Source organism: Paenarthrobacter sp. NPDC018779, assembly GCF_044391085.1.
In the GTDB taxonomy this organism is placed as follows: domain Bacteria; phylum Actinomycetota; class Actinomycetes; order Actinomycetales; family Micrococcaceae; genus Arthrobacter.
In genome coordinates, this window is record NZ_JBIRZS010000023.1 from 1 (window position 1) to 57,671 (window position 57,671).

Consider the following 57,671-nt stretch of genomic DNA (forward strand, 5'->3'; position numbering starts at 1 on the left):
ACCGCGCCATCAAACAACTCAACAACCTCGGCTACAACGTCACCATCACCCCGGTCACCGCAGCCTGACCCACCAATACTTTCGTATTAGTTGGGTACGCGTGGGGAACGCAAAAGACCCGCACCGGCGAACCGGTGCGGGTCTTCATTTGTGCGCCCAAAGGGATTCGAACCCCTGACCTTCTGTTCCGTAGACAGACGCTCTATCCAGCTGAGCTATGGGCGCATTTCGTGTGATTCTCGGCGGTCTGTTTCTCTGACCCCCTCGAACCTCAATAAACTTTACAGAAGTTCATGTGAAGTTCCAAATCGAAAAGCTGTAATCTAGCTAACTAGACCGGTCTAGGTGACCTTCGTCACTTAAAACGAGCATCTTGAAACGCAGATCCTTGAATTTCCGCGGTTTTTGTTTTTTGTTCCCTGGTTGTCCGATGTCTGACAGCGGATTGGTCTGGTCCGCGCCCCCTATCGTTTAGGACACACCACCGAACCCTAGGGAAGGGAACCGCAATGGGCGATCTGGCGCGACTGCCGCTGCTTGAGAAGGCACCTACTACGCATGCACGCCTGCTGGCCTGGGTTGAGGAAGTAGCCGAACTGACCCAGCCGGACCGCATCCACTGGGTTGACGGTAGCGAAGCAGAAAACAAGAAGCTGACCGACGAACTCGTTGAGGCCGGCACCTTGAAGCGCCTCAACCCGGAGACGTTCCCGAACTCCTTTGCGGCGTTCTCCGATCCGGCAGACGTTGCCCGCGTCGAAGAACAGACGTTCATCTGCTCCGAAAACGAGCGCGACGCAGGCTTCACCAACAACTGGATGGCCCCGGCCGAGATGAAGCAGAAGCTGCGCGGCCTGTTCGCCGGCTCCATGCGCGGCCGCACCATGTACGTCATCCCGTTCGTCATGGGCCACCTGGATGCCGAAGACCCCAAGTTTGGCGTTGAGATCACCGACTCCGCCTACGTTGTGGCTTCCATGCGCATCATGGCCCGCATCGGCACGGACGTCCTGGACCGCATCACCCAGACTGACGCCTTCTTCGTTCCGGCCCTGCACTCGCTCGGCGCCCCCCTCGAAGCCGGCCAGGCCGATGTTGCGTGGCCGTGCAACCCGGAAAAGTGGATTGTCCACTTCCCCGAAGAGCGCTCCATCTGGTCCTTCGGCTCCGGCTACGGCGGCAACGCCCTGCTGGGCAAGAAGTGCTATGCACTGCGTATCGCATCGGTCATGGCCCGCGACGAGGGCTGGCTGGCCGAGCACATGCTCATCCTCAAGCTGACCTCCCCGGAGCAGAAGACCTACTACGTCTCCGCTGCTTTCCCGTCCGCTTGCGGCAAGACCAACCTCGCGCTGCTCGACCCCACCATCAAGGGCTGGAAGGTTGAGACCCTGGGTGACGACATCACCTGGATGCGCTTCGGCAAGGAAGGAGAACTTCGCGCCGTCAACCCGGAAGCCGGCCTGTTCGGCGTGGCTCCCGGCACCGGTTGGGGCACCAACCCCAACGCCATGCGCGCCATTGCCAAGGGCAACAGCATCTTCACCAACGTTGCACTGACCGACGATGGTGGCGTGTGGTGGGAAGGCATGACCGAGGAAACCCCGGCCCACCTGACCGACTGGCGCGGTGAGTCCTGGACCCCGGACTCCGACAAGCCTGCCGCCCACCCGAACTCCCGCTTCTGCACGCCGATCGACCAGATCGACATGCTGGCTGAGGAATACTTCAGCCCCGAAGGCGTGGAGCTCTCCGCAATCCTGTTCGGTGGCCGCCGCAAGACCACCATTCCGCTGGTCACCGAGGCCCGCGACTGGTCCAACGGCATCTTCATGGGTTCCACGCTTTCCTCGGAGACCACCGCTGCCGCCGCCGGCGCAGTTGGTGTTGTCCGCCGCGACCCCATGGCCATGCTGCCGTTCATCGGATACGACGCCGGCGACTACCTGAACCACTGGGTCAACCTGTCCGCCAAGGGCAACCCGGAGCGCCTGCCGAAGATCTTCCTGGTCAACTGGTTCCGCCGCACTGCCGAGGGTAGCTTCGCCTGGCCCGGCTTCGGGGACAACGCCCGTGTGCTCAAGTGGGCCATCGAGCGCCTCGAGGGCAAGGCCGACGCAGTGGAGACCCCGATCGGCTTCGTTCCGACCGGCGACTCGATCGACCTCGAAGGCCTGGACATGACCCCGGCAGAAGTTGAAGCCGCGGTTCGCGTTGACGCCGACGAGTGGGCAACTGAGCTCGCCTCCATCGAGGAATGGTTCGCCAACTTCGGCGGATCCCTCCCGGCGGCGCTCCAGTCCGAGCTGGATGGCCTGAAGAGCCGCCTGGCCTAGACCCCTTAGGGACAACGGCGTCCTTAAGTGCACGACGACGGCCTGTCACCTTTCGCTGGAAAGGTGACAGGCCGTCGTCGTGGTTTAGGCGTTAGTTGGCGAGCCAGACGTCCGGCCCGAACACTTCGTAGTGGATGCGGGTAGCCGGGATACCGGCCTCGATGGCTTCGTCGCGGATCTTCTTCATGAAGGGCAGCGGGCCGCAGAGGTACAGCGAAGCATCCGCGGGCAAGTCGACTTCGCGCAGGGACATGAATCCTTGTTTGGCACCGGCCTGGGGGGTTTCGAGCCACAGCTGGAGTTCGGCGTCGATCCTGGCCGCGTCCGCGGTCATCTGGCCGCTGAGGGCCCAACTGTCCAGGGACCGTTCGGCGTGCAGAACCAGGACGTCACGCCCGGTGCCGGCATCGGCGAGGGAGCGCAGGATGGAAGCGGTGGGGGTGCAGCCGATCCCCGCCGAGGCCAGGATCACGGGCCCTTCGCCTTCCTTGAGCGTGATCTCGCCGTACGGGTTGGAGATTTCCAGGATGTCGCCGGGCTCGACGGCGGTGTGCAGGGCGGTGGATACCTCGCCGCCGTCGTTGAGCTTGGTGGTGAAAATGCGGCTGGTTCCGGCGCTGCCTGACAGGGAATACTGGCGGACTTGGCGGAGGCCGTCGGGCAGCGTCACCTTGACGCTGACGTACTGGCCGGGCTTTGCCGCGGTGACGGGAGTGTCGTCCGCCGGTTCCAAGGTGAAGGTCATGGAGTCCTTGCCCGCGGCTTGCTTGGACACCACGCGCCACGGGGTCCACATCCGGGTGTTGGCCTGGGCTGCGTAGAGGTCCTTCTCCAGCTTGATCAGCGCATCGGCCATGAGCCAGTAGACCTCGGTCCAGGCCTCGGCGATCTCTGGAGTAATGACGTCGGCCAGGTCGGCGGCGATGGCTGCGAACAGGTGCTCATAGACCACGCCGTACTGCTCCTCCGTGATACCCAGGGAGGCGTGCTTATGGGCGATGCGGGAGAGTACCTTTTCCGGAAGGGTGCCCGGGTTGTTGACCAAATGCGTGGCGAAGGCTGCGATGCTACCGGCCAGCGCCCTCTGCTGTTCCCCCGAGCGCTGGTTGGAGCGACTGAACAGGCCGTCCAGGAGTTCGGGATGCGCCGTGAAAAGGCGGTTGTAGAAATCCGCGGTGATTTCTCCGATCCGCGATCCGACCAGCGGAAGAGTGGCTTCAATGACGGGGCGGGACTTTTCCGAGAGCATGGTTCTCCTGGGGTTGGGGTCCGGCTGGGTTGTCCGGACGTGAGGCGTAAATATGCGTATTTGAAATACGTGTATTTACACCTCAATTTCTACTCCTCGTAGAAAAGATGTGCAAATCGCGACGCAGCGTGTCGCGGAGGGGTCTTACGGGGCGGCGACCGTGGCTTCGGTGGCGGGGGAAATTCCGGCCTGGAACTGTGGCCGCAGCCCAATGGTTTGGAACACCGGGGCCATCTGCCGGGCATGCGGCAGCGACGCAATCACCACGCCATCGAGTTCCCGGTAGAAGGCTTCCCGCGCCCGTTTCATGGCGTGGCGGAGCCCGCATTCGGTGAGGAGGGGGCAGTCGCCGTTGGGGGACTGGCACTCGGCAGGGTCCTGGCGGCTGTCGAGTTGGCGCAGCAGTTGGCCCACGGTGGCTTTGCGCCCGGAGGCGTTCAGCCGGGAACCCCCAAGCCGTCCGCGTTCAACATCGATCAGCCCCAGCTCACGCAGCCTGACCATGGCCTTGCTGACGTGGTTGTATGGCGTGCCAACAGCATCCGCCACAGCCTGCGTGGTCAACAGCGTTCCGTCAGGAGCTGCGGCCAGGACCATGACAGCGCGGAGGCTCACATCTGCGAACGCGTTGATCTTCATGGCATTTGCCTAACGTCGTGAGGTCTAGTCCACCCAGACGGTGGACTCATGGGTGTCTGCTTCCATGGCACCGAAGGTGAAACCGTCATTGGTTTGCGTGTAAGGAACGATGGCGGCCAGGACGCCGCCATCCCGGTGCTCGGCTGCGCCGGTGATGCCGTCCGATCCATGGTCCGGCAAGGATACGTCATAGGCAATGGCCACGGCGCGGTAGCCGTCACGGCCTTGGCGCAACAACTCCTGGACATCGGCCAGCATTTGTTCCGCGTCCAGCTCGCCGTTCTCATCCGGCTCGTTTGGGGTGACCAGGACAATCCGGAGCTCGCCGTCGTGGGACAGCGTGATGCCGAAGGGGAGGAAGCCACCGTTTTGGAGCAGGTGTTCCTGGGCCGTGCCAATGGCGGTGCCCAGGGTGTCGCGGAGCTCGCGGTCCTGGTCAGGGGTGGGGTCTTGTCCGGCCGGTTGCCCCGTTGCTTGAGGTTCTTGGCTCATGGTGTCAGTTTTCCTCTGCGTTCCTAGCCCCGGACGATTGCCAGGACGCGGTCGCGGATCTTTTCCATGGTGGCGTGGTCCTTGGCTTCGGCGTTCAGCCGGAGGAAGGGCTCGGTGTTGGAGGGGCGGAGGTTGAACCACCAGCTGCCGTCTTTGGCGCTGAAGGTGCTGCCGTCCATATGGTCGATCTCGATGTCTTCGGAGGCGAAGTCAGCGCGGACGCGTTCCACAGCGGCGGCCTTGTCCTCGATTTCCGAGTTGATCTCACCGGAGGAAACGTAGGGCTCGTACTGGCGGCCGAGCTCGGACAACGGACCGTCCTGCTCACCCAAGGCGGCCAGGACGTGCATGGCTGCCAGCATGCCGGTGTCTGCGTTCCAGAAGTCACGGAAGTAGAAGTGTGCCGAGTGCTCTCCACCAAAGACCGCGCCCTCTTGGGCCATCACTGCCTTGATGAAGGAGTGGCCCACGCGGGTACGGACCGCCCGGCCGCCGTCCTGGGCCACGAGTTCCGGCACGGCCTTGGATGTCAGCAGGTTGTGGATGATCACTGGGGTTTCCTCGCCGGCTGCCTTCGCGCGTGCGATCTCCCGGCGGGCCACCATGCCCGTGATGGCCGACGGCGATACAGGCTCGCCTTTCTCGTCGACCACGAAGCACCGGTCGGCATCGCCGTCGAAGGCCAGGCCAATGTCCGCGCCGTGCTTGAGGACAGCTGCCTGGAGGTCGCGCAGGTTTTCCGGTTCCAAAGGGTTGGCAGGGTGGTTCGGGAACGAACCATCCAACTCGAAGTACAGCGGCACGATCTCAAAAGGCAGGCCGGGGAGCAGCTTGTCACCCAAAACTGCCGGGGTGGTCAGGCCGGCCATGCCGTTGCCGGCATCGACAACAACCTTCAAAGGCCGCGACCCGGAAAGGTCCACGAGCTTGCGCAGGTACTCGGCGTAGTCCTTCAGGACATCCCGCACGCCGATCTGGCCGCGCTTGGCCGCGGCAGGGATGCTGCCCTGGTTCAGGTACTCCTCGGCGAGGGCCTGGATCTCCTTCAGCCCACTTTCGGAAGAAATGGGCTGGGCGCCGGCCTTGGCCATCTTGATGCCGTTGTACTCGGCCGGGTTGTGGCTGGCGGTAAACGTGGCGCCGGCGGCGTTCAGCGCACCACAGGCGTAGTAGAGCTCGTCAGTGGAAATCAGATCCAGCAACTGAACGTCCGCGCCACGGGCAGCAGCGCCCTTGGCGAACGCCTGGCTGAACTCCGGCGAGGACGGACGCATATCGCCACCCACCAGGACCGTCTGGCCCTCAAGGCCAAGGACATCAATGAAGGCAGCACCCACGGCCTGGACAATCTCAGCCGTAATGGATTCCCCAACGATGCCCCGGACGTCGTACGCCTTGAAGGAAGCCGAGAGGTCGAAAGTCTTGTTCTGCTCGCTAGTCACGCGCTCAATCCTACTGTGGCAGTGCAAATGGGCAGGAACCGGCGCAGGGTACATGTGGATAGACGTTGTCCACATAGCCCGTCGACGGGGTCCTGGCCGTCAGGGCCGGCTGCAATACTGGGGTACATGGCCTCCAACCCCCACATTTCCTCTGTTTCCGTGCAAACACCTACCCGTGAGCAGGCCCTCGCCTGCCTCCGTGAGCTCGTGGGACACCCGGAGGCGGAGTTCCACGACGGCCAGTTCGAGGCCATCGAGGCTTTGGTAGACGGCGGGAGGCGGGCACTGGTGGTCCAGCGCACCGGTTGGGGGAAATCCGCGGTCTACTTCGTCTCGTCCCTGTTGCTGCGCAGGCGCGGTGCTGGCCCCACCCTGATCGTCTCGCCGCTTCTGGCGCTGATGCGGGACCAGGTTGCCGCCGCAGCGAGAGCCGGCGTGCGGGCGGTGGCCATCAACTCGGCCAACGCCCTGGAATGGGACTCCGTGCTGGAACAGCTCGCAGCCGACGACGTTGACGTGCTGTTGGTGTCCCCGGAGCGGCTCACCAACCCCTCCTTCCGGGAGAACCAGCTTCCTGAACTGATCAGGCGCACCGGCCTGCTGGTGATCGATGAGGCCCACTGTATTTCGGACTGGGGGCACGACTTCAGGCCCGACTACCGGCGGATCGCGGACCTGATCGCCCAGCTTCCGCCGAGCGTGCCCGTGCTGGCCACCACCGCCACGGCCAACTCCCGCGTGGTCCATGACATCGAAGAACAACTCGGCCAAGGCGTCCTGACCATCAGGGGAGCACTCGGCCGGGAATCCCTGCGGCTCGGCGTGCTGAACCTTGAGAACTCCCGGGACAGGCTCGGCTGGTTGCTGACCCACCTGGCGGACCTGCCTGGCAGTGGAATCATCTACACCCTCACAGTCTCGGCGGCCGAGGACACTGCGAGGCTGCTCGCCGAAGCCGGGCACAACGTTTTGGCCTACACGGGCAGGACGGACCCCGCCGAACGGGAGCGCGCCGAGCAGCTCCTGAAGGACAACCAGGTCAAGGCCCTCGTTGCCACGTCCGCGTTGGGCATGGGCTTCGATAAGCCGGACCTCGGATTCGTTATCCATTTAGGGGCGCCCTCCTCGCCCGTGGCGTACTACCAGCAAGTGGGCCGTGCCGGACGTGGGGCAGCCAACGCCGATGTCCTCCTGCTTCCGGGCTCCGAGGACCGCGAGATCTGGCAGTACTTCGCCACGGCCTCCATGCCCTCAGCGGAAAAGGCTGCGGCCGTTCTGGATGTCCTCGCGGATGCAGGATCTGCACTGTCCACGGTTGCACTGGAAGCCCGCGTGGACCTGCGCCGGACACCACTTGAGTTGCTGCTCAAGGTCCTGGCCGTGGACGGGGCCGTGGAGCGCGTGGGCGGGGGATGGCGGTCCACCGGCCATCCGTGGGTCTATGACGCCGAGCGGTACTCGCGCATTGCCGAGGCCCGGGTGGACGAGCAGGACTCCATGATCATCTACCAGGACACCTCAGGGTGCCGCATGGAGTACATCACCTCCGTGCTGGACGACGAGACCGCGGCACCGTGCGGACGTTGCGATAATTGCGCCGGACGCTGGTTCCCGGATGATATTGCAGCGGCCGCGGTGGACGCCGCAGGACAGACCCTGCGCAGGGTGGGCATCGCCGTGGAACCCCGCCTGCAGTGGCCGTCCGGGATGGACCGGCTGGGGGTGCCCGTCAAGGGCAAGATCAAGCCGGATGAGGGCGTCGCTGAAGGGCGTGTCCTGGCCCGTCTCACGGACTTGGGCTGGGGAGGTGCGCTGCGCGAGCTCTTCGCAGCAGGAGCTGCTGACCGCGAGGTGGACCCGGCCATGCTCCAGGCCTGCGTGCAGGTGCTGCGCGAGTGGTCGGGTGCGGATGGCGGAACTGCCTGGAGCGGGGTGGGCCGGCCTGCCGCCGTGGTGAGCCTGCCCTCCAGGAGCAAGCCGCAATTGGTGGACTCCCTGGCGCGGGGAATCGCAAGTATCGGCCGTATGCCCTACCTGGGGTCCCTGCAGCCACAGCATGGCGGACCCGCGGGATCCCGCGGGGGCAACAGTGCCTATCGGCTTGCGGGAGTTTGGGACCGGCTGGTGGTGGGCCCCGAACTGGGCCAAGCGCTCGCCGGAACAGCTGGGCAACCGGTACTCCTGGTGGATGACCTTGTTGACAGCCGCTGGACCATGACCGTGGCCGCCCGGGCCCTGCGGTTGGCGGGTGCGGGGCCGGTCCTTCCGCTGGCGTTGGCGCAGGCTGGGTAGTAGGTCCTGGTGCGGCTGCCGCAGCCTGCAGCGGGGCTGCCTCCTGGAACGTAAGGCTGTGTCATTTTGTGATCGCTCCCACATTGTCTCTATAGGATCGATGAAACACGCCAGATAGCCCCGCGCGGGCCGTCCATCCTGACTTGGACCGGAGCAATGACCACAGATTCGAACCAGACCGACGCTGCCACCGCCACGGAGAGCACTTGGCAGCCGAGGTTGGCGCTGCTGGTGGCCGCAACGTTCTTCATGGAATTCCTCGACGGCACCATCCTCACCACGGCCGTCCCCAGCATCGCCTCCGATTTCCGGGTCCCGGCCGCCGATGTGAACATCACCATGACGGCCTACCTGGTGACGGTGGCGATGGGCATCCCGTTGAGCAGTTGGCTCGCTGAACGGTTGGGGGCGCGCAGGGTGTTTTGCCTGGCCATCGCTGTCTTCACCGTCGCGTCGCTGCTCTGCGCCGTCAGCCAGGACCTGACCATGCTCACCCTGAGCCGCATTGCCCAAGGTGCCGGGGGAGCCATGATGGTTCCCGTGGGCACCTTGGTGGTGCTGCGGGGAACGCCGAAATCCGAACTCCTCCGGGCGACGGCTTTCCTCGTGTGGCCCGGACTCCTGGCACCGGTCCTGGCTCCCATGGTGGGCGGGGCGCTGACCACATTCCTGTCCTGGCACTGGATCTTCATCATTAACCTTCCGCTGGGCCTCGCAGCCTTCATCGCGGCATTGCGGCTTGTGCCGAAGACCGCCGGCGACGGAAAGCGCAGGCTGGACTGGTTCGGGCTGTTGCTGACCACGCTCGGCGTCGGCGCCTTGGTGGTAGGGCTGGAAACCCTGGGTGGCCACGCGCCTGGGTCCGTTGCCGCCGTCGTGGTTGGTGCGGGCGTCTTGTCGCTTGCTGGTGCCGTCTGGTGGATGGCGAAGGCCAAGGTACCGCTGTTCAACCTGAGCGTGTTCGGGACCAGGACGTTCCGGGCCACGTCCACTGGTGGGTTTATCTACCGCCTGACGATCAGCTCCGTGCCATTCCTCCTGCCCCTCATGTTCCAGGACGGTTTCGGCTGGGATCCGCTGAAGGCCGGCGTCATGGTGGCAGCCGTCTTTGTGGGCAACATCGGCATCAAACCCGCTACCACTCCGCTGATCAGGCGCTTCGGTTTCAAGGCAGTGCTGGTATTTGCTTCGTTTGCCTCCGCGGTCACGTTTGCCCTTTGCGCGTTCCTTACCGCGCAGACACCCGAGCCGGTCATCTTCGGACTCCTGCTCCTGAGCGGTGCCTTCCGGTCCATCGGATTTTCCGCCTACGCTTCCGTCCAGTACGCGGACATCATTCCCGAACAGTTGCCCTCCGCCAACGCCATTTCAGCCACCCTGGTCCAACTGGCGGCGGGAGCGGGAATCGCCGTCGGAGCCCTGTTCCTCCGGTTGTTCGACGCCACCCATCTGTTCGGCGCCGAACATGTGACCGCCTACAAGGGGGCGTTCCTGGCCATGGCCGTCCTGATGCTTGTCAGCACGATCGACAGCCTGACGCTGCACCGCCATGCGGGAGCCGAAGTCAGCGCTGGCTCCCGGCGGTAGATCCGGACCCCATAACCTGACCGCGGAGCGCTTAAACGCAAAAGGTCCCGGTTCGAAAACCGGGACCAATTCGCGGAGACGGGGGGATTTGAACCCCCGGTCGAGTTTAACCCCGACCCTTCATTAGCAGTGAAGTCCATTCGGCCGCTCTGGCACGTCTCCAATCCGCTATTGCTAGCCCACCAAGGATACGCAGAACCGGCGGCCCAGTGCAAAACAGGCCAGGAGCGTCAGTTGCTTCCGGCCAGCGCCCTCCACAGGAAATGGTTGCTCCGGGCCTGGAGGGCGGCCGCCTGCCGGTTGTCCGACGCTCCGGCATGGCCGCCTTCCAAAGCTTCGTGGAACCACACGTTGCGTATGCCCATGGCCTGCATGCGGGCTGCCATCTTGCGGGCCTGGACGGGGCCAACCCGGTCGTCGGAGGTGGCGGTCCAGATGAACGTCTCCGGGTATTCCACGCCGTCGTGCAACAGGTGGTACGGGGAGAAAGTACGGATGAACTCCCACTGCGCTGGAACGTCCGGGTCGCCGTATTCGGCAATCCAGGAGTACCCGGCGGAGAGCTTGGAGTAGCGGCGCATGTCCAGCAGCGGCACTCCGCAGGACACCGCACCGAACAACTCCGGGTACTGGGTGAGCATGTTGCCTACCAGCAGCCCGCCGTTGGAACCGCCCACGCAGCCGAGGCGCTTCCGGCTGGTGACTCCACGGGAGATCAGGTCCCGGGCGACGGCAGCGAAGTCTTCGTAGGCACGGTGACGGTTTTCCTGGAGCGCAGCGCGGTGCCAGGACGGACCGTATTCGCCGCCGCCACGGATGTTGGCCACCACGTACACGCCACCCCGGGCATGCGAATCCGGCCCGGTGGTGCGGCGCTCCAACCAGGCACGGCCCACTGTTCCGCTGTACGCGGGGGTGCGGGACACTTCGAATCCGCCGTAGCCGGAGAGCTGAGTGGGGTTTTGGCCGTCCAGGACCAGGTCTTGCGAGGCCACCTGGAAGTAGGGGACACGGGTCCCGTCAGCGGAAACGGCGAAGTGCTGCTGGACCTCGTACCCGGCCTCATTGAAGAACGACGGCGATCGCTTCACCTCTTCGTGCTGGCTGTTGACACCCCCGGTACGCCCGGAGTCCAGGGAATACACGGCTTCCCCGGAAGTCAAAGTGCCTCGGGTGAGCGTGGTGGGCGTCGTGAAGCCCGTGGCCACCAGCCAATAGTCGTTGCCGGCGCCGGATTCATCCTCGTCATCCACGGCGTAGGCGTTGACGTCGTGGAGGGGCGGGCAGGCGTCCAAGGTGCTGGAGGCCCAGGACCCGGCAGAGTCGAGGTGGCTGGGGTCCAGCACGCGGATTTCCGAGGAAACATCGTGCAGCAGGTTCAGCAGGAGGTAGTCCCGGGTCCAACTCCAGGACTGGAGGGACGTGTGCTCGTCCGGGGTGAAGAGCACTACCACCTCGCGCGACCCGGCGAGCCACGCGTCCAGGTCGGCTGCCAGGAGCGAGCCTGCGGGGTAGGCAACATCGGCCAAGGACCAGTCCTTCTGGGGCCGGAACATGAGCCACTCCCGGTGCGCACTGATGTTCACGTCCGTGGGTACCTCGATGGCCACCCACGAATCGTCGCGGAGGAGCCACGTGCTCCGGTTGTAGAAGTCGATGTAGTCCACGGCGAAGGTCCGCTCGTAGCCCGGAGTGGCGTCGTGGGCCACCATGGCGAGCATGTGGTCTTCGGGGATCTCGAAGACCTGCTCCGCAGATGCCAACGACTGCCCTCGGCGCAGCTTCACGGCGGTGCGGGCGTAGGAGGACGACGTAGCCGGGAGGCCGTCTGCCGTGCTGGAAACGAGCAGCGTATCGGCATCGAGCCAGCTGACGTTGCCCTTCGCGGTTGGCACGTCGAAGCCGCCCGCCGCCGGGTCCACAAAGGTGCGGGTCTCGACGTCGAACTCGCGGTACCGGTTGGCGTCGCCGCCGTCGGGGGAGAGCGAGACCATCGCCAGGCGGTACTCGGCTCCTGGCGCGGGACGCAGGAACCCGGCACCGTGGAAGACCCACTCCACCCCCTCGGCCTCGGCGAGGGCGTCAACGTCCAGCAGCACATCCCAAACAGGTTCGGACAAAAGGTAGCTTTCCCACGTAGTGCGGCGCCACAGGCCCTTGGGGTGCTCCCGGTCCTTCCAGAAGTTGTAGTAGAAGTCGCCGCGTTTGTTCACCATGGCGATCCGGTCCGTGGAGTCCAGGACTTCGAGGATTCCGGCCTCCACGGCGGCGTAGTCGGCGTCTTCCAGCAGGTCCTCCGTGCGGGCGTTCTGCTCGCGGACCCAGGCCAGCTGCTCTTCGCCGTGGATGTCTTCCAGCCAGACGTTCTCATCCGTCGGTTCCGCTGCCACATCGGCGGCGTGGCGGGGTCCGGTAGTGGGGCGGTCTTCGGGGAGGGGCGTCTGATCAGCTTCTGTGGTGGTCATCGCCCCATCCAAGCAACTCTTTTCACGGGGAAGCAAGTCACACGGACGTTAGGCTTGAGCGTGGCTAAATCGCAAATCATCCGTGTTGCCCTGGTGGGGGCGGGCCCCCGCGGGACCAGTGTGCTCGAGCGGCTGCTCGCCAACTGGGCCGCCGCCACGGACCAGGCGATTGTGACCGCAACGCTCCACATCCACGTTATTGATCCTTACCCGGCCGGGTCGGGCCATGTGTGGCAGCCTGACCAGTCGCGGCTGTACCTGATGAACACCCAGTCGTTCTATCCGACGCTCATTCCCGAAGATCCCGAACTCGCGCCGCCCTTGGCCGGGACGACGTTCGACGAATGGCGGGTCACCCGGCGTCGTGATGGCCAGGGGCTGAACCAGGCCGAAAAGGCGGAGCTGGCCACCCTCGAGTCGGACAACTTCCCCAGCCGTGCCATCTACGGACGCTATTTGCGCCAGACCCTCGCGGAGCTGCTGCAACGGCTGCCCGACGGCGTCGAGGTCACCTTCCATGAAACCACCGCCATTGCGGCGCGGCCGGTTGGTGACATGTTCGACGTCGAACTGGCCGACGGCGGTAGCCTCACCGTCGGTTCGGTGGTCCTTGCGCTGGGGCACATTGAGTCCCGTTTGAACCCTGAGCAGCGCTCTTTCGAAACCGCGGCGCGGGAACAGGGCCTGCTCTATTTCCCGCCCGCTCCTCCGGCCGATGTGGACTGGACACGCGTTCCGGATAACGAGCCCGTCCTGGTCCGTGGCATGGGACTGAATTTCTTCGACGTGATGGGGCAGTTGACGGAAGGCCGCGGCGGCAAGTTCGTGGACTCGGTGGCTCCCGGGACGGGTACGCTCGAATACCGGCCCTCCGGCCGCGAACCGAAGATCATCGCCGCCTCACGAAGGGGCACCCCGTACCGCGCCAAGGCCGGGCTGTCCGGCTACTACGCCACGAGCATCACGCTCCGGTACCTCACAGAGGCCGCCATGGACCGTTTCAAGGCCGCTGGAATCCAGCCGGGCTTCGATCACGACCTGTGGCCCCTCCTGCACCGCGACGCCCTCTGGGCCTACTACGCCACGCTGGCGGGATCGCAACCAGCGGCGATCCGGGATCCGGAGCAGTTCCTCGCGGACCTGGAAGACGCCTTGCAGCCCCACGCCCACGCGACGGGCAACTGGGAAAGCGCCGTGGGCGCGCTCGTGGAAAAGCATGTTGCGGCCTCCCGCCGACTGAACCTGAAGGGGCTTGCAGCACCCTTGGCCGGCCGGACGTTTGCCTCACGCAGGGAGCTGGACAAAGCCATCACGGACTACCTCGACGACGACGCACGGCGCTCCGCGCTGGGCGAATCCGACCCCGTGAAGATGGCCATCGGCGCCCTGCACACCGGCCGGGCGATCCTCAAGACGGTGGTGGCCGACGGCGGCATCACGGATGAATCGTGGGTGGCCGAGTTGCGGGGCTGGTTCGAATCATTCGTGGAGGGGCTGGCCAGCGGACCTCCGGCGCTGCGCTCGGAACAGTTGGCCGCCCTGGCGCGTGCCGGCGTCGTGAGTTTCGTGGGACCGGACCCCAAGTTCAGTGTTGATCGGAACGCCAAAGTGTTCCGCGCTTTTTCGCCCTGGGTCCGTGACGTTCCCGCGCAGGCGCGGACGCTGATCGAGGCGATGTCGCCGGCGAACCGCGTGGGAATGAACATCTCGCCGCTCCTGGAACAACTGTTGGCGGACGGCCTGGTCCGGACGAAGATCATGATGAGCGTCGAGGGGACTCCGGTGCAGACCACGGGCCTGGACGTTGAACCGCATCCTTACCGTCCTGTGGCGGCGAACGGTTCGGTGACCCGGGGGATGTATGTTCTGAGCCTTCAGTTGTCCGCCACACAGTGGGGAACGGCCATCGCGGCCGAGGCACGGCCCACCAAGGGCAGGGCGTACAGGAGCGGGCAACGGACCCTCCGCGATGCCGACGAGATCGCCCGCAGCATCCTGAAGCTCTGAACGGCGTCCCCGAGCGCGCGCTTGCGTGAACCACCACGCCTTAGCTACTGTGTGAGCTGCATCACCGGCAAGGTGGTGCGCGCTAGTGATCCGTGGCGGGAGAGTCCTGCCGGTACATCCCGTCAGGCGCCGTAGGAGCAAACCCTCCCCAGGAATCTCTCAGGCACCCTGTACCGCCGCGGCGAGGCAACTCTGGAAAGCAGTCCGGGATTCCCGGGCTCACCGAAGGTGCAAGCGGTGCTGCGTGCGCGCAGAACGCGGAAACTCTCAGGTCAATGACAGAGCGGGGAGGAACCCGAATCATCGTGGTACCCAAAAGGTATCGCCTGAACAATGGAGTTCCTCATGACGATTCAGCGCCCGCCAACAGACACCAGCCCAGAACCCCACCTCGAACGCCAGCTCAGCAACCGCCACATCCAACTCATCGCGATCGGCGGTGCCATTGGAACTGGCCTCTTCATGGGCTCGGGCAAGACCATCTCCGCGGCCGGCCCGTCGGTCATTTTCGTCTACATGATCATCGGCTTCATGCTGTTCTTCGTCATGCGGGCCATGGGCGAACTACTGCTGAGCAACCTGAACTACAAGTCCTTCAGCGACTTTGCCGCGGACCTCCTGGGCCCCTGGGCAGGCTTCTTTACCGGCTGGACCTACTGGTTCTGCTGGGTCATCACCGGCATTGCGGACGTGATCGCCATTGCGGGCTACTCCAAGGAACTCTGGCCCGGCCTGCCTCTATGGATTCCGGGGCTCATCACTATCGGCATCCTCCTTCTGCTGAACCTGGCCACCGTGAAGGCCTTCGGCGAGACGGAATTCTGGTTCGCCCTCATCAAGATCGTGGCCATCGCAGCGCTCATCATCGTGGGCCTTTTCATGATCTTCAGCGGCTTCCAGTCCGACGCCGGCCCGGCCAGCTTCACCAACCTCTGGTCACACGGCGGTTTCTTCCCCAACGAGTTCATGGGCTTCGTGGCCGGCTTCCAGATCGCGGTCTTCGCGTTCGTTGGCATCGAACTGGTAGGTACCACCGCCGCCGAAGCCAAGGATCCGGAGAAGAACCTGCCCAAGGCCATCAACTCCATCCCCATCCGCGTGCTGCTCTTCTACGTGGGTGCCCTCATCATCCTGATGTCCGTCACGCCGTGGACCCAGTTCGCTGCCGGACACAGCCCGTTCATCGCCATGTTCTCGCTGGCGGGCCTTGGCGCGGCGGCCACGATCGTGAACCTGGTGGTGCTGAGCTCCGCGATGTCGTCGGCCAACTCGGGCATCTATTCAACCTCCCGCATGGTCTACGGCCTGGCACAGGAAGGCGACGCACCCGCGGTCTTCAGCGCGCTGTCCGGACGCAAAGTACCCCGCAACGCACTGTTCCTGTCCTGCGTCCTGTTGCTGTCCGGCGTCGTGCTCATGTACGCCGGCCAGGACGTTGGCAAGGCGTTCGACATGGTCACCACCGTCTCCGCCGTCTGCTTCGTGTTTGTCTGGTCGATCATCCTGGCCAGCTACCTGGCGTTCCGGAAGCGCCGGCCGCAGCTGCACGATTCTTCGAAGTTCAAGATGCCCGGTGGCGTGGTGATGGTGTGGGTGGTGTTCGCTTTCTTCGCCTTCATTCTCTGGGCGCTGACCACCCAACCTGACACCCTCATGGCGTTGCTCGTGACTCCGGTGTGGTTCCTGGCCCTGGGCGTAGCGTGGGCCATCCTCCGCAAGAGGCCGACGCACCTTGCACGGTACGAGCACTTCCGCACCGAGCTGCAGAAGGACGCTGAGCGGGCACCGGAACCCGTCCGCAACTAGCCCGTTCAAACAAAGGAGCCCCTCACTGATGTGAGGGGCTCCTTTGCTGCTTTGAAGGGTGTTTAGCCCCTCAGGCACTTCTGGTACTCCAGCCACGCGAACGCGTAGCGGAGCCAGCCCACAATGTCGTACCACTTGGACGGTTTAGTGGGAGCGGTGCACTGAGGCGGGTTCGGGCCGCTCGCTGCCACCTTGACCAGCGCCTTGACCGTGGTGCCACTTTCGACGGCGGTGAGCACCACGGTGCCGGTCCCTGCGGCTGCCGCTGCAGGAACCTTGAGGCTGACGCTTGCGGCACCGGACGCCACGGGAACGTCGCCCAGGGCCACGGCGGCCCCCTTGGCATCAATGAACACGGCCTTGAGCGTCTTGTTGGCCGGGCTGCCAATGGAGGTCAGGTCCAGTTTGGACACCGCCAGCGTGATGGCGTCGCCTGCCTTGACCTCCGCGGCGGTGGTGTTCGCCACTGCCACTGAGCGACGGGCAAAGTCCGGCGAAACCGGGTTGTGCGCCTGGAGATACTTGATCCACGCGTCGCGGTCCACCAGGCCGGTGTCCTTGGTGTCGCTGCCTTCCTTGAACACCCGGAAGTTGTCACCGCCAGTGGCAAGGAAGCTGAACGTCCCGATCCGGTATTGCTTGGCCGGATCAAGCACGGCGCCACCCACCCAGATGCCGGTGATGCGGTCACCCGCTGGGCGTGCGGCGTCGTAGGTGTAGTTGACGTTCTTGGACAGGCCCAGCTGCTGGTAGGGGCGGCTGGGCACCGTGCCGTCAGGGTTGGTCTGCCACTGCTGTTCCAGGAGCGTCTTGAACTGGGCACCGGTGAGCGTCGTGGTCCAAAGGTTGTTCACGAACGGCAGCACCGCATTTGCCTCGGCGTAGGTGATGGTTCCGTCCGGGGCGTAGTACAGCTCGTTGCGGAGCCCGCCGGGATTGACGACGCCGATCTCCGCCGCGCCCAGTTCAGGAGCCTTGAGCGTATCCACCAGTGAGTCCGCCACGAGGTTGCCCAGCGTGGATTCGGACGCGCGGTCGTCGCGCTTCGGGGCACCGCCGGCCGGGTCCGGAGTGAAAGCCGTGGTGATATCGGCGGTGACCGCGCCCACCGGCTGGTTGCCGATCTCAGCGGCGTTGGCCAAGGCTTTGTCCACGATCGTCTTGACGGCTGCGACGCGCGGGTAGGCGGCGACGAGGCTTTCTGCCGTGTCCGTGGTGCGGTCCACGATCGATGCCTTGTACGCCGTGACCGACTTGGAAGCCGTGTCGATGGTCAGCGTCACGCTGCCCACGTTCTCGCCGTAGTTTCCGGTCTGCACGATCGGACGGGTCTTGCCTGTGGGCTGTCCGTTCGAGTCCAGGATGGGCGCATCCCAGGCATATTCCTTGTGGGTGTGCCCGGTGAAGATCGCGGCCACGTCCGGGGAGGTCTCATTGACCAGCTTTGCGAACGGGCCGCCGGCTGCCACTTCCTGCTCCAAAGTGGCGCCTTCGGGCGTTCCGGACGCGGCGCCGTCGTGGTTTTCCACGATGATCAGGTCCGCCGCGTTGTCAGCCTTGATCTTGGCCGCAACCCGGTTGATGGCCTCCACCGGATCACCGAATTCCAGGTCTGCGATGCCCGCAGGCGTCACGAGGGACGGAACTTCCTGCGTCACGGTGCCGATCACGGCAACCCGCAAGCCGTTCATCTCCAACACCTTGTACTCCGGCAGGACCGGGGTGGTGGTGCCCTTTTCATAGACATTGGCGCCAAGGTAGGCGAACTTCGCGTTGTTGCCCCCGGCGATGACGCGGTCGCGCAAGTCTGCCCACCCGCCGTCGAACTCGTGGTTGCCAACTGCGGAAGCCTGCAGTTCCAGTGTGTTCAGCACGTCGATAGTGGGCTGGTCCTTCGCCACCGAGGAAGCGAAGAGCGATGCCCCGATGTTGTCGCCTGCCGAGATGAACGCCGTAGCGCCGGGAGCTGCTGCTGCCCGCAGCTTCTCCACGGTTCCTGCGAAGAGCACCGTGTTGGTGTCGATGCGGCCGTGGAAATCGTTGATGCCCAGGAACTGCAGGTCAACGCTTGCCGGTGCATCCGGTGCCAGGTCCAGGCCCACCACCACAGGATCGTGGTCGCTGGCACGGAACTCGTCTGCGGCATAGTAGTTGGTCACATTGTTGTTATACCGGCTGTACTCCAGTGCCACGGACTCCACGGAGTTGATGTTCCAGATGTCGGTTCCCGTCACGGTCTTATGGGCCGCGGGGGAAGCGAGGATGTGGTCCAGGGAGCCCACCATTCCGCCGAAGAGGTAGGAGTGCTTGTTGGTTCCGGCTTCAAGGTCGGTGTAGCCCGCGCCCGTGAGGACGTTGATGGGATCTTCCTTGGCGTAGGCGTTGAAATCGCCGATCAGGAAGACCTTGTCCGTGCCCTTGCTGGCCTGCAGGTCCTTCGAGAAGGCCAGCAGCGATTCCGCCTGCTTGGTGCGGGCGATGTTGGAAGCGCCTTGGCCCTTGTCGGTGTCGTCCGGGGTGGCCGCGGAGCCCTTCGACTTGAAGTGGTTCACGATCGCGATGAACTTCTTGTCATCGGCCGCACCTACCGGCTTGAAGACCTGTGCCAGGGGCTTGCGGGCACTCGCGAAGGCAACGGTGTCGTTGTGGATGATGGATTCGCCCACAGGTTCGGCGGTGGCCTTCTTGTAGATGAATGCCGTACGGATCATGTCCTCGTCGCTCAGCGGGGGAGCATTCGCAGGAGTGCGGACGTAGTCCCAAACACCGGGCGTCTTGGCGTTGAGGGCATCAACCAGCTTGGACAGGGCGTCGTCGCGGTTCTTGCCGAACTGCGCCGAGTTCTCGATTTCCTCAAGGGAAACGACGTCTGCGCCGGACTTGGTGATGGCGGCAACGATCTTGTCCTGCTGGCGTTGGAGGTTCTCTGCGTTGGCCGCACCGCGGGCGTTGCAGCCTTCCTTCACCGTGATCGGGTTGCCGGCGCGGTCTGTGTAGAACACGCAGCCACTGAGTTGGTCACCGGTGGTGGGGAAGTAGTTCAGCACGTTGAAGGACGCCAGCTTGAGGGTGCCGCCAACATCTGCCGGGCCCTCGGGCCGTGAAGCAGTGAACGTGGCCGGCTGTACCGAGTCGGCATTCCCCGGGGTCAGGGCCGTAAGTGGCTGGAATTTCCAGGAGTTGTTGCCATAGCCCAGGATCACGTCGGTCCTGAACGTGGCAGGTGAACCCACCCGGACAGGATCGGTGGTGGTCAGATACGGGAGTTGCTGGGCCTTGGTGGTGGCGTCCTTGAGGAAGTTGGTGGACGCGCCGTCGTCGAGCTTGATGCCGCGCATCGCGTTGTCAGCCACCACCGCCGCGTACTCCGGCGAACCGTAGGCGGCTACCGCCGTCGGCTGTACCAGAGGCGAGGTCCCGGCAGCGAGGCCGATTTCCCCGTACTGGTTCAGGGAGTAGTTGTCCGTCACGGTGAACGTGCCCTGCGGTGAAACGAGCATGCCCTCGAAAGCCTCCCGGGCTGCCTCATTGGCGGGGAGCGCGAACGGCGCTGCCTTCACCTCCGGCGCGGCCTCGGTGAGCTTCTTGAGTCCCGCGGTGTCCACGGTGATCTGGGTTTGGTTCGCGAATTCGCTCACGACGCCGGTCAGCTCCAGGTAGTCGCCTGGCTGTACCGAACCCGCCGTCGTGGGGGAGTAGACGAACACAGCGTCCGACGCCGTCCTGGCCGCCCCGCCGTTGTCGCCGCCGGTTCCGGGGGTCTGGACGTAGTAGCCGTTGAAGCCGCCGGTGGCGTAGACCGCGGTCACCTTGCCACGCGTGGTCACCGTGCTGCCGACCAGCGGGCTGGCAGCGCCGGTGCCTTGGATCTCGGCGATGGTCTTGGTGCCGGTGCCCGGCTCCGTTGGCGGGGTGCTGACGCCGCCGGACGCCGTGGGCGTGATGGACGCGCTGAGGGTGAAGTCGGCAGCGTTGGAGTCTGTGTCAATGCCGTTGGTGCGGTTCAGGCTCCGCACGTCCGTGTTTCCCGTGGGCGCCGCTGCGGCCGCGGTTTCGAACGTATTGGAGCTGCCGTAGCCCAGCAGGTCCGCGATGGCCGCATTGCCCGTCACGGAACCCGAGGCAAGTGGCGATACCGCGGTGCCCTGCTTGGCCAGGATCAGTGTCCCCGCGGTGCCGCTCGGGTTCAGCGTTCCCGTGGCCTGGACGTCGGCCGGTGGAAGGGCCGGGGCAGTGGACGTGCCGCTGTTGGTGGCGCCTTGGATCAGGAAGTAGCCCCTGGCCGGGATGCTTCCTGTCAGTGCAGTGATGCCGGTGGGTGCAGCGGTTCCCGTGGCCGAACGGTACTGCAAGGACCAGCCGGCCAGGCTGACCGGTGAGTCGGAGGAGTTGTACAGCTCAACGAACTTGTTCTTGAACGCTGCTCCGCTGCTGCCTCCACTCAAGTAGGCCTCATTGATGACCACAGGTGATGTGCCTGGGGTGGGATCATCGGCTGCGAAGGCCGGAACGGCCGTCAGCGGGGCCGCTAAGAGCCCCGCCGACAGGACCGTGCCCGCCAAGAGTTTCCAATTCTTATGGTTCATCCGCTCTAACTTTCATCAGGGAGCCCTGTAGGGCTCTATGGACGACGCCCACTGTCTTGTGCAGGGGGCGTTTTGCCGGAAGTTACTCCCGGGTAAAGCTGCCTCGGACAAAGCTGAACACGAACGGATGAATAAGGAGTGGCTTGCCGGTGGCCGGAGGGTTGCCCCGGTCACCGGCAGGAACTACTTGGCAGCGCCTTTCAGCGTGCCAGTGACGGCAGCACCGGATGCGCCGCCGATGAGGCAGACGATTTCGCGGTCCTTTTGCTTCCAGGTTTGGCTGCTGGGGTAGAAATAGGTCATATCCAGCGTCGACTCGTCATAGGGAATACCAACGAACGTCGCGAATTCTGCGCCGCAATACTCTTCCGACTGCGCTTGCACCTCGGACTGGCCCGGGTAGGAGTCAGCCACGATGTTCTTTGCCGCGAACGCTTCAAGATCGTGGCTTTGCTCGCACGGAATGATGGACACATCCTGGAATTCGTCGCTGGATGGCTGGGCCATGCAGTCCCCGACCTTGACCTTGAAGGCGTCAGCGACAGACGTCTCGGTGGGGCGGCCGGATTCGTCCCGCTTGGCATCGCCGCTGCTGATGAGTGAACATCCAGCGAGTGCCAGGGATGCAACGCCGAGCACGGCGGCAGCCTTGATGGTTTGTGAAAGGTGAAGCAATTCCGGTCCTCATTCCCAGAAGGACCACAGCCTGGTTTTTCGAAGGGTGCGGTCTAACGATGGGGGACCAGAAACTATGCCCACGCCGAACGATCCCCCAGACCCGGGAGTGGGCAGGTCCTGCCGGCCATCCTTGGGTAGGGGATGGCCGGCACGACCCGAAAATCAAGAGTCTAAGCCGTCTGGCCCAAATCCTGGATGACCTTGAACGTGGCGCCTGTTGGATCCGACAACGTAGCCAGGCGTCCGAACGGAGTGTCCTCGGCTGCTTGGACCACGGTGGCGCCAAGTCCCAGGGCCTGCTCAACCGTGGCGTCCGTGTCCTCTACGGCGAAGTACACGCTCCACATGGACGGCACCTGCTCTGGAAGGAAACCAGCGGCGTCCATGATCCCGGCCTTGGCGTTGTCGCCGGCGCCCAGCGTGGTGTACCGGAACTCCGGAGTGTCGCTCATGACCTCCGTTTCCCAGCCGAACACGTTTTGGTAGAAGGACACAGCGGACTCGTAGTCCTTGGACAGGAGCTCGTGCCAGGCGGGCGTTCCGGGCTCGGCCGCGAGTTCGTAGCCCTTCATCTCACCGAATTGCCATGCTCCGATGGAGGCGCCGGAGGAGTCGCCGTACATGGCCATGCTGCCCTGTTCGGGAACGTCCATTGGTTCCAGGAAGACCTGGCCGCCATTCGCGGCAGCGGCTTCTGTGGTGGCTTTGATGTCATCCGTGCGCAGGTAGGTGGACCAGAGGTCCGGCATGGTGCCCATGTCTTCCTGCTTCTGCATGATGCCGGCTACGAGCTTCCCGTCCTTGGACGCGGTGATGTAGCCGCCGTACTTCTCTTCGTCTCCGGTCTCATAGGTCCAGCCGAAAAGCGCGTTGTAGAAGGACTTCGCCTTCTCTGTATCGGACGTCATCAGGTCGATCCAACACGGCGAACCGGCGGTGATATCGGGCGTAGGCATGTGTAGAGCTCCTGTTGTCAGGCCGCGGCAAGCTCCGCGGCTGATGGTGTAGTGGTGGAGACACGAAGAACACTATGCGGGGGCTCTGACACTTTTCAACGAAAAATGCCCCGGATCAAAGACCCGGGGCATTCGCCTGGCGGAAGGTAAGGGATTTGAACCCTTGGTACGGGGTTACCGCACACTGGTTTTCAAGACCAGCTCCTTAGGCCGCTCGGACAACCTTCCCTGCCTAGTAGTGTTTCATAGGGAGTTGGCTGTACCAAAACATCACGTGCTTCCCGTCCCGGCCCCGGGTCTGGAAGTGCCAGCAAGAATCCGGGAGTTCGTCATGAAAGCCGTCTACATTTCCCAGCCAGGCGGGCCCGAAGTCCTCGACGTCAGGGAAGTCCCGTCTCCGGTGCCCGGCGAGGGCGAGGTGCTGATCGACGTCGTGGCCGCGGGGCTGAACCGCGCCGATGTGCAGCAGCGCCGCGGTTTCTACCCGCCGCCCCCTGGCGCCTCCGAGGTTCCCGGCCTTGAGGTTTCCGGCAGGATCGCCGGGTTCGGCCCTGGAGTCACCAAAGCCTTCTCGCTGGGGGACAAGGTTGTGGCCCTGTTGGCGGGCGGCGGCTACGCCCAGCAAGTGGCCGTTCCTGCCGAACAGGTACTGCGGCTTCCCGACGGCGTTGACCTGGTCACCGCGGCCGCTTTGCCCGAAGTGGCGGCCACCGTCTACTCGAACCTCATCATGACGGCGCAGCTCCAACCCGGCGAAACTGTGCTCATCCACGGTGCCACGGGCGGCATTGGAACCATGGCCATCCAGATGGCCAAAGCGTACGGCGCCAACGTGGCCACCACCGCGGGCACTGACGAAAAAGTAGGCACCGCCAAGGCGTTCCTTGGTGCGGACATCGCCATTAATTACTCCCACGAGGACTTCGTCGAAAGCCTCAAGGCGCAAAACGGTGGCAAAGGCGCGGACGTGATCCTCGACGTCGTGGGTGCCAAATACCTGCAGCAGAACGTAGACGCCCTCGCCGACTACGGCCGCCTGATCATCATCGGACTGCAAGGCGGCGCCAAAGCCGAGATCAACCTGGGGCAACTGGTCAGCAAACGGGCGGCCGTGATCGGCACGGCCCTTCGTCCGCGGCCCGTGGCCGAGAAGGGCGTCATCATGTCCGCCGTGCGTGAGGTGGTTTGGCCCATGCTCGCCGACGGTCGGATGAAACCGCTCGTGGCCAAGTCCTTCCCGCTGGACCGCGTGGCGGAAGCCCACGAGTACTTCGATTCCGGCGAGCATGTGGGTAAGGTCCTGTTGCTGCTCTGACCGGCACCCCCTTATAGCAAGGAGCTCCATTGTCCATCCGGCACAGCCTCCTGGCCCTGCTCCAGGACCAGCCCAGGTATGGCTATGAGCTGCGCGTGGAGTTCGAGGACCGGACCGGCGCGGCCTGGCCGCTTAACATCGGCCAGGTTTACACCACCTTGGACCGCTTGGAGCGGGACGGGCTGGTCAGCAACGACGGCGACGACGGCGGCGGCCACGTCGTCTACAGCATCACCGACGCCGGGGTCGCCGAAGTCGGGGCTTGGTTTGACGGGGCAGTGGACCGCGGCACTCCGCCCCGCAACGAGATTGCCATCAAGCTTGCGCTCGCGGTGACCCTCCCGGGCGTGGACGCCTCGGCCGTGATCCAGTCGCAGCGCGAAGTGTCCGTGCGCGCCCTCCAGGAACACACCCAAGCCAGGAAAGCGGCATCGGCAAACCAGCGCTCAGCCGATACTGCGTGGTTGCTGGTACTTGATTCCCTGATCTTCCAAGCCGAGGCAGAGGTGCGCTGGCTGGACCTGTGCGAAGCGCGGATGCTGCAGGTTCAGGAGCGCGCGGGGGAGTGAACTGCTCCGGCATTACTCTTATCTAATTCCACCGTTATGGCGTCTTTTGAAAAAGATAATGAGTTCTGACATGCAATTACCGAAAAAGCGCGGACATTGCGGCATTTGTAGCTCGCCCCTCCCGCTTTAAATTGTTAGACAGGCCTTCTGGCCGGAGTGGAAGAGCCCGGCAAACAATCGGGGATACCGTAGGGACGCCTACTTTCCAGTACTCCCCGCCTGACAACAAAATGGGAGTGCCTGTTGTGAGATCGTGGTTGCGAATCAAGCCCCTAGCATCAATTGTCCTTGTGCCCGCAGCACTGGCGCTCCCATTTCTGTTCAAGCCGGTTCATTCCACCCCCGAGGACTATTCCGGGCATCGGTATATTGCCGGCAGCTTCTCGGAATTAGTCGATAGAGGCCTCAACGATCCCCTGCTCACGGCGTTCGAAAGAGAAGTCTTGGAACGGGCCAAGCTCTCGGGGCGAATTGAGCAAGCCGACTACGATGAGGCCTTTGCCCGCTTTGACGCGTGCATGGAATCCTCCGGCGAACCCGTCAAGCTCGTGAAACTCAGCAATGGTCTCTTCCGGATTGAGACCACACCACTTGACGACGGAGAAACGGTTCAATCTGCCATGGCAGTCGTCACCGGATGCGAAACTGGTACCACTTTGATACTCGCCGACCTCTACGGCATCCAACAAGGAAACCCGGATCTGCTGGCTGACCCCTATGCGGTAGCGCGTAACTGTTTGGCAACCAAGGGCTTGGTGGGACCGAACTACACCCATGAAGACCTGCAGAAGGCCATGAACACACCGAGCAGCCCATGGTCGAGCCTGGAGGACCGGCTTCCTTTCGACCCTTACGGTGACGAGGCCCAAGCTTGCTTCGTCGGTGCCAACATGGCTCTTGGGAAGGCATAACCCGGGGCGACCGGATCGCGGCCGCGAGCGTGGTTGCCGTTCACCGCAGCACAACCGCCGCTCGTCGCACCACGGCTGACCATCAGGTAGGTTCCGCCACGCACGGGGAACCTTCATTGCTAGCGTGCCCGTGACGCCCGGCCGTGCCCTCACGGAGCCACGGCAGCAAGAAGGTTCTCAAGGAGGAGACATGAACGCCATCCCGGAACAAGAACTCGAAAGGGAGCTGGACCCCACATTGCCGCCGCCGGCCGTGGATCAGTCCCGGCGGGAAAGGGACGAGCGGAAGTGGACCCCGGCCAAAATAGCCTTGTGGGTGGCCATTGCCCTGCTCGGCGGCGTCGCGTGGGTGATGCTTGCGCTGGTCCGTGGCGAGACGGTCAACGCCATCTGGTTTGTCTTTGCTGCCGTGTGTACCTACTTGATCGGTTACCGCTTCTATTCCAAGGTCATCGAGCGGTACCTCCTGAAGCCTGATGACCGGCGGGCAACCCCTGCGGAATACAAGGCTGATGGCAAGGACTATGTCCGCACCGACCGGAACGTCCTGTTCGGCCACCACTTCGCTGCCATTGCCGGTGCAGGTCCGCTGGTTGGTCCGGTCATTGCTGCACAGATGGGGTACCTCCCCGGCACTATCTGGATCATCATCGGCGTCGTACTTGCCGGTGCGGTGCAGGACTATCTGGTGATGTTCTTCTCGATGAGGCGAGGCGGCCGGTCCCTCGGCCAGATGGCCCGTGAGGAACTTGGCGTTATTGGCGGCACAGCCGCCTTGGTCGCCACCCTGCTCATCATGATCATCATCGTGGCCATCCTTGCGCTGGTGGTGGTCAACGCGCTCGGCGAGAGCCCGTGGGGTGTCTTCTCGGTCGGGATGACCATTCCGATCGCGCTCTTCATGGGCGTCTACCTGCGGTACCTGCGGCCGGGAAAGGTCATGGAGGTCTCGATCATCGGCTTTGTGTTGCTGATGGCCGCGATCATCGGCGGCGGTGCCGTGGCTGGAACGGAATGGGGCGCAGCCTTCTTCCACCTGGATAAGGTGACCATCGCCTGGGGCCTCATCATCTATGGCTTCATCGCTGCGATCCTGCCCGTCTGGCTGCTGCTCGCGCCGCGTGACTACCTCTCGACGTTCATGAAAATCGGCGTCATTGTGATGCTCGCCCTCGCCATCATCGTGGTGCGTCCGGAAATCAATGTTCCGGCCTTCAGCGAGTTCGCCGGCCGCGAGAACGGTCCGGTTTTCTCTGGAGCGTTGTTCCCCTTCCTGTTCGTGACCATCGCTTGCGGTGCCCTGTCCGGATTCCACGCCTTGATCTCCTCCGGCACCACTCCGAAGCTCATCGAGAAGGAACGGCAGACCCGCTTCATCGGGTACGGCGGAATGCTCATGGAGTCCTTTGTGGCCATCATGGCGCTGGTGGCGGCCATCTCGATCGACCGTGGCATCTACTTCGCCATGAACGCACCCCTCGCGCTGACAGGCGGCACGGTGGAGTCCGCGGCCCAATGGGTGAACAGCCTTGGCCTGGCCAACGTCAACATCACCCCGGACGTCTTGGCGCAGACCGCCAAGGACGTGGGGGAGGAGAGCATCATTTCCCGTTCGGGCGGCGCTCCCACCCTGGCCGTTGGCCTGGCGCACATCATGCAGCAATTCATCGGCGGCCCCGGCATGATGGCCTTCTGGTACCACTTCGCCATCATGTTCGAGGCACTGTTCATCCTGACAGCGGTGGACGCCGGCACCCGGGTTGCGCGGTTCATGCTGCAGGATTCGATCGGCAACTTCGTTCCCAAGTTCAAGGAAGCCTCGTGGCGGCCGGGGGCCTGGCTGTGTACGGGGATCATGGTTGCTGCGTGGGGAGCCGTGCTGCTCATGGGCGTCACTGACCCGCTGGGCGGCATCAACACACTGTTCCCGCTGTTCGGTATTGCCAACCAGTTGCTCGCCGCCATCGCCTTGGCAGTGTGCATGGCCATTGCTGCGAAGCGGGGAGTGTTCAAATGGCTCTGGATCGTCGCGGTTCCGCTGGCGTTTGCCGCCGTCGTGACCATCACGGCAAGCTTCTTCAAGATCTTCTCGCCCGTTCCGGCGGTGGGCTACTTTGCCAACAATGCCGCTTTCAGTAAGGCCTTGGCGGACGGAAAGACCTCATTCGGGACGGCCAAAACGGTTGAGGCCATGGAAGCGGTGGTCCGCAACACCATGATCCAGGGCGTGCTCTCGGTGATCTTCGTCGTCTTGAGCATCATTGTGATCATCACGGCTGTCATTGCCACAGTCCGGGCCTTCCGTGCCGGTGGCGGGCAGGACCACGAGGATCCGGCGGTGCCGTCCCGGGTGTTCGCGCCGGCGGGCTTGATTCCGACGGCGGCGGAGAAGGAACTGCTCGCCGAGTGGGAGGCTTTGCCGGCGGACAAGCGACCCGTGAGTGCAGGGCACCACTAGTGGGAGCCCTGGCAACAGGCTTTCGTGGCTTCGCCGGATACATGCGGGGCCTGATGGGCGCTGACGCGTACCAGAAGTATCTTGAGCACTTCACGTCCTCCGGCCACCAAGGTCCCGCCATGACCGAGCGCGAGTTCTGGCGGGACCGCATGGACCGTCAGGACAGCAACCCGCAAGGGCGCTGCTGCTGAGGCAACCGGGAGTTTCGCTACGAACGAAGTCCAAAATCCGGTCTTGGCCGCGGGCTTGCGCGAACCACGTGAGAGTATGAAACGCATGAGCGATCTGAACGACATTCAGCCCAAGGATGAGGCTTCGGACGACCAACCCGTGGAGGGAACTCCGGTGGAAGGCACGGCCCTGAACGGCGCTGACCAGGGGGCGGAGGAGGCCAAGGACAAGTCCAAGGGCACCAACCTCCAGGAGCTCGTGGACGAGCCGGCCAAGGTGATGCGGATCGGAACCATGATCCGGCAGCTTCTTGAAGAAGTGAAGAGCGCGCCGCTCGATGACGCGGCACGTGGTCGCTTGGCCGAAATCCATGAACGTTCCATCAAGGAACTGGAAGACGGACTGGCGCCGGAACTCATCGAAGAACTGGAGCGCATCAGCCTGCCGTTCCCGGAGGAGAAGGCGCCTTCGGACGCGGAGCTTCGCATCGCCCAGGCACAGTTGGTGGGTTGGCTTGAGGGTCTGTTCCACGGCATCCAGGCTGCCATCGCGGCCCAGCAGGCTGCCCGTGACCACGCAGCAGCCCAGCACCAATTGCGCCAACTTCCGCCGGGAACGGTGATCGCGCCCGGCATTGTGATCGGCGAGAACGGGCAGCCCCAGCGGGCCAAGGCCCCGGGTGGGCCCGGCATTGTGTCTCCCGGCCAGACCGAGGATCCCGATCACGGCCCGGGTCAGTACCTCTGAGCCAGGCCGTGGGTTTCTTTGGGGCCGTCCGGCAGGGACGGAAAGACGATCTTGAGCTCGGTAAGGGCCTGTGGCGCCGCGCCCATGACCGCTTCCACCGTGGCCTGGACAGGTATCACCAGGTCCTGGAAGGCGTTGACGACGAGGAGTTGTACAACGAGCTGGTGCAGATCGCCAACGAGCTTGCGGATTTGCTGCCCCGTGTTCGGGCGATCTGCGTAGAGGCGCAAAAACGCGCCCCCAGCGAGGGCCTCGACGTGCCAGGTTCCCTTGCCGGCGTCCACCGTGCACTGTCCAAGGCCGGCAATTCGCTGGCCACGACGGCAGAGGCCGCGGCCATGCTGCGGCTGGCCGTTGGTCCTGTCCCGGTGGGCGCGCTGTCCGTACGGCGCCGGGCCGAGTCTGTTTTTGAACAGGTCGCCGACGCCGAGCGCCTCCTTTCGTACTGACCGAAGGCCAATGGACTGAAGGCCGCCCGGATAAGTGTGCAGCGCATGCAACTACCGGCGTGCGCGTTTATTCCACTGAAGCAATAAGTTAAGCGGATAGCTGATCTGCGTAATATTTGGGGCTTTGAGCAACTTCATGCTGGCAGGATTGCAGACATGACTTCCTCACCAACGCTTACGTTCAACGACGGCAACACCATTCCCCAGCTCGGCTACGGGGTATGGCAGGTTGAAGACGATGTAGCCGAAAAGGTGGTCCGCCAGGCATTCGAGGCCGGCTTCCGCCACATCGATACCGCCAAGATCTACGGCAACGAATCCGGCGTTGGCCGTGCCATTGCCTCCTCCGGCCTCTCCGCCGAGGAAATCTTCATCACCACCAAGCTGTGGAACGCCGACCAGGGCTACGAGGCGACGCTGGAGGCCTTCGAGAAGTCCTTGGACCGCCTCGGCATCGAAACGCTGGACCTGTACCTGATCCACTGGCAGCAGCCCAAGCAGGACAAGTACGTGGACACCTGGAAAGCCCTGATCGAGCTGAAGAAGCGCGGCCGCGTCAAGTCCATCGGTGTCTCCAACTTCACCACCGAGGGCCTGCAGCGCATTATCGATGAGACCGGCGTTGTCCCGGCCATCAACCAGATTGAACTGCACCCCTTCTTCAACCAGTCCGAGCTGCGTGCCTTCAACGCTTCCAAGGGCATCCTCACCCAGGCCTGGTCCCCGCTGGGCCAGGGCGGCGAACTGCTGGAGAACCCCACAGTCGCTGAGATCGCGGCCAAGCACCAGGCCACGCCCGCCCAGGTGGTCATCGCCTGGCACCTGGCCATCGGCAACGTCGTCATCCCCAAGTCCGTCACGGAATCCCGCATCCAGGAGAACTTCGCGGCCCTGTCCGTGAAGCTGGACGACGCCGACGTCGAGGCCATCAACGGCCTGGACCGCGGCACCGAAGGCCGCATCGGCCCGGACCCGGCGGTTTCCGACTTCGCCTAGTCCCGGCACGCAAGTGCCCCGCACCCGGTTGGGTGCGGGGCACTCGTCGTTAAGGCAGTGCTCGTTTTAGGTACCGCTCGTTTAGGTACGACGGCGGGTGGCCGGGTGCCGCGGTCAGGCAGCGCTTGCGCCTTCGCCACCTGCGCCGGAGGCGGCCGGCTGTGGTTCCGCGCCCGAGGATGGATGAGCTGCCACGTTCGCGGCGTGCTCAGCCAGGATGCCTGTCTGGTGCCGGATCTTCAGTCGGTAGAGAAGGGCCCCACCCACGGTGACAGCGGCCACGAAGATCACTCCACCCCACTGCAGGTACCACTCGAAAGGCGGCACGGAGTTGTAGATCTCCTGCCGTGGCCAGATCAGGTTGATGGTCATGGCAGCGCCCCACAGCACGGCGAGGATGTTCACCGGCAGGCCCCACTTCCCCAGGGAGAAACCGGACTCGGAGCCAGGTGCGTCCGCGATCGGCCACTTCTTCAGGAACCGCTTGCGCAGCAGCGGAACCGTGACCAGGAGGTACGACAGGTAAATCAGCACAATGCTGATGCTGGACAGGATGGTGAAGATGGCCGGCTGCATCACGTTGATGAGCAGCGGAATCACGGCCAGCACGCCGATCACGATGGCTGCCACGGTGGGGGTCCTCCGCACCGGGTCCACTTTGCTGAGCTGGCGGCTGAACGGGAGGTTGTTGTCCCGGGCCATGGCGAACATCATGCGGATCGCAGCGGCGTGGACGGCCAACGTACAAACCACCACGGCGACGACGATGCAGACCAGGAACGCCTTGCCGAAAGGCCCGCCGAGGACGCTGAGCACAATGTGCTGGAGCCCGCCGTCGGCTGCGCCCACCTTGGGGTCGGTGAGGTCCGGTGCTGCCAGGATGCCAAACAACAGGATCAATCCGCCCAGCAGGAAGGACGCCGTGACCGCGCGGATGATCGCTTTCGGTGCGGTCTTCTTGGGGTCCTTGGTCTCCTCACCCAAGGAACTGGCGGTGTCGAATCCGTACATGACGTAGCCGGAGGCCATGGCACCGATGAGGAAGACGCCGAAGAAGCCGAGGTCGTGGCCTTCGCCGAATCCGGCCGTGTCGAAGAAGACTTCCGGACCGCGGACCACATGCCAGCCGAGCGCCAGGATCAGCAACACCGCGGCAATGAGCTCCACGAAAACGCCGATGCTGTTGATTCGCGTCATGAGCTTGACGCCGAACGCGTTGATCAGCGTGGAGATGGTGATCATGATCGTCGCCAGAACCACACCGTTCATGGCGAAATCAAAGGGTCCGGTACCGTCGCCCACAAACTGGAAGCCGGACCAAAGCTGGGGCAGGGTGATCTGCAGCGCCAGTGCTACAGAACCCAAGGCCATGATGGAAGACAACATCAGCAGCCAACCTGCCAGCCAGGACGGGGTCCCGGAAGAAAGCCGTTTGGCCCAGTTGTAGACCGACCCGGCCACTGGATAGCGGCCGGCAAGCTCGGCGAAGCAGAGGGCAACCATGAGTTGGCCTACGAAGACGATGGGCCAGGACCAGGCGTAAGCCGGTCCGGCCATGGAAAAGCCGAAATAGAACAGCTGGAAAACACCGGTAAGGATGGAGATATAGCTGACGCCGGCCGCGAAACTGGCAAATTTGCCGATGCTGCGGTCCAGGGTCTGCGTGTAGCCAAATTCGTCCATGCCGCTTGAATCATTACTCTTGATGGGTTCCATGGTGGACTCCTAATCAGGAAAGCAAGATGGGATCGGCCGCCCTGGGGCGCGGCGAATCGAAGATTGCTGTGGTGGTTGTGCCCGGCAGGAACAGCCCCGCCGGGCTTGGCGCTTAGGCATACGAAGGCGAGAAATCCTCCTTTTCCCGTTCGAGGGCTGCGCCGTTGGCGTGAAGACGGCCGGACCGGATCAGATCAGCACACCGTTCACCGATCATCATGACGGTGATGTTGGGGTTGACGGTGACGTGTTCGGGCATGACGGACGCATCGGCGACCCGGAGGCCGGTGACCCCCTTGACCCGCAACTCGGGATCCAAAGGTGACATGTCGTCGTCGTACGCTCCCATACGGACCGTGCCCACCGGGTGGTAGACGGTGTTGTGGGTCTTGCGGATGTAATCCCGCAATTCTTCGTCCGTCTGTGCCTCGATGCCGGGCGAGAGTTCGCGCCCCGTCCACTCAGCCATCGCGGGCTGGGCGGCGATCTCCCGGGCCTTGCGGATGCCCGCAACCATGACGCGCATGTCGTGGCCTTCGGGGTCCGTGAAGTAGCGCGGGTCCACCATGGGCTTGTCGCGGAAGTCCCTGCTACGCAGGCGGACCGTGCCGCGGGAACGGGCGTGGGTGACATTCGGGGTGAGGCAGAAGCCGTTCTCCGTGGTGGGGTAGCCGTGGCGCACGGTGTGCATGTCGAACGGGACCGAACCGTAGTGCATCATCAGGTCCGGGCGGTCCAGACCGTCTTCGGTGGGGGTGAAGATGCCGATCTCCCACCACTGGGTGGAGGACTGCACCATGGGCTGCTTTGCCTCGAACTGCACCACGCCCTCGGGGTGGTCCTGCAGGTTTTCGCCCACTCCCGGAGAGTCGACCAAGGCCTCGATGCCGTGCTCCGCGAGATGTGCGGCCGGGCCAATGCCGGAAAGCATAAGCAGCTTGGGGGAGTCGATGGCACCCGTGGAGAGGATCACTTCCTGGCGTGCGGCGAGCCGGTGGGTGCGGCCGAACGCCGAATCAACAACGTCGACGCCGGTGCAGCGCTTGTCCGCGTCGAACACCAGTTGGCGGGCACGCAGACCGGTCAGCAGGGTGAAGTTGGGTCGCTCGATGATGGGATGGATGTAGGACACCGAACTGGAGGACCGGGTGCCGTCCGAGCGGCGGTTGATCTGGAAGAAGTTGGCTCCGTTGACCACCGTGGTGCCCGTGTTGAACTTCGCCCGGGGGATGCCTGCCTGTTCGCAGGCATCCAGCAGTGCGACTCCGGAAGGATCTGCCGGCGGCACGTTCATCAGGTGCACAGGGCCCGAGTCTCCGTGGTGCGGGGAATCAGGACCGGCGTCCTCGTTCGTCTCCAATCGCTTGTACAGTGGCCACGCGGCGTCGGCATTCCACCCCGTGGCGCCGTACTTCGTTTCCCACTCGTCCAGGTCCTCGCGGGGAGCCCAGAACGCGATACAGGAATTGTGGCTGGAGCAACCGCCCATGACCTTGGCACGGGCGTGCCGCATGAACGAGTTGCCGTTCTCCTGCGGCTCGATCGGGTAGTCCCAGTCATAGCCGGACTCCAGCAGCTCCATCCAGCGGTCCAGCTGCAGGATTTCGGGCAGGTTCCGGTCGTCCGGGCCCGCCTCCACGAGGGCCACTGTCACGTCCGGATCCTCGCTCAGCCTTGCAGCTACAGCGGCGCCCGCTGACCCGCCGCCGATCACGACGTAGTCGAAGGCGCGCTCGCCGAGGTCCTCGATGTTGTCGAAGTGCATCTAGTTCTCCTTGCCGTGGTCAGCGAACCAGCCGGTTACCTGGGGGCTGGTGTTCTGGTAGACGTGCTTGGCTTCTTGGTATTCGGCCAGGCCGGTGGGCCCGAGCTCGCGGCCCACGCCGGATTGGCCGAACCCGCCCCATTCGGCCTGGGGGAGGTAGGGGTGGTAGTCGTTGATCCAAACCGTGCCGTGCCGAAGCCGCTTTGCCACGCGTTGTGCCTTGCCGGCATCCTGCGTCCACACGGCACCGGCCAGTCCGTAGATCGTGTCGTTGGCTGTGGCCACGGCCTCGTCCTCCGTCCGGAACGTCTCCACCGTCACTACTGGCCCGAAGGCCTCGTCGGTGACCACGGACATTCCCCGGGTGACGCGGTCCAGGACGGTGGGCTGGTAGTAGAACCCGGCGTCGTACGTTCCGCCTGCAACCGGCGCACCGCCGGTCCTCAACCGCGCGCCCTCTTGGAGGCCCAGCTGGACGTAGGCGTGGACCTTGTCCCGGTGGGCCGCGGAGATCAGCGGTCCGGTCTCGGCGTCATCGTCGAACGGGCCGCCCAGGCGGATGCTTCCGGCGCGGCGGACCAGCTCATCGACGAAGCGCTCGGCGATCGATTCCTCCACCACCAGCCGGGCACCCGCCGAACAGACCTGGCCGGAGTGGACGAAGGCACCGTTGAGGGCATTGTCGACGGCGGCATCGAAGTCAGCGTCGGCGAAGACCACGTTGGGGTTCTTGCCACCCAGTTCCAGCGCCACTTTCTTGACTGTCGCGGCCGCCGCCGCGGCGATCCGCTTGCCGGTTTCCAGGCCGCCGGTGAAGGAGACGAGGTCGACGGCGGGATGTTCCGAAAGCGGAGCACCCGCCTGGGCGCCGGGTCCCGTCACGAGGTTCGCGACGCCGTCGGGCAGTCCCAGGTCCTGCAGGAGCTGCATGGCGAGAATGCTGGTGGAGGGTGTGAGCTCCGACGGCTTGAGCACGAAGGTGCATCCGGCTGCCAGTGCCGGGGCGATCTTCCACGCGGCCTGCAGGAGGGGGTAGTTCCACGGGGTGATGAGGCCGCAGACGCCCACCGGCTCGTATTCGATCCGGCTGACGACGTCCGTGTTGCCGGCATCCACCAGCCTGCCCGCCTGTTGACCGGCGATCCTGCCGAAATACTCGAAGCAGGCGGCGATGTCATCAATGTCGATCCGGCTCTCGATGATCCGCTTGCCGGTGTCCAGCGATTCGGCGCGGGCGAACTTTTCCCGGTGTTCCCTCAGCCCGGCTGCGACCTTCAGGAGGAAGGCGCCGCGCTCCGGTGCGGGTGTGCCTGGCCAGATCCCGGAATCGAAGGCCGCACGTGCCGCCTCGATGGCGCGTTCGGTGTCCTCCCTGCCGGCCTCGGATACGGTGGCGACCAGTTCGCCGTCGGCGGGGTTGCGGATTTCGCGGACGGCGCCGGAGGCAGCTGCCTCCCATGAGCCGTTGATGAAAAGCGTTTTTGGCATGGATCTCCCTAGGAATTGGGCCCGGTGTTCAAATGTGGGCGGGTGTTTCAGGGGGTCGGTGGTGAGGTTCCGGCGCGGCGTTTTTGGGTACAGCGCAGCTGCGCCTTGTAAGGCGCGGGGCTGGCGGGTGGCGCGGGTGCTGTCCGGTGTGTTGAGTTTTGCGGATTGGTTCAGCGTTGACGACTTTGCAGAGGATTGGAACTGGGCGGGTGGTTCGCCGGCCCGGAGTAGGTGTGTCCTAAGTCATAAAAGAACACTAAACCACTTTGAACGATCGTTCAAGCGTTTTGAGGCGAGATATATCAATACGCGTGTTTGTGACTCTGCTTGGTTAGGAGGCTTGTGGCGAGCTACTTGGCGTCGCGCTGCTTGGCGTCGCGCGCCGGGGCGAAGGCGATTTCCTCCGTGCGGGCGATGCTGCGCTGGATGGCACCTTTGTCTATGCCCAGCAGGGAGGTCAGCCACATGCCGTTTTGGATGACGACGATCTCGGCGGCGCGGTCCCGGCATTCCTCCCAGGAAAGCTCGGGCCTGGCGTTGTTGATGAGGGTTGCCACGCCGTCGAGGTAGCGGTCGAAGGCGGCAGCGTTGATTTCCGCGTAGCCCTCGTCGGCCTGGGCCAGGGCCCAGAGGTGGAGGCGCAGGGAAAGGTAAGGGGTGGTCAGCAGGTCAGGGCCGGCCACCCGGCGCAGGGCCTGGCGGAGCTGATCGGTGGGATCTGCGTCCGGGTTTGTTGCGACGAGGCGGAGGTCGTCCTCATCCACGCGGCGCAGGGCCGCACGGATGAGGCTCGTTTTGTCGTCGTAGTAGTAGTTCACCAGGCCCAGTGCCACTCCGGCTTCACGGGACACTGCCCGCATGCTCACTCCGGCGATGCCGTGGCGCGAGAGCAGTTCCATGGCTGCGTCGAGGATGCGGGACTGCTTGTCCAGCTGTTCGCCGTTATTCTGCGCACCTTTATTCAAGGCATTCGTCCCCATGAGGCCACACTATTGCCTGAGTTGGCCGGAACGCACTTTGGGTCGGCGGTTCGTCCGGCTTACTCCACCAGCTTGCCCACCGTGGAAACTTCCTTCATCAAGGCGGCGATCTCGTCAGGGATGGCCGGTATCTCTTCGCGAACCACGCCCGAGGCAGGTGACCAGACGAGGTTGACCTGCAGTTGCGCGTCCATCCCGGGGTAGTCGCTGCGGTTGTGGCAGCCGCGGGTTTCGCGGCGTTCGACGGCGGATTCCAGGGTTGCGCGTGCGGCCAACGCCGAGGCTTTGAGGTCGAAGGCGTGGGCCAGGTCCTGGTAACCGGCGAGGTCCGGGTGGACGCCGATGTTTTGCATGCGTTCTTCGATGGCGTTGAGTTTCGCGAGGCCGGTCATGAGGCCGTCTTCGTCCCGGACGACGCCAGCGTGGTCGGTCATCATGTTGCGGATGGCCCGCTGCAGTGCCCGTACGTTCTCGGTGCCATCGGCGGCGAGCAGATCGTCGATCTCCGCCCGCGCTTGGGCCAGGGCTTCGGCCGAGCGGGGCTGGGACGTGAGGGATGCAGAGTAGCCGGCGGCCGCTTGGGCAACGATCCGGCCGAACACGAGCAGTTCGATGAGCGAATTCCCGCCCAGCCGGTTGGCGCCATGGAGCCCGCTTGATGCTTCACCAATGGCGTACAGGCCGGCCACGTCCGTGCTGTGATCCTCGGGGCGTACCCAAACGCCACCCATTGAGTAGTGGGCTGTAGGGGCAATTTCGATCGGGGTGGTTGTGATGTCGAGCATCTGGACTTCCAGCATGGTCTGGTAGACCCGCGGCAGGCGGTCCATGATGGTTTCGCGGGGGAGGTGGGAGACGTCGAGCCAGACTCCGCCGTTGGGGGTGCCGCGGCCTTCCTTGATTTCGGTGTAGGCGGCCAGGGCAACCCGGTCGCGGGTGGACAGTTCCATGCGTTCCGGGTCGTAGCGCTCCATGAACCGTTCGCCCAGATTGTTGCGCAGGATCCCGCCTTCGCCGCGGGCGGCTTCGGAGATCAGGGTGCCTGCGGCGTTTTCCGGTTCGATGATCCCGGAGGGGTGGAACTGTACGAGTTCGGCGTCGCGGAGCCTGGCCCCTGCGTCGACGGCGAGGCGGAACGAGTCGCCGGTGTTCTCGTCGCGGCGCGAGGAGGTGCGGCGCCAGATGCGGTTGTGCCCTCCGGCGGCCAGGACCACCGCGTCGGCGTGGATGAGGTAGCGGGTGCCGTTGTTGAGGTCGAAGCCGTAGGCGCCGAAGACCTGGTTATCCTTCACGAGCAGGCGGGTGATGTACACCTCGTCCAGAATGGGGATCTCCAATTGCTGGGCCCGGGCTACCAGGCTGCGTTGGATCTCCAGCCCGGTGTAGTCGCCGGCGAAGGCCGTGCGTCGGAAGGTGTGGGCACCGAAGAAGCGTTGGGAAATGCGTCCGTCGTCCTCGCGGGCGAAGGCCATTCCGTAGCGTTCCAGGTCCTGGATTCCTTGGGCGGCCCCGCGGGCCACGATCTCTACCGTGTGGGGGTTGGCGAGGTAGTAGCTTTCCTTGATGGTGTCTGCTGCGTGTTGCTGCCAGCTGTCGTCTTCATCCATGGTCCCGAGCGCTGCGTTGATGCCGCCGGCGGCAAGGGAGGTGTGCGCGTCGGTGCGCTGGCGCTTACCGACGGCGAGCACGTCGACGCCCATTTCGGCCAGTTCGATGGAAGCGCGGAGGCCTGATCCGCCCGTTCCAATAACCAGGACGGTGGTGGAGATCTGCTTTTCAGTGGGGCAATTGTTCATAAATTCATGCTAAAAACGGACCTGTTGATCAGTCCAATGCATTGTTTGGCTCAACTTGATGCATATAGGCTATGGACGTGAATCTTGAACAACTCCGGAGCTTCGTAACGGTGCACCAGATGGGGCACTTCACCCGGGCCGCCGCGTATCTGCACTTGGCCCAGCCATCATTGAGCCGGCAAATCTCCACCCTTGAGTCCGACCTCGGAGCGGCCCTTTTCCATCGCGTTAGGGGCAACGTCACCCTGACTGCGGCGGGGGAAGCTCTCCTGCCTCTGGCGACCCGGATGCTGGCAGATGCCGACACCGTTCGATTCGAAATGCAGGAGTTGGCCGGGCTCAGGCGCGGGAGGGTGCGCATCGGCGCTACCCCGACGTTGTGCATCAGCCTCGTTGCCGAGGTCCTGACCTCGTTCCATGCCGCCTATCCGGGCATCGAACTGCACCTGTCCGAGGGCGGTTCGCTGGGACTACTGGAGGAGCTGGCCAATGGTGCGCTTGACCTTGCCCTCGTCACCACATCGGAGGACGCGCCAACCCCCGCGCCCAGCCTGGGGATGCTTCCAATCCTGAGCGAGGAACTGGTGGTCATTTCCTCGGCCAGGAGCGATCTCCTGGAGGGCGTCGAAACACTCACGCTCACCGAATTGGCCGAACTGCCGCAGATCACGTTCCAGGAAAACTACGAACTGCGGGCAACCACCACACAGGCCTTCCGTGCGGCGGGCCTGACTCCCAGGATTGTCCTTGAGGGTGCCGAGATGGATGCGGTACTGCGCTGCGTGGAACGCGGACTGGGTGTGGCCGTGGTCCCGGCCATGGTGATGGTGGACAGGCCGCGCCTGCACTCGGTGAGGCTCACCGAACCGCGCTTCACACGTTCCATCAGCCTTGCGCACCGAAACGACGTACCGCTCACGCGTGCAGCCCAGGCCATGCAGGATCTGGTCATCGAAACCGCCAACAAGCTGTCCGCAACCAGCGCAGTGACAGCAGGACTTTTGTCATCACAACAGGCTTCGTGAATTGACGACGGCGGCACTGGCGTTGGGCGCGCAGGCGGCAGGCCGGCGTCGTTCGCCCGGTTCGGCCTAGATCCGCTGGCCCGACCGCGTTTGGAGCACACAAAGTCCAACAGCGGCCAGGAGTGCCAATGCGCTGGGTGCCAGGAAGACCAAGGGCAACCCCACGGCGCCGACACCAATGCCACCCACGAGTCCGCCCAGCGCGGAGCTCACTGCGGGTGCGCTGATGAAGATCGCCGAGGCGGTGGCTACTGCCTGGGGGAGCAGACGTTGGGCCACGATGATTCCGAGGCCGGCGAAGATGCCCCAGACGCCGCCCATGAGAACCTGTGCGATCAGTAGCCCGGCGGGTGAGCCGCTGAGGGCGAAGAGTACGTTCGCCCCTACGCCGAACAGCGCCCCGAGGACCATGAGGTTGAGCATTCCCGTCCGGCGGGCTAGGACCGCCGCCGCTGGCATCAGGATCAACTCCACGAGTGGCTGGATGCCGATGATGATGCCGCTGAGTATGGGCGGATATTGGTGGTCATTCATGTAGATCGGCAGGTAGGCGTACTTGATGGGTTCTCCGGCGTAGACCAGGATATAGAGGCCCGTGAAGGCCAGCAGTGGCCACATCGTCGTGAGAGGGACGTGGGTTTTCGGCTGTGGGGCGACCGCGGTGTCGGTGTTCCGGGCCCGGTCCCGAAGCGTGCCCAAGGGCAGCAACTGTGCCAGGGTGCAGAGCGCCGTCGCAATAAGCATGGTGCGCAGGCCAAGCTGGGCACCGAGGAAGGAACCTGCCACCGGGCCCACCACCCAACCAAGCGTGAGCGACATCCGGACGTAGGAAACAACGCCATCACCAGCGGGCGTTGGATTGGCCTGGAGTTCGTCATGGATTGCCGCGAACAATTGGGAGGTTGCCGCGCCGGCGAAGCCGAGGACAAGTGCGCTGATGGCAAACGGCATCCAGAGCTCGGTTGAGAACGCGATCCCGAGCCATCCGAGGAAGCCGGCCACTGCGCAGAGCCGGAACGGGCCGAGTCTGCGGCCCGTGTGATCAGAACGCCGTCCAACCAGGTATCCCGCCACCAAAGCGGTGAGGTTGGTCAGGTAATAGAGTCCCGCGACTGTCAATGAACTGCCGAGGTCCTCCACCAGGAACCGGGCGATTTGCGGAGCGGCAGCGGAAAAGCCGAGCCCGGAGAAGAACAGGGCGAGCGTGGCGCCACGGTACAAGGGGGAGCCAAGCACCACGCGCAACGCAGAGGGGCTTCGTGTCAGTTGGTCCGTCATGCTGTGGTGTCTCCGTCGAGGTGGGCGCGCGGCTTGGGGGGGGTGAAAACCTAGTCAAACTAGATTTTGATCCTAAGTCGCATTAAGCACGAAGTCCACAGTTTTTGACGGAACCCTCCATCTGAGACGCCGGCAGTGCGAGGAGTGCCTTCAGCCTGCGTCGAGCAACCGCCCAACAAAACCTTCACCCCACCCTCACCCGCTGTTCACAACGGCTCGGAAGGCTGGACGGCGTGACTGACCTTTCACGCCGCACCCTCGTCAAGTCCTCGCTCGCCGGCCTCACCCTCGCCGGACTCGGCACTGCCGGAACCCCAGCGAACGCTGCCCCGAATGCTATCCCCTTGGTCCGCAAGCGACTTACCCTCCCCACGGGGATCGCCACCGGCGATGTCACCACCGATTCCGCCGTCCTGTGGTCCCGCGCCTCGGGGCCGGGTCGCCTCACCGCCACCCTCCGGGCCATCGACGACGCAGGAGAAATCCTCCGCGGCCGCTACGGCTTCAGCCGAACCATCCGGGGACCTTTGGCCAGCGAAGCCAGCGACTTCACCGCGAAGATCCACGCCAAGGGACTTCCCGCCGGAACCCGCTTCAAGCTGGAGCTGAACTTTGAGGACGCGAACGGCCTTGGGGAGGCTGTTCAGGGCACCTTCCGCACGGCGCCGGGCACGAACAAAGCCAACGACGGCGGTACGCAAGACGCGCGCGGTGGCGGCAGGCCGGCGTCGTACTCGCAATCCTTCGTCTGGACCGGCGATACCGCCGGGCAGGGCTGGGGCATCAACCCGGACATCGGCGGCATGCGCGGCTACCAAGCCATGCACCGGACCCGCCCTGACTTCTTCATCCACTCGGGCGACACCATCTACGCCGATGGCCCGATCGCCGAAACGGTCACCGAAAAGGACGGCCGGGTGTGGCGGAACATCGTCACGGAGGAAGTCGCCAAGGTGGCCGAGACCCTGAAGGAATACCGGGGCCGCCACCGTTACAACTCCCTGGACGCCAACATGCGCGCCCTGTTCGCCGACGTGCCCGTGATCGCCCAGTGGGACGACCATGAAACCACCAACAACTGGTACCCCGGCGAAATCCTGGACGACGCCCGCTACACCGAACGCAGTGTGAACGTCCTCGCTGCGCGCGGCCGGCAGGCGTGGCAAGAGAACATGGCGATCGCGGACTCCGCTGCACTCTGGCGCCCTGGAACGTACGACGCCGGCCAGTACCAGCCCGCGCGCATCTACCGGAAGATTTCGCGCGGCCCGCAGTTGGACATCTTCTGCCTGGATATGCGGACGTTCAAGTCGCCAAACACGGACGGCAAGGAGCCATACGCCACCAACATCCTGGGCCAGGAGCAGGTGGACTGGCTGATCAAGGAAGTCCGGCAGTCGAAGGCGACCTGGAAGGTGATTGCCGCTGACCTTCCCCTCGGAATCGTCGTCCCGGACGGTGCCGTGAACCAGGAGAGCCTGTCCAACCGGGACAACGGTGCGCCGCTGGGCCGTGAGCTGGAGATCGCCGGGGTGCTGAGCGCGTTCAAGAAGTACGGCGTGAAGAACACAGTGTGGCTGACCGCGGACGTGCACTATTGCGCAGCACACCACTACTCCCCGGAACGCGCGTCCTTCACGGACTTCGATCCGTTCTGGGAGTTCGTGGCCGGTCCGATCAACGCGGGTTCCTTCGGCCCGAACGACATGGACGGGACGTTCGGGCCGGAGGTGGTGTTCGCCAAGGCCGGCCGGTTCCCCGGCGCGTCTCCCCGCGATGGCGAGAACCAGTACTTCGGCCACGTCGAACTGGGTTCCGACAACACCTTCAACGTGAGCCTGCGAAACGCCAACGGTTCGGTCATTTTCTCGAAGACGCTGAACCCGGAACGCTGATACTTCAGACCTCCCCGGCCCTAGCGCCGGATCATCTCCAGCACGGAGTCCCGCACGCTGTCCATCGTCTTGGCGTCCTTGGCCTCGACGTTGAGCCGCAGGAGTTCTTCGGTGTTGGATGCCCGGACGTTGAACCACCAGTCTCCTGATTCCGCAGTCACGGTCAGACCATCCAAATCATTGAGGTGGACGCCGTCCATGTCTGCGTACGAACTGTGAATGTCCGCGATGGATCTGGCCGTGTCCGCCACGGTCGAGTTGATTTCGCCGCTTGAGGAATACGGTTCGTACTGCCGGGCAAGGCTGGAAAGCGGCGAGGGCTGCTCGCCGAGTGCGGCGAGGACGTGCATTGCGGCGAGCATGCCGGTATCCGCGTTGTAGAAGTCGCGGAAGTAGTAGTGGGCGGAATGCTCACCACCGAAAACTGCATCCTCTTCGGCCATGCGGGCCTTGATGAACGAGTGGCCCACACGTGTACGTACGGGCCGGCCACCGGCGGCCTGAATGAACTCTGGAACTGACTGCGAGGAAATCAGGTTGTGGATCACGGTGGGCTCCACTTCGCCGGCAGCCCGGGCCCTGGCGATCTCACGAACGGCGATCATCGATGTCACGGCGGATGGTGTGACCGGTTGTCCCATCTCGTCGACCACGAAGCAGCGGTCCGCATCGCCGTCGAACGCCAGCCCAAGGTCGGCGCCGTGCGCGACGACGGCCGCCTGCAGGTCGCGGAGGTTCTCTGGTTCCAAAGGGTTGGCTGGATGGTTCGGGAAGGTGCCGTCCAACTGGAAATACAGGGGGATGATCGTCATCGGCAGGGCCTCCAGGAGTTGGCTGCCAAGCACCGCCGGAACGGTCATCCCGGCCATGCCGTTTCCGGCGTCGACCACCAGCTTGAGTGGGCGGATGCCGGAAAGATCCACGAGGGACCGCAGCTTGCGTGCGTAGTCGCCAAGTACGTCCAGTGCAGCCACGGTCCCCCGCGAGCCGGCTGCAGGAATTCCCTCAGCGAGGTAGCGCTGGGCGAGGTCCCGGATGTCGAACAGGCCTGAATCCGAGGAAACGGGGACGGCTCCGGCCTTGGCCATTTTGATCCCGTTGTACTTTGCCGGGTTGTGGCTGGCCGTAAAGATGGCGCCCGCCGAGTTGAGGGATCCGCAGGCAAAGTAGAGCTCGTCGGTTGAAATCAAGCCGAGGTCGGACACATTGGCGCCGCGCCTGGAGGCGCCCAGCGAAAATGCATAGACAAACCCCGGAGATGACGGACGCATGTCACCGCCGCAGAGCACGGTCTTCCCGGCAAGGCCCAGGACGTCGACGAAGGCGGCACCGATGGCTTCGGCAACCTGGTCGGTCAAGGAGACGCCGACGATGCCGCGGACATCGTAGGCCTTGAATGACGAAGAAAGATCCATGATTCAGCGAGCGCCGAAGTCGGTATCCGTGTATGAGCCGGCGCGCCGCTCAGGGGTTTCGCTGCACCGGCAGTTGGTGTGGATCTCAACACGGACTCCGTTCGGGTCAACCGTGACGGATACGGGTTCGCCGTTGGAAGTGGAAACCCGCAGCGTGCCTTCTTTGGGGGAGACGTCAAACATGGTGGTCCTTTTCTTAGGGGTTATGGGGTTCAGCTGACGGCGTCGAGGACGCCGCGGACAATGGTGGCAGCTGCGCCGAGGTAGGCCAGCACGATCAGCAGGATCTGCGCGGCGCGCGCGGACACCCGTTTGGAGGCGAGGTCGCCCAGGACGAGTCCGACCAAACAGGCGACGGCGACCGCCACCCACATGGTTGCCGGGAGGACGGGAAACGATTCCGGTGCGGTGACCGCCTTGGAGACGAGCGACAAGGAGCCGATGGTGAAAAAGTAGGGCTGCATGGTGGCTGCGAACGATTTGTGCTGCCACCGGGTTGCGATGGAGTACATGCTGACGGCCGGTCCTCCCACCCCGGCCGCGGTGTTCATGAAACCGCTGAGGCCTCCTGCGGTGAAGAGGTACCTGCGACGTTTGGGCAGGACAGCGGATTTCATGAACAGCAGGACTGTCAGCCCGACGGCGAGGATGACGCCGATCGAGATCTCCAGTACCGGAGGCGGCATGAACCGTATGAGGATGGCCGCGGGGACGATCCCCAGGAGGGCTGATGCGGCCAGTGCCAGGTACCGTTTCCAGTCGATATCCCGGACTACCGGGAAGATGATGGCCCCGGCCGTCACGGCTCCGCAGACGTTGACCAGCACTACGCCCTCCACTGGACCGAGCAGCAGGACCAGGAAGGGAGCCGCCACGAGGGCGAATCCCATCCCGGTCACCCGCTGCATCCCCGCGCCCATGACGACGGCCCCCAGCACCAGTCCTGTGGTCAGCATCTAGGCCTTCCAGGCAACGTACTGGACCTCCTCGAATTCCTCGAGGCCCAGGCTCGATCCTTCCCGGCCCAGGCCGGACTGCTTGGCGCCGCCCATCGGCGCGAAGGCCACGGACGGGAGGGGATCGTTGACACCCACAATGCCGGATTCCAGCTGCTCGGGAATGTCCCAGCCGCGCTTGGGGCTGTTGGTCCAGACGTAGGCTGCGAGGCCCATTTCCGTGGCATTCGCCTTGCGGATCGCTTCCTCTTCCGAAGCGAAAGTTATGACGCCGGCTGCCGGGCCAAAGACTTCTTCGCTCACCAGAAGCGCGTCGTCCGGAACGTCCACGAGGAGCGTGGGTGCCATGAAGGATCCTTCGCGAGGAACCTCCGTGCGCTTGGTGAGCCGTTGGGCGCCGCGGTTGAGGGCATCGTCCACCAGGGCCTGGACAGCCGCCACCCGCTCGGCGTCGATCACGGGACCAAGGTCCGGTACCGGTGTGCCGCCGTCGGGAACGCCGTGCCCGATGCTCATGGCATCAAACCGTGCGGCCAGCTTCCGGGCGAATTCGTCCGCGACGCTGTCCTGGACCAGGAAGCGGTTGGCGGCCACGCAGGATTGGCCGGTGTTGCGGAGCCTGCCAAGCACTGCGCCCTCGACGGCGGCATCGAGGTCGGCGTCTTCGAAAACGATAAAGGGTGCATTGCCGCCCAGTTCGAGCAGCGGCCGCACCACCCGTTCGGAAGCGGAGGCCATGATCTGCCGTCCGACGCCGGTGGATCCTGTGAAGCTGACCGCCCGAACGGCGGGGTGCTTGAGCAGGGCCCCGGTCACTTCCCGGGATGGTCCATGGACAAGATTGACGACGCCGGCGGGGAACCCCGCATCGTGCAGGATCTCGAACAGGCCGGTTGCGGCCAGGGGTGCCTTCTCGGACACGCGGCCCACCACCGTACAGCCGGCGGCGAGCATGGCGGCGAGTTTCCGGGCCTGGATGGACACCGGGAAGTTCCACGGAGTGAGGCTCAGGGCGACGCCGATCGGCTTGCGGGAGCTGAGGTGGTGGCGTCCCCGGAGCTCAGGTGGGCTGACTGTCCCGGTGGTTCGCCGGGCTTCCTCCGCGAACCACCGGAGGTACTCCACCGAGAAGTCCACTTCGCCCTGTGCTTCGGGAAGCCGTTTGCCGGCTTCCAGTGCCAAGGTTTGGGCCAGTTCGTCGCGGCGCTCGGCCAAAAGACCGGCGGCGTTGTGGAGCAGGTCGGCCCGGGTGCGGGCGGTGGTCCGGGACCAGTTGCCGAACGCTTCGGCAGCCGCATCGGCGGCTTGGGTAGCGTGGTCCGCGCTGCCCCAGGCAACCTCGCCCACAGTGGAACCGTTTCCGGGATCCGTGACGTCTTTGGAGGTGCCGGCTGAGTGCCAGGTTCCGTTGATCAGGTGTTGTGCAGATTTCAGGTTCATGCGTAGTGCCTTTCCGCTGAGCGGCGTGGTTATCCCTTGCTGGCGCCGGCAGTGATGCCTGCCACGAAGTAGCGCTGCAGGAAGATGTAGGCCACCACCACCGGCAGGGAAGCCAGGATGACTCCTGCGAACAGCAGCGGGTAGTTGGTCTGGAATTCGCCCTGGAAGCTCAGCAAAGCCAAGGGCAGCGTGCGGTTTCCGGGGGACTGGATGAACAAGAGGGGATACAGCAGTTCGTTCCAGTGGATGACGAAAAGGAAGATTGCTGCGGCCGCGATTGATGGTGCGGACAGCGGCAGTGCGATCGAGGCGTAGGTCTTCCACGGCCCGGTTCCGTCGATAGAGGAGGCTTCGTAGAGTTCCTTGGGCAACGTCCGCATGAAGCCGCCAAGGATGAACACGGCGATGGGCAGTGTCGAGACCACGTTGGCCACGATCAGTCCCGCGAGGTTGTCCAGCAGTCCCAGACGTCCGAAAAGTACGTAGAGCGGGACCATGTTGGCTTGGGCGGGAATGGCCATGCCCAGCACCAGGAAGCCGAAGATGGCCCAGGACACGAAGCCCCTGAGCCGCGACACGGCGTAACCGGCCAGGCTGGCAATAAAGAGCGTGACTGGTACGGAGATGGCTGTGACGACGACGCTGTTCCAGAAGGAGGAACCCAGGTCCTGGCCACCGATCACCTCGGCGTAGTTGGCGGGGGAGAGGGACTGCGGCAGGCTGAACGGACCCTCGAACAGTTCCTGTGTGGATTTGAAGCTTCCGAAACCAACAACGGTCAGCGGAATGATGATGATGAGCGCGTAGATGCCGAGGATGGCGCGGCGACTGATTGAAGCGAGCATGCTGTTATTCCCCCTTCGGGGTCAGCCGGAGCAACCGGCGCTGCAGCCAGGTGACCAGGGCGATCATCGCCATGAAGATGATCGACTGTGCGGCGGCGTAGCCGAACTCCGAGTTGGCAAAAGTGCTGTAGATGCGGGTGGAGAGGATGTCCAGGGAGCTCTTGGGCGGGTTGCCTGCGATACCAAGGATCAGGTCGAAAGCCTTGAACGACTGCACAGTGGTGTAGGCCACCACAATGGACGTTGCCGGGGCCACGAAAGGCCACGTGATGGACTTGAACTGCTGCCATTTGTTGGCACCGTCCATTTCCGCTGCTTCGTAGAGTTCGCGCGGTATGGACTGCAGCCCGGCGATGTACACCACCATCATTTGTCCGGCGTGGAACCAGACCTGGGTCACGGCCACCCAGTAGAGCGCCTGGTTGTTATCTCCGAGGTAGGACCCTTGGAGTCCTTCAAGTCCCACCGCACCCAGGGCCGAGTTGGCCAGGCCGAAGTTGGGATCGTAGATGAACTTCCAAATGAAGGCCACCGACACGGAGGACAGGATGGTGGGGAAGAAGAACAAGGCGCGGAGCAGGATGCTGCCGCGGGAGTTCTTGGTGAGGAGCAGGCCGAGCAGGAGCGAGAATGCGGTTTGGGCTATGACCACCAGCAACACGAACTTCAGGTTGTTGGTCAGCGCGTTGGTGAACAACGAGTCCTTGGTGAACGCCCGGATGAAGTTGTCCACGCCCACGTAGTTGAACGTTGCCGAGAAGCCGTTCCAGTCGGTGACGGCATACTGGAACGCCTGAAGGGTGGGCATCACCAGGAAGAAGGCGATGACCGCGACGGCGGGGAGCGGGAAAAGGTACAGCGCAGGATTTACGCGTGTAGGGGACCGGCGCTTCTTCGTGGCAGCTTCCGTGCTGCTGTCCGGCGCCTTTCGCTTCGCAGCCATTCCGGTGTGGGTGCTCATAACCGTTCGTCCACAATCTTCTGGGCAGCTTCGGCTGCCTGTTCAGGGCTGGTACCGGAGATGACCGCCGTCGCGCTTGCCTCCACGGCGTTGCGGACGTCCAGGTTCAAGAATTGGAAGCGGGCGGCCAGCGCCGTTTTCTTGTCCAGCCACGGGCTCAGTCGCTTGAGGTCCGCGTTGGTGTAGTCGACGTCCTTGACGGACACGTGCTGGGCCGTCTGGTTGGCGTAGTACCCGGCGTTTTCCGGTTCGGACAGGAAATCGATCCAGGCTGCCGCGGCGGCCTGGTGCTTGCTGGCCGAGTTGACGCCGAGGATGAACGTGGCGTTGTAGACACCCTCATACTTGGCGTTGCCGTCGGTTGAAGTATTGGGGAAAACCAACTCGATCGGGAACTTCGCGCCCAGGTTCCGGACCGCCGCGAGGTGGTAGGAACCCGTGGCCAGCATGGCGGCTTTGCCTTGGGAGAACAGGTTCTGTGCCGGCTCCACCGCGGTGCCCGTGGCGTTGGACTGCAGGAACGGCGCCAGGTCCTTGTACTGGTTCAACATCCTGATGAACCAGTCGTCAGTGCACTTGAGCTTGCCCTGCTCGATTTGTGCACACATGTCGTCCACTGGGGCGTTGTTGGCGATCATGCAGTTGAAGAGCTGGCCACCGTTTCCCACATCGCCGCCGGGCCACGAGATGGGCGTGACACCGGAAGACGCCAGCTTCTCGCACATGGCCAGGAAGGCGTCCCAGTCCTTCGGTGCCAGCTCGGCGCCGGCTTTGTCGAAGAGGTCGGTGTTGGCCATCGGCATGGGGAACACCACTTGGTAGGGCAGGCCAAGTTGACTGTCGCCGGACTGCCCGGCTGTGAGCAGGCCCTTCTGGTAGTTGCCAACGGCCTTGCTGTTCTTCAGCTCGGTGTAGATTCCGGCCTCACCGAAGTTCTTGAACTGTGCACCCCGGAAGGTCGCAAACGCGTCGCCGATGGCCGCGCCCCGGACCTTCTGCAAACCCTGGGCGTTGTAGTCGTTGGAGGTCGAGATGTCCTGGACAACCTCCGCACCGCTGTTCTTTGCAACGAAGCGCTTGATGAGCTCGTCAAACACTGCCTTGTCTTCGCCACGCCAGTGGGCGAAGGACACCTTGCCAGTGATGTCACCGGTGGCCGGAGCAACCGGCCCGGTGGCGCCACCAGGGGCTGTGGAACCGCCGGGTCCTGCGCATGCTGCCGCAGTGGCACCGAGACCCAGGGCGCCGAGAACGGCCATGGCCTGCCTGCGTGAAATCTGACTCACAATTTTCTCCTCATTGAGTGTTGCTGTGCCGGGTTGGAATGGGGCGTAAGTTGGAATGGGGCGTTGTTTGGAATGGGGCGCCTTCACGGCCGCCGGGGCGGATCAGGCGGTGGTGCGTTGTGCCGCCACCACCTCGTCCACTACTGCGCAGAGCCGCTGCAGCCGACGGACAGCATCCGTGGACAGGGACTCTTCTACGTCCGTGGAGCCGATGCAGGACGCCCAAACGGCCCGTCCGGACAGGAACCCGCTGGCCCCTTCCAGGCACGCCCACCGGACGGCGTCGGGGAAGACGTCCTCCGGGACTCCGGAGGAAAGGACCACCCATGGGCCGTCGATGGCTTTGGTCAGTTCGGCGCACGCTGCCCGGACCTCTGCTTCAGGGGCCTGGCCCTTGAACGGGACCTCGGCCTTGTAAAGGTCGGCCCCCAGGCCGCCGAGTTCCTTGGCTGCGGCCAGGATGCCGGCATTCCAATCGAAGTCGCCGCCGGCCAGGGGCTTACGGGAGACGGGTTCGATGATGCTGATGAGCCCGGCGGACTTGCAGCTCTCTACGAACTCGCGGACCATTGCCACGCGGCCTTCGGCGGGTTCGTCCGGGCGGTAGAGCACCAGGAGCTTGAGGGCCTTGGCTCCCAGCGCTGCGTACTTGGCGGGATCCACCAGCTTATCGATGGTCACTTCGCCCACCAGCTCGCCGTGGGCAGACTCGAAGTGGTCTGCGGAAGCGATGAGCCCGCAGCCGGGCGCGACGACGTTCGCTTCAATGGCCTGGTCCAGTGCGAACTGGCGGTCGATGAGAACGCCGGATGCATACGGAGTGAGGATCCGGGCGGCCGCGAGCTTGAAGTCACGGAGGTCCTCATCGGTGACGGGCTGGTCGGTGTGCTCGGCGAACATGTTCCGCATGGCTTCGCGCTGATCGACTGCGAGCATCGCGAACGCACCTGAAGGCCGCTGAAGGGGAGAAAGGTCGGTGGTGGTCATGGGCTGCTTCTTTCAGCTAGGCAGTGGGATTGATGGTCAAAACGGGGGTGATGGCCTGGCGGGGAATCATGGAGCGTCCGTCCAGACCTGCGCACGAAGCCGTGGCTGTGCGGCCGGCGAAGGCTGCTGCCTCCGCCAGGGGGAGTCCGGCTGCGACGGCGGCCAGGATGGCGCCGTGGTAGACGTCGCCGGCACCAAGCGTCGATACGATCTCTGCCGCTGTTGCCGGTACGTGGAAGGGAACGCCGTCCCGCTCCAGGCCCCAGGCTCCCGCGGAACCTGCCGTGGCCACCACGGCGGAGGCACCGGCGTCGACGGCTTTTTGCACAAGGGCCTCGGGGGACAGCTGGTCACCGTACTCGGCCCGCAAGCGCTCGATCGTGGGCACGTACAGCGCCACACCTTCGGGGCTGAAGGAGGGGATGGGGTTGCCGGCATCCACGCTGATCCGCAGGCCCTGCAGATCGGCAACGGCATTCCAGCCCAAGTGGTCCACATGGACCCAGCCGGCACTGCGCACCAGCTCATGGAAACGGCTGTCTGCGGGAAAGTGGACGGGAGGCACAGGCCGGGTGACGATCGCCCGGCTTTCGGTTGACCTGCTGACCACGATCACGCTGGCGCCCGTCTTCACCGCGGGGTTGCGGAGGACGGCCGAGGTGTCCACGCCTTCCGCTTCGAGGCCGCTGATGATCCGGTCGCCTTCCTCGTCTTCACCTACGACGCCGGCAAAGGCCGCCTTTGCTCCGGCACGGGCTGCCGCGACTGCCGCCGTGGCGGCCGGGCCACCGCCTGCCGTCGCGAAATCTGCGGCTACGGTGCGGCTGTCGGCACCGGGGTATTCCTGCACAAGGGCGATGGAGTCCAAAGTGGCACACCCGACGAAGAGCAGGGTTCCGGATGACGGTTGGGGCACGATCCACCTCGTTGTTGTTGGGCTGGTTTGAAAAAATATACACACGCTATGTGTGAAAAACAACACATTCTGTATAGTGATGTTTGGGATGCAACGTCGATCCCCCACTCAACGCAGAGAAACGGAGCAGCTCATGGCATTGCCCTCTGAGGAAACAGCCCAGACCATTCGCTACGGACTCATCGGCGCCGGCCACATGGCCCGCGAACATGTGCGAAACCTTGCTTTGATCCCAGGAAGCCGCATCACAGCGGTCTCCGACCCCACGCCCTCCTCCCTCGAGGAGACCTCTCGCGAAATTGGCTATGAGGTGAAGACGTTCTCCTCGCACCAGGAGCTGCTGGCATCCGGGCTGGTGGACGCCCTCGTGATCGCGAGCCCGAACGATACACATTTGGGAATCCTGAAGGACATCTTCGCCAGCGGAATCAACCTGCCGGTCCTGGTGGAGAAGCCGGTGTGCACCAGTGCGGAGCAGGCCGACGAACTGGAACTGCTGGCCGCTTCGTACCCCGCCCCCGTATGGGTTGCCATGGAGTACCGCTACATGCCGCCGGTGCAGGAAATCATCCAGGCCGCGCATGGTGGCAAGCTCGGCACCATCCACATGCTCTCGATCGTCGAACACCGCTTCCCGTTCCTGCACAAGGTGGACGCCTGGAACCGGTTCGCCGAGCGCACCGGCGGCACCCTGGTGGAAAAGTGCTGCCACTTCTTCGACCTGATGCGCCTGATCCTGCAGGACGAGCCCACCCGCGTCTACGCCAGCGGCGGGCACGACGTCAACCACCTGGACGAGTCCTACGACGGCCGCACACCGGACATGGTGGACAACGCCTACGTGATTGTCGATTTCAAGGGCGGCCGCCGGGCCATGCTTGAACTGTCCATGTTCGCCGAGGGTTCCAAATTCCAGGAACGCATCTCGATCGTGGGGGACGCAGCAAAGATCGAGACCCTCATCCCGGTGGCTGCGAACCACTGGATCGAAGGCGACGAAACTGAAGCAACCGTCGAGTTCAGTCCGCGCTCGCCGCTGGGTCCGGAAAAGCATGACGTTCCAGTGGACGAGGCAGTCCTTGCCGCAGGGGCGCACCACGGCTCCACCTACTACGAGCACCTCGGTTACCGGAAGGCCATACTGGGTGAGGGGCCTGTGGATGTGACAGTGGCGGATGGCCTTCAATCAGTCAGGATGGGCCTTGCAGCCGAGCAGTCCATTGTGGAAGGACGCGCCATTGAACTCCAGGCACCGATGGTTGGCGCCCGGAAGTAAGTAGGATTGTGTTGGAATTGCAACACAATGCGACACCTTAGGTGGTCCAAGGGCATGACAGGAAAGGGGAAGCCATGAGCATCGCACGGGAAGAGGCGCCGCTGACGCCGCGTCAGCGCACCATTCTGGACGAGCTCGGCCGGCGGGGATTCCTTTCCACGGCGGACCTGGCCGGGACTTTCGACGTCTCGGACATGACAGTCCGCCGCGACACCCGGGCGCTGTCCAAGCTGGGACTGGTCAAGGTGGTCCATGGTGGGGTAAGTGCGGTTGAAGGACATGGACAAAACGCTGACTTCGCGGCACGTGCCCGTGAGGATGCCGATGCGAAGCAGCGTGTTGCCAAGGCCTGCGTGGACATGGTGGCCGAACGCGACGCCATCATCCTTGATGCAGGAACCACGACGTACCAGATCGCCCAGGAACTGCCGGCGTCCTTCATGGGCACGATCATCACCCATTCGGCGCCAGCCATTCAGCGGTGCCTGCAACTGACGTCCGCACGGACCATTTGCCTGGGCGGCGAACTCTTGCTGGACAGCCAGGCGTTCAACGGTCCCATGACGGTCAGTGCCGCCCAGGGCCTGCGCGCCAAGACCGCCTTCATCGGAGTCAGCGGGATCCACGATGAAGCGTTCTACATTGAACGTGATGTTGAACGGGCCACGAAGCTTGCCCTCATGGCATCGGCCGAGCAGGTGGTAGTGGTCGCTACGCACCAGAAAATGCTGCGGTATGCGCTGGCCAAACTGGCGGTGTTTGATGCGGTAGATGTTCTGGTGACGGACGCGCCGCCACCACGGGAGATTGAGGCCGCGTTGAAGGCGGCCGACGTGAAACTCATCGTGGCGGCCTGACCGCATTACTGCGGTCCTGCCTGCCGGAGCGACTGGCTCCTGACCCACCCTGGCGATTGACCGGCGTCGGGCATCCTTGCGTCCGGATCGACGACGGCGCAACCCGCCGCTTCACGGCGCGTCGTCAACCTTGGCGGAGCCTTGAAATCTGAATGTCTGAATTCAAACTCTCTCTGGTGGAATTCCATCAGTACGAGTTAACATCACAACAGGCCCCTTTGGCGGCCCCATAATCATTGAGGAGAAGCACATGACGTGGCTGAACAGCGCCGCTCACGCACGTTGGCTCGAAGCAGAAACGGACCGGCTCATCAACTTCGCGGCCGGTTCAAAGGTCGCCACAGGATTCGGTTGGCTGGACAACTACGGCAAGGTGGACCCGGGCAAGCCGACCCACCTGTGGATCACTGCGCGAATGGTCCACAGTTTCGCGGTGGCAGCCTTGATGGGACGGCCCGGTGCGGCATCCATGGTGGACCACGGCATAGCCGCGCTCAACGGAGTCTTCCGTGACAGTGAGCATGGCGGGTGGTACGCCGAAGTGGACGAGAACGGGCCCGTGAACGACGCAAAGTCCGGGTACCAGCATTCCTTCGTGCTCCTGGCGGCAGCCAGCGCCGTCGCGGCCCGCCGGCCGGGCGCGCAGGAGCTGCTCAAGGAAGCCCTGCACATAGCCGACTCCAAATTCTGGGACCACGAAGCCAACATGTGCTTTGACTCCTGGAACCGCGACTTCACGGAAACCGAGGCCTACCGTGGCGGCAACGCCAGCATGCACTCCGTGGAGGCTTACCTCATTGTTGCTGACGTGACGGGCGAGAACCGCTGGATCGAACGCGCCCTCCACATCGCCGAAGTGCTCATCCATCAGTTCGCGCGCAACAACAACTACCGCGTCTTCGAGCACTTCGACCCTGACTGGAACCCGATCCCGGAATACAACACGGACCACCGCGCAAGCCAATTCCGTGCTTACGGCGGAACGCCTGGTCACTGGGTGGAATGGGCGCGCTTGCTCCTGCACCTCCGCGCCGGCCTCGAGGCCAGGGGCTTGGAGGCGCCGTCCTGGTTGACGGAGGACGCCCGGGGCCTGTTCGACGCCGCCATCCGCGATGCCTGGCAGCCGGATGGCCATCCCGGCTTCGTGTACTCCGTGGACTGGGAGGGGAAGCCCGTTGTCACGTCCCGCATCCGGTGGGTGCCGGTGGAAGCGATCGGCGGTGCAGCGGCGCTGTACATGGCCACTGGAGACCAGCGCTACGCAGACTGGTACGAGCGGATCTGGGACCACGCACGCGACTGGTTCATCGACTACGAGCATGGCTCCTGGAAGCAGGAACTGGACGAGCAAGGCAACGTGGCTTCGACTGTGTGGTCGGGCAAGGCAGACGTCTACCACTTGTGGCACTGCCTCGTTGTTCCACGGCTCCCACTGGCGCCCGGCCTGGCTCCGGCACTAGCGGCCGGGTTGCTGGACTCGCGCCTCCACTAAGCTGCTGCGTCAACCCCGAGCACTTGACATCAATACGGGGAAGGCGGACCGGGGGATCATTTTGACTTTCCCCTGCTATGGGACGACCTGCGCGGTAGGGCCGGGGTGCCAGGACTTGCCTGTCGCCCCGGCTGGGTCGGCCCCGGCTCAGTGTCGCCCTTATATTCTGTCTGTGGGCCCGTGACAGAAACCGAGGCTCCAACGAACCGAACGGAGCGCCCACGGTGTTGTTTGACGCATTGGAGCGGCAGATCGTGGCCGCCCTCCAGATCGATCCGCGCTGCCCGTGGCGCAAGATGGCTGCTGTGTTGGGGGAAGCTGAGCGAACGGTTGCACGCCGGGGCTCCCAGCTCCTGGAATCGGGAGCGGTCGCGGTGGTGGGCGTCCGGCCCAAACCGGCGGCGGTGCTCTTCGAGATGCGGTGCATTCCCGGAACGGTGCGGACGGCAGCGAAAGCGCTGGCCCAGCGAAAAGACATCACGTTCGTCTACACCACAACAGGCACCGGTGACTGCGTGGCCGAGATCATGACGGACCCCAAGCACATGGCTGACGTGCTCTCGGACGAACTCCCCTCCACCATCGGCCTGAGGGATTCAACGAGCTACCCGGTGCTGCGATACTTCCGGACCATTCGGGGGTGGCGGCCGGAAATCCTCAGCGCGGACCGGGCTGAGGCGCTGCGGTCACACCTCACCGTGGACTCGGGCATCCTGGAGGCCCAGAAGGAACTGAGCCGCCAGGACAACGAGATCGTGGAAGCCTTGTGCGCCGATGGCCGGATGAGCTTCGAGGCGCTGGGCCGTCGGGTGGGCGTCTCGGAAGCGACCGTCCGCCGCCGCAGCGAATGGCTTTTGGCCAACAACCAGGTCCATTTGCGGGTAGTCATCGAACCGGCAGCTTTCGGCCTCGCCGTTGAAGCCTTGCTCTGGATCCGGGCGGCGCCAAAGCACGTTGAACAACTGGGTAAGAGCCTCGCCGAACTCCCCATGGTCCGCTACGCCGCAGCAATCGCCGGCGACTACCAAGTGATCGCCGACGTCACCGTGGGGGATATGTCCGCCCTTTACCGTTTCATCACAGCTTCGGAGTGGGCACAGTACGCATCCGGAGTGGACGTCTCCATCCTGCTCGACGCCCAGAAACGCGGTGGCCGCTTTATGCGGGCACCGTCGTAAGGGCCGGCACCCCAGTTGGGATAACAGGCGCGACGGCGGCGTACCCCGTCTGCTGCTCGAAGGCCCGGCCCCAGCGGAGCAGCCGCATGTCCGTGTAGTGGTTGCTGGCCAGCTGGAGGCCGATCGGCAACCCTGCCCGGCTGAATCCCGCGGGCACGCTCAGCACCGGAAGGCCCGTGGCAGAAAGTACGCAGGCCGAACGCATCCAGTCGAGGTACGTTTCGGAGGCAACGCCGGCAACCGAGGCCGGGTACCGCAGGGTCGCGTCGAACGGCAGCACCTGGGCGCAAGGACTCGCGAAGAGGTCGTAGCGGCCGAAGAATGACTGGACTCCGGCTTCAAGCCGGGTCCGGGCAGCAGCAGTTTCAATCAGGTCCCGGGCAGTCAGGGCGAGTCCCTTGTTCACATTCCAGTGCACTTCAGGCTTGATGACATCGCCCGCACGTTCCACGAGGGGTCCCAGCCCTGCAGCGAAATCCATGGCCCTCGTGTTGCCGAACACCAGGTCCGCTTCGCTGAAGTCCGGGGTTGCTTCCTCCACAATGGCGCCGAGTTCTTCGAACACCGCAAGCTGCCGTTCCAGGTGTTCCACGATCTCGGGCTCAACGGGGATGCCGATGCCGAAGTCCCGCGACCAGCCGATCCGCACGCCGCGCATGTCCGTCTCCAGCGACTCACGGAACACTTTCGGATCCAGCCCTGCAGGTTGGGGGACGCGCCGGTCGGTTCCGGCGGTGACGGACATGAACAGGGCAATGTCCTCCACGGTCCGTGCCATCGGCCCCGTCCGTCCCAGCCACGCATAAGCGTTGACGTCGGACGGCATGGGGATCACCGCCGTCGACGGCCTGAAACCCACCACGTTGCAAAAGGACGCCGGGATGCGGAGCGAACCGCCCATGTCACTGCCGTCACCGATGCTTTGGACGCGGGAAGCGACGACGGCGGCAACCCCGCCGCTGCTTCCGCCGGCGCTCAGTGTGGGCGCGTACGGATTGGTGGTGGTCCCGAAGAGGTCGTTGAAGGTGTGCGAGCCCGCGCCGAATTCCGGGACATTGGACTTGCCGGTGCTGACCACGCCGGCCGCCTTGAGCCGCGCAATGATGAGGTCGTCGGCGTCGGGCACAAAGTCGCGCAAGGCGAGGGAGCCCTGGGTGGTGCGCATCCCGGCGGTGTTGTTGGTGTCCTTGTGCGTCATGGGCAGGCCGTGCAGCGGCGGCAGTTCGGCTCCGGACGCTGTCAGCTGGTCGGCTTGATGTGCCAAGGCCTGCGCACCATCGGGCTCCAGCGTTACCACGGCGTTGATGGTCGGGTTCACCTCCGCGATGCGCTGGAGGTGATTGTCCAGGGCCTCCCGGGCCGAGATCTCCTTCGTGCGGATCGCTGCGGTGAGTTCGACGGCGGACAGCTCGCCAGTGGTGTGGGACATGGTGCTCCTTTGCTGGATGGTCGCTGCCTGAAAGTGTGCCGAGTCACACCGAGCCAGTGGAAGTCCCGCGTGATACCGAGGCCGTGTTTGACTGTTTCGGCCAACTAGATGGCTGATTCCGTCAGCTATTGTTTGTGATCCGGCTCATAGCGGAAGGTGTTCCTAACCCGCTGGCCGATCTGGTCGACGGGCCTGATTTGCCCCTCGGCAGGAAACAGCCGCAACGATGTGGTTGGGATGTGGACTGCGCGGGGCCCGCTACCGGAGGTTTCCATGCACCAACCCCTGGCACTTCAACCGCTCGCATCCAACAGCCCCACCGACATTCTGGCCATCGCCAACAACCCCGTTCTCTGGATCTGCGTGGCCGGCGTTTTCGGTGTCATCATCATCCAATCCCTCATCTTCATGAAGGCAGCCCGCCGCGCGGCGCCCTCCGTCGAGATGAGCACGCAGGACATCAAGACCTCGTTCCGTTCCGGTGCCGTTTCCGCGATCGGACCTTCCTTGGCCGTCTCGCTCGTGGCTATCGCACTCCT

44 protein-coding genes, 3 tRNA genes and 1 riboswitch (1 of these 48 running past the window's edge) are annotated in these 57,671 nt (G+C 64.1%); of the genes, 20 read left to right on the plus strand and 27 right to left on the minus strand.

The genetic code is table 11. The features are described from left to right. Positions 1–151 precede the first annotated feature (151 nt). Positions 152–225: transfer RNA gene (locus ACH488_RS18500), tRNA-Arg, on the minus strand. Positions 226–509: 284 nt separating this feature from the next. On the opposite strand from ACH488_RS18500, the gene ACH488_RS18505 reads away from it, so the two are divergent. Further along, positions 510–2,336, plus strand: a complete 1,827-nt coding sequence (locus ACH488_RS18505) for a phosphoenolpyruvate carboxykinase (GTP) (RefSeq protein WP_397326016.1) — start codon at positions 510–512, stop codon at positions 2,334–2,336. A gap of 91 nt (positions 2,337–2,427) precedes the next feature. On the opposite strand, the gene ACH488_RS18510 is transcribed toward ACH488_RS18505, so the two are convergent. From ACH488_RS18510 to ACH488_RS18525, 4 genes are all read right to left on the minus strand, one after another. Further along, positions 2,428–3,585: a globin domain-containing protein gene (locus tag ACH488_RS18510; RefSeq protein ID WP_397326017.1), complete on the minus strand. Its 1,158-nt coding sequence runs from the start codon at positions 3,583–3,585 to the stop codon at positions 2,428–2,430. Positions 3,586–3,729: 144 nt separating this feature from the next. After that, positions 3,730–4,224: an RrF2 family transcriptional regulator gene (locus ACH488_RS18515; RefSeq protein WP_397326018.1), complete on the minus strand. Its 495-nt coding sequence runs from the start codon at positions 4,222–4,224 to the stop codon at positions 3,730–3,732. A gap of 24 nt (positions 4,225–4,248) precedes the next feature. Continuing rightward, the gene (locus tag ACH488_RS18520; protein ID WP_397326019.1) at positions 4,249–4,716 is read right to left on the minus strand and encodes a hypothetical protein; all 468 of its coding nucleotides are present in this window, start codon (positions 4,714–4,716) and stop codon (positions 4,249–4,251) included. A 23-nt stretch (positions 4,717–4,739) separates the two neighbouring features. Then, complete coding sequence (locus tag ACH488_RS18525; RefSeq protein ID WP_397326020.1) at positions 4,740–6,158, minus strand: phosphomannomutase/phosphoglucomutase; 1,419 nt, start codon at positions 6,156–6,158, stop codon at positions 4,740–4,742. Between the two features lie 126 nt (positions 6,159–6,284). Here ACH488_RS18525 and ACH488_RS18530 point away from each other — a divergent pair, with 126 nt between their 5' ends. Further along, positions 6,285–8,450: a RecQ family ATP-dependent DNA helicase gene (locus tag ACH488_RS18530; RefSeq protein ID WP_397326021.1), complete on the plus strand. Its 2,166-nt coding sequence runs from the start codon at positions 6,285–6,287 to the stop codon at positions 8,448–8,450. A gap of 156 nt (positions 8,451–8,606) precedes the next feature. Next, the gene (locus ACH488_RS18535) at positions 8,607–10,037 is read left to right on the plus strand and encodes an MFS transporter (protein ID WP_397326022.1); all 1,431 of its coding nucleotides are present in this window, start codon (positions 8,607–8,609) and stop codon (positions 10,035–10,037) included. 73 nt (positions 10,038–10,110) lie between these two features. Here ACH488_RS18535 and ACH488_RS18540 read toward each other — a convergent pair. Together ACH488_RS18540 and ACH488_RS18545 are read right to left on the minus strand one after the other, a co-directional pair. Beyond that, positions 10,111–10,199 (minus strand) — tRNA-Ser (locus ACH488_RS18540). A 68-nt stretch (positions 10,200–10,267) separates the two neighbouring features. Further along, the gene (locus tag ACH488_RS18545) at positions 10,268–12,502 is read right to left on the minus strand and encodes a prolyl oligopeptidase family protein (RefSeq protein WP_397326023.1); all 2,235 of its coding nucleotides are present in this window, start codon (positions 12,500–12,502) and stop codon (positions 10,268–10,270) included. Positions 12,503–12,562: 60 nt separating this feature from the next. Between ACH488_RS18545 and ACH488_RS18550 the strand changes: the two genes are divergently transcribed. After that, entirely contained in the window at positions 12,563–14,509 is a 1,947-nt protein-coding gene (locus ACH488_RS18550) for an FAD/NAD(P)-binding protein (RefSeq protein ID WP_397326024.1), read from the plus strand. Positions 14,510–14,595: 86 nt separating this feature from the next. Further along, positions 14,596–14,695, plus strand: a riboswitch (glycine riboswitch). Between the two features lie 159 nt (positions 14,696–14,854). Beyond that, positions 14,855–16,315 carry a D-serine/D-alanine/glycine transporter gene (gene cycA / locus ACH488_RS18555; protein ID WP_397326025.1) on the plus strand — a complete coding sequence of 487 codons (1,461 nt, stop codon included), beginning with the start codon at positions 14,855–14,857 and terminating at the stop codon, positions 16,313–16,315. Positions 16,316–16,377: 62 nt separating this feature from the next. Here the strand turns inward: cycA and ACH488_RS18560 are convergent, their stop codons facing one another. The 4 genes from ACH488_RS18560 to ACH488_RS18575 all read right to left on the minus strand — a co-directional run bounded on the left by ACH488_RS18560 (position 16,378) and on the right by ACH488_RS18575 (position 22,763). Then, positions 16,378–20,901, minus strand: coding sequence for an ExeM/NucH family extracellular endonuclease (locus ACH488_RS18560; protein WP_397326026.1), 4,524 nt, complete (start codon positions 20,899–20,901; stop codon positions 16,378–16,380). A 183-nt stretch (positions 20,902–21,084) separates the two neighbouring features. Further along, the gene (locus tag ACH488_RS18565; protein ID WP_397326027.1) at positions 21,085–21,576 is read right to left on the minus strand and encodes a septum formation family protein; all 492 of its coding nucleotides are present in this window, start codon (positions 21,574–21,576) and stop codon (positions 21,085–21,087) included. Between the two features lie 173 nt (positions 21,577–21,749). Further along, entirely contained in the window at positions 21,750–22,535 is a 786-nt protein-coding gene (locus tag ACH488_RS18570) for a VOC family protein (protein ID WP_397326028.1), read from the minus strand. Positions 22,536–22,672: 137 nt separating this feature from the next. Continuing rightward, positions 22,673–22,763 (minus strand) — tRNA-Ser (locus ACH488_RS18575). A gap of 103 nt (positions 22,764–22,866) precedes the next feature. Here ACH488_RS18575 and ACH488_RS18580 point away from each other — a divergent pair. From ACH488_RS18580 to ACH488_RS18615, 8 genes are all read left to right on the plus strand, one after another. Then, positions 22,867–23,850 (plus strand): NAD(P)H-quinone oxidoreductase, encoded by a 984-nt coding sequence (locus ACH488_RS18580; RefSeq protein WP_397326029.1) that lies wholly within the window; start codon positions 22,867–22,869, stop codon positions 23,848–23,850. Positions 23,851–23,879: 29 nt separating this feature from the next. After that, positions 23,880–24,419: a PadR family transcriptional regulator gene (locus ACH488_RS18585; RefSeq protein WP_397326030.1), complete on the plus strand. Its 540-nt coding sequence runs from the start codon at positions 23,880–23,882 to the stop codon at positions 24,417–24,419. Positions 24,420–24,709: 290 nt separating this feature from the next. Then, positions 24,710–25,330 carry a hypothetical protein gene (locus tag ACH488_RS18590; RefSeq protein ID WP_397326031.1) on the plus strand — a complete coding sequence of 207 codons (621 nt, stop codon included), beginning with the start codon at positions 24,710–24,712 and terminating at the stop codon, positions 25,328–25,330. Positions 25,331–25,520: 190 nt separating this feature from the next. Then, complete coding sequence (locus tag ACH488_RS18595; RefSeq protein WP_397326032.1) at positions 25,521–27,788, plus strand: carbon starvation CstA family protein; 2,268 nt, start codon at positions 25,521–25,523, stop codon at positions 27,786–27,788. Continuing rightward, positions 27,788–27,979 carry a YbdD/YjiX family protein gene (locus ACH488_RS18600; protein ID WP_397326033.1) on the plus strand — a complete coding sequence of 64 codons (192 nt, stop codon included), beginning with the start codon at positions 27,788–27,790 and terminating at the stop codon, positions 27,977–27,979. The genes ACH488_RS18595 and ACH488_RS18600 overlap by 1 nt, the downstream gene beginning before the upstream one ends. A gap of 85 nt (positions 27,980–28,064) precedes the next feature. Next, entirely contained in the window at positions 28,065–28,706 is a 642-nt protein-coding gene (locus ACH488_RS18605) for a bacterial proteasome activator family protein (RefSeq protein ID WP_397326034.1), read from the plus strand. An 8-nt stretch (positions 28,707–28,714) separates the two neighbouring features. Continuing rightward, positions 28,715–29,155, plus strand: coding sequence for a hypothetical protein (locus ACH488_RS18610; RefSeq protein WP_397326035.1), 441 nt, complete (start codon positions 28,715–28,717; stop codon positions 29,153–29,155). 156 nt (positions 29,156–29,311) lie between these two features. Beyond that, positions 29,312–30,151, plus strand: a complete 840-nt coding sequence (locus ACH488_RS18615) for an aldo/keto reductase (RefSeq protein WP_397326036.1) — start codon at positions 29,312–29,314, stop codon at positions 30,149–30,151. Positions 30,152–30,265: 114 nt separating this feature from the next. On the opposite strand, the gene ACH488_RS18620 is transcribed toward ACH488_RS18615, so the two are convergent. The 5 genes from ACH488_RS18620 to ACH488_RS18640 all read right to left on the minus strand — a co-directional run bounded on the left by ACH488_RS18620 (position 30,266) and on the right by ACH488_RS18640 (position 37,896). Further along, positions 30,266–31,867 carry an APC family permease gene (locus ACH488_RS18620; protein ID WP_397326037.1) on the minus strand — a complete coding sequence of 534 codons (1,602 nt, stop codon included), beginning with the start codon at positions 31,865–31,867 and terminating at the stop codon, positions 30,266–30,268. Between the two features lie 112 nt (positions 31,868–31,979). Further along, complete coding sequence (locus ACH488_RS18625; protein WP_397326038.1) at positions 31,980–33,632, minus strand: GMC family oxidoreductase; 1,653 nt, start codon at positions 33,630–33,632, stop codon at positions 31,980–31,982. Then, positions 33,633–35,120: an aldehyde dehydrogenase family protein gene (locus tag ACH488_RS18630; protein ID WP_397326039.1), complete on the minus strand. Its 1,488-nt coding sequence runs from the start codon at positions 35,118–35,120 to the stop codon at positions 33,633–33,635. Between the two features lie 350 nt (positions 35,121–35,470). Next, positions 35,471–36,100 (minus strand): TetR/AcrR family transcriptional regulator, encoded by a 630-nt coding sequence (locus ACH488_RS18635; protein WP_397326040.1) that lies wholly within the window; start codon positions 36,098–36,100, stop codon positions 35,471–35,473. A gap of 59 nt (positions 36,101–36,159) precedes the next feature. Next, a complete protein-coding gene (locus ACH488_RS18640; protein ID WP_397326041.1) occupies positions 36,160–37,896 on the minus strand; it encodes an L-aspartate oxidase in 1,737 nt (578 codons plus the stop codon). 71 nt (positions 37,897–37,967) lie between these two features. On the opposite strand from ACH488_RS18640, the gene ACH488_RS18645 reads away from it, so the two are divergent. Continuing rightward, on the plus strand, positions 37,968–38,921 hold the full coding sequence (locus ACH488_RS18645; protein ID WP_397326042.1) for a LysR family transcriptional regulator: 954 nt from the start codon (positions 37,968–37,970) through the stop codon (positions 38,919–38,921). A 66-nt stretch (positions 38,922–38,987) separates the two neighbouring features. On the opposite strand, the gene ACH488_RS18650 is transcribed toward ACH488_RS18645, so the two are convergent. Beyond that, entirely contained in the window at positions 38,988–40,199 is a 1,212-nt protein-coding gene (locus tag ACH488_RS18650; RefSeq protein ID WP_397326043.1) for an MFS transporter, read from the minus strand. 224 nt (positions 40,200–40,423) lie between these two features. On the opposite strand from ACH488_RS18650, the gene ACH488_RS18655 reads away from it, so the two are divergent. Continuing rightward, complete coding sequence (locus ACH488_RS18655; RefSeq protein WP_397326071.1) at positions 40,424–42,094, plus strand: alkaline phosphatase D family protein; 1,671 nt, start codon at positions 40,424–40,426, stop codon at positions 42,092–42,094. 20 nt (positions 42,095–42,114) lie between these two features. Here ACH488_RS18655 and ACH488_RS18660 read toward each other — a convergent pair whose 3' ends face one another. The 9 genes from ACH488_RS18660 to ACH488_RS18700 form a co-directional block, all read right to left on the minus strand. Then, complete coding sequence (locus ACH488_RS18660) at positions 42,115–43,509, minus strand: phosphomannomutase/phosphoglucomutase (RefSeq protein ID WP_397326044.1); 1,395 nt, start codon at positions 43,507–43,509, stop codon at positions 42,115–42,117. 3 nt (positions 43,510–43,512) lie between these two features. Beyond that, complete coding sequence (locus ACH488_RS18665; protein WP_397326045.1) at positions 43,513–43,692, minus strand: hypothetical protein; 180 nt, start codon at positions 43,690–43,692, stop codon at positions 43,513–43,515. Between the two features lie 29 nt (positions 43,693–43,721). Then, positions 43,722–44,465, minus strand: coding sequence for a sulfite exporter TauE/SafE family protein (locus tag ACH488_RS18670; protein ID WP_397326046.1), 744 nt, complete (start codon positions 44,463–44,465; stop codon positions 43,722–43,724). Continuing rightward, positions 44,466–45,905 carry an NAD-dependent succinate-semialdehyde dehydrogenase gene (locus ACH488_RS18675; protein ID WP_397326047.1) on the minus strand — a complete coding sequence of 480 codons (1,440 nt, stop codon included), beginning with the start codon at positions 45,903–45,905 and terminating at the stop codon, positions 44,466–44,468. Positions 45,906–45,934: 29 nt separating this feature from the next. Then, positions 45,935–46,750 (minus strand): carbohydrate ABC transporter permease, encoded by an 816-nt coding sequence (locus tag ACH488_RS18680; RefSeq protein ID WP_262277352.1) that lies wholly within the window; start codon positions 46,748–46,750, stop codon positions 45,935–45,937. 4 nt (positions 46,751–46,754) lie between these two features. Then, positions 46,755–47,711 (minus strand): carbohydrate ABC transporter permease, encoded by a 957-nt coding sequence (locus ACH488_RS18685; RefSeq protein ID WP_397326048.1) that lies wholly within the window; start codon positions 47,709–47,711, stop codon positions 46,755–46,757. After that, on the minus strand, positions 47,708–48,997 hold the full coding sequence (locus ACH488_RS18690) for an ABC transporter substrate-binding protein (protein ID WP_397326049.1): 1,290 nt from the start codon (positions 48,995–48,997) through the stop codon (positions 47,708–47,710). Before ACH488_RS18690 ends, ACH488_RS18685 begins: the two co-directional genes overlap by 4 nt. Positions 48,998–49,099: 102 nt before the next feature. Continuing rightward, positions 49,100–49,984 carry an aldolase gene (locus tag ACH488_RS18695; protein WP_397326050.1) on the minus strand — a complete coding sequence of 295 codons (885 nt, stop codon included), beginning with the start codon at positions 49,982–49,984 and terminating at the stop codon, positions 49,100–49,102. 16 nt (positions 49,985–50,000) lie between these two features. Further along, positions 50,001–50,900 carry a carbohydrate kinase family protein gene (locus ACH488_RS18700; protein ID WP_397326052.1) on the minus strand — a complete coding sequence of 300 codons (900 nt, stop codon included), beginning with the start codon at positions 50,898–50,900 and terminating at the stop codon, positions 50,001–50,003. Between the two features lie 133 nt (positions 50,901–51,033). Between ACH488_RS18700 and ACH488_RS18705 the strand changes: the two genes are divergently transcribed. The 4 genes from ACH488_RS18705 (at position 51,034) to ACH488_RS18720 (ending at position 55,703) form a co-directional block, all read left to right on the plus strand. Further along, positions 51,034–52,176 carry a Gfo/Idh/MocA family protein gene (locus tag ACH488_RS18705; protein WP_397326053.1) on the plus strand — a complete coding sequence of 381 codons (1,143 nt, stop codon included), beginning with the start codon at positions 51,034–51,036 and terminating at the stop codon, positions 52,174–52,176. A 74-nt stretch (positions 52,177–52,250) separates the two neighbouring features. Further along, positions 52,251–53,033, plus strand: coding sequence for a DeoR/GlpR family DNA-binding transcription regulator (locus ACH488_RS18710; RefSeq protein WP_262277358.1), 783 nt, complete (start codon positions 52,251–52,253; stop codon positions 53,031–53,033). Positions 53,034–53,283: 250 nt separating this feature from the next. Further along, entirely contained in the window at positions 53,284–54,525 is a 1,242-nt protein-coding gene (locus ACH488_RS18715; protein ID WP_397326054.1) for an AGE family epimerase/isomerase, read from the plus strand. A 224-nt stretch (positions 54,526–54,749) separates the two neighbouring features. Next, complete coding sequence (locus ACH488_RS18720) at positions 54,750–55,703, plus strand: Lrp/AsnC family transcriptional regulator (protein WP_397326055.1); 954 nt, start codon at positions 54,750–54,752, stop codon at positions 55,701–55,703. Here the strand turns inward: ACH488_RS18720 and ACH488_RS18725 are convergent. Further along, on the minus strand, positions 55,684–57,132 hold the full coding sequence (locus ACH488_RS18725; protein WP_397326056.1) for an amidase: 1,449 nt from the start codon (positions 57,130–57,132) through the stop codon (positions 55,684–55,686). The two genes, ACH488_RS18720 and ACH488_RS18725, sit on opposite strands and share 20 nt — an antisense overlap. Before the next feature lie 273 nt (positions 57,133–57,405). Between ACH488_RS18725 and ACH488_RS18730 the strand changes: the two genes are divergently transcribed. Next, on the plus strand, positions 57,406–57,671 hold the beginning of the coding sequence (locus ACH488_RS18730; RefSeq protein WP_397326057.1) for a DUF5058 family protein. 484 nt of this gene lie beyond the right edge of the window; 266 of the gene's 750 nt are visible here — the first part of the coding sequence; the start codon lies at positions 57,406–57,408; its stop codon lies beyond the right edge, outside the window.

Coding starts and splice junctions, on each gene's coding strand:
- ACH488_RS18520 (WP_397326019.1), bottom strand. CDS start 4,716: ATGAGCCAAGAACCTCAAGCAACGGGGCAACCGGCCGGACAAGACCCC.
- ACH488_RS18605 (WP_397326034.1), top strand. CDS start 28,065: ATGAGCGATCTGAACGACATTCAGCCCAAGGATGAGGCTTCGGACGAC.
- ACH488_RS18570 (WP_397326028.1), bottom strand. CDS start 22,535: ATGCCTACGCCCGATATCACCGCCGGTTCGCCGTGTTGGATCGACCTG.
- ACH488_RS18725 (WP_397326056.1), bottom strand. CDS start 57,132: ATGTCCCACACCACTGGCGAGCTGTCCGCCGTCGAACTCACCGCAGCG.
- ACH488_RS18695 (WP_397326050.1), bottom strand. CDS start 49,984: ATGACCACCACCGACCTTTCTCCCCTTCAGCGGCCTTCAGGTGCGTTC.
- ACH488_RS18685 (WP_397326048.1), bottom strand. CDS start 47,711: ATGAGCACCCACACCGGAATGGCTGCGAAGCGAAAGGCGCCGGACAGC.
- ACH488_RS18705 (WP_397326053.1), top strand. CDS start 51,034: ATGGCATTGCCCTCTGAGGAAACAGCCCAGACCATTCGCTACGGACTC.
- ACH488_RS18510 (WP_397326017.1), bottom strand. CDS start 3,585: ATGCTCTCGGAAAAGTCCCGCCCCGTCATTGAAGCCACTCTTCCGCTG.
- ACH488_RS18535 (WP_397326022.1), top strand. CDS start 8,607: ATGACCACAGATTCGAACCAGACCGACGCTGCCACCGCCACGGAGAGC.
- ACH488_RS18545 (WP_397326023.1), bottom strand. CDS start 12,502: ATGACCACCACAGAAGCTGATCAGACGCCCCTCCCCGAAGACCGCCCC.
- ACH488_RS18710 (WP_262277358.1), top strand. CDS start 52,251: ATGAGCATCGCACGGGAAGAGGCGCCGCTGACGCCGCGTCAGCGCACC.
- ACH488_RS18660 (WP_397326044.1), bottom strand. CDS start 43,509: ATGGATCTTTCTTCGTCATTCAAGGCCTACGATGTCCGCGGCATCGTC.
- ACH488_RS18530 (WP_397326021.1), top strand. CDS start 6,285: ATGGCCTCCAACCCCCACATTTCCTCTGTTTCCGTGCAAACACCTACC.
- ACH488_RS18560 (WP_397326026.1), bottom strand. CDS start 20,901: ATGAACCATAAGAATTGGAAACTCTTGGCGGGCACGGTCCTGTCGGCG.
- ACH488_RS18645 (WP_397326042.1), top strand. CDS start 37,968: ATGGACGTGAATCTTGAACAACTCCGGAGCTTCGTAACGGTGCACCAG.
- ACH488_RS18715 (WP_397326054.1), top strand. CDS start 53,284: ATGACGTGGCTGAACAGCGCCGCTCACGCACGTTGGCTCGAAGCAGAA.
- ACH488_RS18595 (WP_397326032.1), top strand. CDS start 25,521: ATGAACGCCATCCCGGAACAAGAACTCGAAAGGGAGCTGGACCCCACA.
- ACH488_RS18650 (WP_397326043.1), bottom strand. CDS start 40,199: ATGACGGACCAACTGACACGAAGCCCCTCTGCGTTGCGCGTGGTGCTT.
- ACH488_RS18625 (WP_397326038.1), bottom strand. CDS start 33,632: ATGCACTTCGACAACATCGAGGACCTCGGCGAGCGCGCCTTCGACTAC.
- ACH488_RS18640 (WP_397326041.1), bottom strand. CDS start 37,896: ATGAACAATTGCCCCACTGAAAAGCAGATCTCCACCACCGTCCTGGTT.
- ACH488_RS18615 (WP_397326036.1), top strand. CDS start 29,312: ATGACTTCCTCACCAACGCTTACGTTCAACGACGGCAACACCATTCCC.
- ACH488_RS18515 (WP_397326018.1), bottom strand. CDS start 4,224: ATGAAGATCAACGCGTTCGCAGATGTGAGCCTCCGCGCTGTCATGGTC.
- ACH488_RS18665 (WP_397326045.1), bottom strand. CDS start 43,692: ATGTTTGACGTCTCCCCCAAAGAAGGCACGCTGCGGGTTTCCACTTCC.
- cycA (WP_397326025.1), top strand. CDS start 14,855: ATGACGATTCAGCGCCCGCCAACAGACACCAGCCCAGAACCCCACCTC.
- ACH488_RS18680 (WP_262277352.1), bottom strand. CDS start 46,750: ATGCTCGCTTCAATCAGTCGCCGCGCCATCCTCGGCATCTACGCGCTC.
- ACH488_RS18620 (WP_397326037.1), bottom strand. CDS start 31,867: ATGGAACCCATCAAGAGTAATGATTCAAGCGGCATGGACGAATTTGGC.
- ACH488_RS18670 (WP_397326046.1), bottom strand. CDS start 44,465: ATGCTGACCACAGGACTGGTGCTGGGGGCCGTCGTCATGGGCGCGGGG.
- ACH488_RS18675 (WP_397326047.1), bottom strand. CDS start 45,905: ATGAACCTGAAATCTGCACAACACCTGATCAACGGAACCTGGCACTCA.
- ACH488_RS18505 (WP_397326016.1), top strand. CDS start 510: ATGGGCGATCTGGCGCGACTGCCGCTGCTTGAGAAGGCACCTACTACG.
- ACH488_RS18580 (WP_397326029.1), top strand. CDS start 22,867: ATGAAAGCCGTCTACATTTCCCAGCCAGGCGGGCCCGAAGTCCTCGAC.
- ACH488_RS18630 (WP_397326039.1), bottom strand. CDS start 35,120: ATGCCAAAAACGCTTTTCATCAACGGCTCATGGGAGGCAGCTGCCTCC.
- ACH488_RS18635 (WP_397326040.1), bottom strand. CDS start 36,100: ATGGGGACGAATGCCTTGAATAAAGGTGCGCAGAATAACGGCGAACAG.